Below are 57,671 nucleotides of genomic sequence, written 5' to 3' on the forward strand. Positions count from 1 at the left end.
CAATCTGGAAAATGGAAAAACAGTTCCTTTAAAAGTTGAGAAAAGTTCACAATATAAAAGTCAGGAAAGTAAATATGTAAATGTCAATAAGTTTGCCTTTCCTAATGTGAAGAATGGCTCAGTACTGGAATATCAGTATGAAATATTATCGCCATTTATATACATGATTCCGGAGATTTTAATTGAGACGAATATCCCATCTCTTTATACAGAATATGTTTTTGATGCTCCAATCAGTGTTTCATATAATATAAATTATACAGGCGCATTGGCACCTAAATATAGAATGGTGGATGAGAAGAGTTTTGCTAGTGGCCAATACAAAGTTTACAGGTTTGGTTACGAAAATGTAAAAGGGTTCAAAACGGAAAAGTTTGTGAGAAATGACAGAAACTTTCGAACAAAAATAAGTGGAGAGCTTCACTCTACCTATTTTAGAGAGCTTAAGCTGTACTCTTCTTCATGGGATCAGATCAGTAAAAGTCTTTATGAAAGTGAGGGTTTTGGTGATGAATTAAAGAAAACAAGATTGGCTAAAGATAATATGCCTGCAGGGGTGATGACTATGAAAAGCGACCTGGAAAAAGCCAATGCTATATTTTCTTATGTTCAAAAAACATTTACATGGAATAAAAGACGGGGAATTTACACTGATGATGGAATTAAAAAGATGCTGGAGACTAAAACAGGAAACTCTGCGGAAATTAATCTTTTTCTTGTAATGCTTCTCCGTGAGGCAGGGCTAAAAGCAGATCCGATGGTTATCTCTACGGTTGATAATGGATTGATCAATTTGGCTTCACCTAATGTCTCTAACATGAATAATGTGCTGGCAACTGTAGATATAAGTGGGAATTATCATACTTATGATGCTACCTCAAAACAGTCTTCTATGGATGAACTTCCTCTGAGAGACTGGAATCAGTTTGGGATTTTGCTAACTAAAACGAAAGCTGTACAGATTCAGCTGCAGAATATGAAGAAAAGCAGTACATTTCTGACAGTGGATGCAAAGCTTAATGATGATGGCAGTATCTCCGGATCTTATTCCGACAAAGATACAGGAACATTTGCCATGTATGTAAAAGATAGCTATGATGAAAATCCTGAAAAATATAAAAAGCAGTATAAAGAAAATTATTCTATAGATTTTACAGGAATTGATTCAAAAGTATTAGATAATGGTGCGTTTGAAAGTACAATGAAGTTTTCATCATCCAATTTAATAGATAGAGTAGGAAAGAAGCTAATCATCAATCCAATGTTATTTTTAAGCAAGACTTCTAATGAGTTTGACCAAACAGAAGCTCGAAAGTATCCTATTGATTTTGGTGCACCTACTACAAAGATAAAAAAAGTAACCTTGGAAATTCCTGAAGGTTATACAATTGAGGAATTACCAAAAAATAAAAAAATTGTAACTGATGACAAACAGATAGAATACAGTTATATGTTTGAACAAAAAGGAAATAAACTGGAAATAACTTCCACTACTAAAGTTGCCAGCGCCGATTATCCTAAAGAATACTATCCCGTATTCAAGCAAATTTGGGGAGTAGCATCCAAGCATGAAAATCAGGTGATCAGCTTAATAAAGAAATAATGGTAAGCTGTTTGTAACCGTAATATTATTTTTTTTGAATAAATTTTTAAAACCATTCATCTTTTGAATGGTTTTTGTATTGAATACCCAAAATTGAAATTATGAAAAATACGGTTGCCGTTCTTGCTCTTTCCTCATTCTTTGTGTTTACTGCCTGTAAGAAAAATGAAACAGCAGCAACATCAACGGAGAAAACGGAAAATAAAAAGTCTGAAGAATTTGTAGTAGACTCAGTATTAATAAAAGATTCAACAAAAATTACGGATTCCTTAAAGCTTAATTATACTTCCAAACTGTTGGTATTCCCTACGATTAATGATAAAAAACTTTTAGACAGCATCTATTTTCAGAATGATAAAATAAAAGACTTTTCTAAGACTGGCCTGCAGGCTTATCTGGAAACTGAAAAAAATAATTATTTCAATTCTGTAAAAAAAGATAATAAAGATTGGGCTTCAGATATTACTTATGCACAGGATTGGTACTCAAGTTCACACATGAATCTTGTGTCTAATATGAATGGCTATATGCATATTCAGTATACAGGAAGTGGATATGAAGGCGGGGCACATGATAATTATGGGTTTTCGGAAAGAATTTTTGACCTTAAAAACAATAAAAAATTAGAGCTAAAAGATATTACTTCCACTCCAAAAGCTAAGCTTGAAGAGATGTTGATGAAAAATATCAATAACATTAATAGCGGAACAATGGATGATGATGGAAGTGTAAAAAATTCAGAAATGTTACTGGTAGAAAAGATTCCGGCTTCAAACAACTTTTATTTTGATGAGAAAAACCTGTATTTTCATTACAGTCCATATGAAATTGCAGCATTTGCAGCAGGAGATATCATCATTCCTATTTCATGGGAAGAGTTGAAAGGCACATTAAATGAAGAATTTAAAGAAAGAATGAAAATTAAATAACTTAATGCTTCCGGGTTCAGGAAGCATTTTCTATTTTTGCGGTAATGGAAAAAGTAGCTTTTATCATCAATCCTTTTTCGGCCAAAAAGAATTATCAGCCGTTTTTGAATGAACTTAAAAATAAGGTTGGTAATCCTTTGTATTATGTCTCCGAATCTATTCCGGGAACAGACGAATTTATCAAAACGCATTTTGATGAAGTAGATATTTTTGTGGCTATAGGAGGAGATGGAACCATTTCTACCGTAGCCAAGAATCTGATTTCTACAGATAAAATACTAGCCATTTTTCCTGCAGGATCAGGAAATGGATTCTCGAATGAAACCCGTTTCAGTAAAAACCTGGATGAACTTTTAGAGAAAATTAAAGCTAAGCAATCCAGAAAAATCGATACTTTTACAGTCAACGACAGACTTTCTATCAACGTTTCAGGAACAGGATTTGACGGAAAAGTAGTTAAAGAGTTTGAAAAAACGAGTCGGGGTTTCAAAAACTATATCAAAGTTTCATTGAAGACCTTCTTTAACTACAGACCGATTAAGGTTACCTTTTTTGATGAGGAATATAAGCAGTACAACGGCAGATACCTGATGCTTAATGTTGCTAATACCCGTCAGTTCGGGAATAATGCCTATATCGCACCCAAAGCAAGCAAAAGCGATGGATTGGTAGACATGGTGTTGGTTAAAAAATTTCCTCTAACCTATTCTGCGTTGTTTGCTTTCAGAATGTTCACTAAAAGATTAAAGGATGACGAGTATGTAACTTATCTTCCAGTTTCAGAAATCTCATTTAAAGTAAATACCAAAAACTGGCATCTTGATGGTGAATTCAATAAGATAGAATCACCAGTTCATGTGAAAGTACAGCCGGCAAGTTTGAATATTTTAGTGTAAAGTGTTATTTAGTTTGTTCCATCAAACCCGTAAATATCACCAAAATCATTTTTACATTTTCTAAAGAATTCTTGAGGCAACCCATTTTTTAGGTTAACTCTTGTAATTGTATTTTGGTTGCAACTGATATCTGTATTTTGAAAGATTAAAACTCCATTTTTTAATTTGGTGGGTAAATAGGTGGTTAAAGTCAAATAATAATTTCCGACATACTGATTCTTTTCATTAAAAATTAAAATTCTGTTTGTCGCTCTTTGAGATAAGCCCCAAACCCATACAGAATTTATGATTTTAAAGATTTTTCCTTGATTTGTTTTTACAGCTCCCAAATAGGTTAAGCGTGTTTCCATTCCTCCTTTTTCATTCCATTTTCCAAAAATTAATTCTTTTCCAATTAATTTTTTTTGTAAAACTTTTAATCGAATATTACCATCATTAATCTGAGATTTTCCAAAATAAGGAACTAATGTAAGTAAGGTAAATAAAATCTGAATTCTATATATCTTTTTCATAAAGATTAACCCTCCAGGTGCTTTTCAATTTCATAAGGATTATCCAGACAATACTGTAACTGCTCCTTATCTAATTGTTTTTCCCAATTAGCAACCACTACCGTAGCTACAGAGTTTCCTATCACATTGGTAAGAGCTCTGCATTCACTCATGAATTTATCAATTCCAAGAATTAATGTCATTCCGGCAATTGGAATTTCCGGAACCACAGCTAAAGTGGCTGCCAACGTCACAAAACCTGCACCGGTAACTCCAGCTGCACCTTTGGAACTTAACATGGCTACCAAAAGAAGCATCAGTTGTTTTTCAATAGGAAGATGGATATTGAGAGCCTGAGCGATAAACAAAGAGGCAAGCGTCATATAAATATTGGTACCATCAAGATTAAAAGAATACCCCGTAGGAACCACAAGGCCTACAATGGTTCGGGAGCAGCCTGCTTTTTCCATTTTTTCCATGATTCCCGGAAGGGCAGATTCTGATGAACTTGTTCCTAGTACCAAAAGAAGTTCTTCTTTAAGATAAAATAACAGCTTAAAAATGTTGAATCCGTTATACCATGCCACAGCTCCTAAGACCAAAACAACAAAAAGAATAGATGTGATATAGAATGTAGCTACCAAAAATATAAGATTCAAAACAGAATGAAGCCCATATTTTCCTATGGTAAAGGCCATTGCTCCAAAAGCACCGACGGGTGCTAATTTCATCAGAATATGAACAATTTTGAATATCGGAGCAGAAAGATCCTGAAGAAAATCAGTTACTTTCTGGCTTTTTTCCTTTGTTAAAACCAAGGCAACACCCATTAAAATAGCAACAAGAAGTACCTGAAGAATATTATCACCTACCAAAGGGCTAAAGAGCGTTTCTGGAATAATATTCATAATAAACCCTGTAAGCGTAGATTCGTGAGCCTTTTCCTGATACTCTGATACATTTCCTGAAAGCGTTGCCGGATCAATATTCAAACCATGCCCAGGCTGTAAAAGATTTCCAACCACGAGACCAATGATAAGGGCCAGAGTAGAGAAGGTAAAGAAATAGATCATGGCTTTTATGGCAATTCTTCCCACTTTCTTAAGATCGGTCATGTGGGCAATTCCTAGGGTAAGTGTGATGAAAATAACCGGAGCAATAATCATTTTTACCAATTTGATAAAGCCATCTCCTAATGGTTTCATTTTTTCTCCCAATTCAGGATAGAAGTTTCCCAGTAAAACACCTGCACTAATTGCGATGATCACCTGAATATAAAGCTGATTGTATATTTTTTTTGCTTTCAATGAACAGTCGTTTTGTTTTTTTAAGGGCGAAAATTAAGAAATTTTATCTAAAAAACTGACAAAAGTCATGAAAATTAATCTAATGCATATCGCTTGATAGGGGGTGGAAAAAAGACTTCGGCTTCATTCTTTGCAGACAAAATTGCCTATAGAATGAAGCCGAAGTTATGTTATTGATAAAGAAATATTTATTCTACTGCTACAGAATCATCTCCACGTCCGTCTGCAACGGCATGAATGTTTCCGTTTTCATCAAGGACAATCACTTCTGTTTTTCCAATTTGTTTTACTTTTTCAAAGGTGTAGTTTTTCTTTTTCAGTTCAGCAATAGTACTTTCCGGGAAGTTGTTTTCCACTTTTATAGTTTCCGGAAGCCACTGATGATGGAATTTAGGAGCATTTACCGCAATGTTAGCGTTTTGCTTAAAATCAACCACATTGACAATAGATTGATATACAGAAGTCGGAATTGTAGTTCCTCCAGGAGTTCCCACTACCATATAAGGTTTTCCATTTTTAAGCAGAATGGTAGGCGTCATGGAAGAAAGCATCCTTTTATTCGGCTGAATGGAATTTGCTTCTCCGCCTACCGCTCCAAACATATTCGGAACTCCTGGTTTGATGGAGAAATCATCCATTTCATTATTTAAAAAGAAACCGGCTCCGGAAACCAGAACCTTACTTCCGTAATATCCATTTAGAGTAGTGGTTACAGAGGCAGCGTTTCCATCCTTATCAAGAACAGAGATGTGAGTGGTTTGAGTAGATTCTTTAGGCTGTTCTATGATTTTTCCTACTTCTGAACTTGGGGTAGCCTTATCAAAACTGAAGCTTTTCCATCTTCCTTTTAAGTATTCGTCAGAAATCAGATAAGTAGTTTTATCCTGAATAAAATCCGGATCTCCCATATATTCTGCTCTGTCTGCAAAAGCTCTTCTTTCTGCTTCTGTCATAATCTGAACAGCTTGTGTTGAATTCAGTTGGTACTTTTCAAGGTTTTCAAAGCTGGCCATTCTCAACATTTGAGCAAGAAGCAACCCGCCGCTGGAAGGTAAAGGCATTGAAACTACATTGTTTCCTTTGTATTCAAATTCCAGGGCTTTTCTTTCTGCAACCTTATAGTTTTTAAGATCTTCCAAAGTAATGATTCCGTTCCCTCTTTTCATTTCAGCGATCAGAAGATCCGCTGTTTTACCTTCATAGAATCCTTTTGCACCCAGTTTTTGGATTAGTTTTAAAGTCTCTGCCAGATCTTTCTGTATTAAAAGATCTCCTGCTTTCCATGGAGTATCCTTTACAAAAACGATGGCTGATTTATTATGTTTCTTAAAATGTTCCGTATTATTGTTAAGCATCTCAGCTTCTTGTTCCGTAATAGCAAATCCTTGTTCAGCAAGATCAATAGCAGGCTGAATGATCTTCTCCATCGGAAGTTTGCAGTATTTCAGCGTAGCAAAGAATCCAGCCACACTTCCCGGAATACCTACTGCCAGACGTCCGTTTTGAGATAAGTCTGTGTTAGCTTTTCCGTTTTTATCGAGATACATATCTCTGGAAGCCTTTTTAGGAGCAGTTTCTCTGTAATCCAGCGTGAATTTTTCACCATTATTTTTTACACCTACTAAGAATCCGCCGCCGCCAATGTTTCCTGCCTGTGGATAGACTACGGCTAATGCATATTGAGTTGCTGTAATGGCATCATAAGCATTTCCTCCCATTCGCAGGATCTTCGCTCCCGCTTCACTGGCTAATGGATGTGCAGATACTACCACACCTTTTTTCTTAACCTTTACCTCCTTTACAATATTGATATCTGTAAACTGAGCCCAGCTAAGCTGGCTGGCTAATATAATCGACGCAATTAAGATCTTCTTCATACTGATTGTTTTTCTTATAACAAAAATATAGAAATTAGATCAATAACTTTAGTTTGGAGCTAAGAAAGTAGGGTAGAGAGGTTAGGAAGTTGGAAGAAGGAAGCTGGAAGTTTCTATTGGTCTTATTGCTAATATAAGTTTGTTCAATAGGTAATACACTTGGATTTTCAGTACTTCTAAGACTTTAATAACTTCCTTCTTCCAACTTCAGGCTTCCCACTTTTATCAGAATTCAGGTTAAATGATTTTCACAGCAATTGGGAAAAATATTTTAAATACACCTTTATTATTATGGTTGACATGTTTTTTTTACTTTTGTACAATTCTAAAAAAATCTAAAAAATGGAATCCTATACGGAAAGAATACTGATTACAGGTGCTTTGGGACAAATCGGCACCGAGCTTACCAATAGACTTGTTGAAATTCACGGAGCAGAAAATGTTGTTGCTTCTGGTTTGGACAGATGGCAGGAAGGAATTACCTCTGCAGGTCACTATGAGAGAATGGATGTTACCAATACTCAATTAGTGAGACAGATCGTTAAGGATTATGATATTACTACAGTGTATCACTTGGCGTCTCTTTTATCAGGAACTTCAGAAAAGCAGCCTATTTTTGCGTGGAAACTGAATCTTGAACCTCTTCTTCATTTTTGTGAAATGGCTAAAGAAGGGCTTCTTAAAAAGATCTTCTGGCCAAGTTCTATCGCGGTGTTTGGAAAAGGAATTCCAAAGCATGAGGTAGGACAGGATGTAGTACTGAACCCAACAACTGTTTACGGAATCTCTAAGATGGCAGGAGAGAAGTGGTGCGAATATTATTTCGACAAATATGGAGTGGATGTAAGAAGTATCAGATATCCTGGATTGATCTCTTGGAAGACTCCGGCAGGTGGTGGAACAACTGACTATGCTGTTGAGATTTTCTATAAAGCAATTGAAGAAGGTAAGTATACAAGTTTCATTTCCGAGGATACCGGAATGCCGATGTTGTATATGGATGATGCCATCAATGCCACTCTGAAATTAATGGACGCGCCAAAGGAAAATGTAACTATTCGTTCATCTTATAATTTAGGAGGAATGTCATTTACTCCAAAAGAATTGGCAGAAGAAATCAAGAAAGAAATCCCGGATTTCAGCATTGATTATAACCCGGATTTCAGACAGGCAATTGCAGATTCGTGGCCAGCTTCTATTGATGATACTGTAGCTAAAAAAGATTGGGGACTGACTTATGATTTCGGAATTTCTGAAATGACGAAAGACATGATTAAGAATCTGAAAGTAAAATTAGCTAAGAATTAATTATGTAAAGTAATACTTTAATTAAGTGTTGTTTTAACATCTGATTTTTAATTTATTATAACTGTTATCTAAAATTTAATTTAAATGATATTATTGACTTTCAACATTACAAATATTGAGGCTGGAACAAAAAACGGCTCTCAGATTACCAGTGATGAAAGATTAAAAATTACAGAGGAGAATACAAAAGCGATTCTCAGAATTTTAGATATTCATGATACAAAAGCAAGTTTTTTTGTAGAGGTTTCTCTCACTGAAAAACTGCAGAATCTTATAAAAGCAATTTCATCCAAAGGGCATGAAATTGCTTTTTATAATCGAGACTCAAATCTTGAAGAACTTGAAAATGCCAAGAAGAATATTCAGGAACTTTTAGAAAAACAGATCAGGGGAATTCGTCAGAAAGATGTGAAAATTCCGCAGGAAAGTCTGAAGCTTTTGGAGTTTAATTATGTCTCCAATATCGACAATGCCAATATCCTTTTTCCGTTCAAACGTCTGAAAAGAGATACTGAAATTACAGAAGAAGATGGATTGAGCATTGTGCCGGAAAGTATCTCTCCTTACAGCCAGTTGCCTTACAATGATTTTGTATTTCAGATTCTGCCCATGAAGTATTATCAGAACATGGTGTTGGAAACCTTACAGAATGAAGAATTTGTTCTGATCTACCTTGATGCATGGCAGTTTACAGATTTCAAAAAATACCGTTTTGATATTCCTTTTTACCGGAGCTTATTTTCGGGCAAAAAAATGGAGGACAAATTAGATGCCCTCCTTACTTTTCTTAACGAGAAGGACATGGCCACTTCCCGTATGAAAGATTATATTTTTTAGGTTGTAGGTGTTAGGTTGCAGGGAATAGAGAGATGGTATTTGTTACAGTAACCAATATTCAATTTTTAACTTCCAACCTTAAACCTTAAACCTTAAACCTTAAATCTTGAACTCAAAATTAGCTTAGTTCAAAAAGAGTAATCTCTGGCAATACCCCAACTCTTCCCGGATATCCCAATACTCCAAACCCTCTGTTGACATACAATAGTTTTCCTTCGCTTTCATAAAGATCGGCCCATTTTGGATAGCGATACTGAACCGGCGACCATTTTATGTTTTTAAGATCCAAACCGAATTGCATTCCGTGCGTATGACCGGAAAGGGTCAAATGGATGTTTCCAGGGTGCTTTTTTACTACATAATCAAAGTGAGTAGGATCATGACTCATTAGGATCTTTGTTGCGGATTCTGGAACTCCTTTTAAAGCGTTGTCAATTTTTCCGAACTGAGGAAATGGTTTTAATCCCCAGTTTTCAACTCCAAGAATGTATAATTTTTCTCCGTTCTTTTCAATGACTCTGTGTTCATTTCTTAACATGTCAAATCCTGCTTGCTTTTCGTAATCAATCAGAGTATCAAGGTTTTTTTTCTTGGCTTCAGGAGAATCCCAGGTTACATAATCTCCGTAATCGTGGTTTCCTAATACTGCAAACTTACCGTCTTTAGCCTGAATTTTGGAGAATAAAGGAATGAAAGGTTTGAACTCATCTGCTACGTTGTTCACCATGTCTCCTGTGAATAGGACAAGGTCTGGTTTCTGCTCGTTAATCAGATCCACTGCGTGTTGTAATTTATTTGGGTCAGCAAAGCTTCCGCTGTGAACATCCGATATCTGGATGATTTTATAACCTTTAAAGCTTTTCGGAAGATTGGTGAAATTTACTCTTACCCTTCTTACCTTATGTCTGTATTTTCCAAACGTAATTCCGTCTATGAAAAGAGCTGAAAGGACTCCGCTCATTCCAAGTCCCACCAGACTCAGAAACTTCCTTCTCTCCGGAAAGAAATTTTCCGAGGGTTTGGCAAAGCCTATTAAATAGCCTCCGGCTCTGATAATATCATCAATTAATAAAAACAGAACCACGAAGATTTTTGGAAGAATAAAAATCAAAAACAATGAAATCATGATCTGAGCCCTTGCCGTACTTCTGTCTGATCTTTGGAAATGGGAGACTTCGTAGGCGAAAATTCCATACACAGCTAACGATATCACCCAGTATCCGATCCTGATCCAGGAATTATCGGTAAGCGTTCTGATAGCCTGATAAATATACACTTCCAAAAACAGGAAGATTCCAGCGATAATTAAAAGATTCTTTTGCATGTTCTGATAAAAAAAGCACAAAGAATAACTTCCCTGTGCTTTTATATTTTTTTTGTTAATTAAATATTTTTAAGGAAATCTGTAAACGATAGCATTGATGTTCATTCCGGCACCAACCGAAGTCATAACAATGTTACCATTCTCTTTAAACGAATGACCTTCCATTTTTCCTTTAATTATTAAATCATACATGGTAGGAATTGTTGCAACAGACGTATTTCCAAGGTTTTGGATTGTCATAGGGGAGATTGCATGATCGTACTCTTTCACATCATAAAGTCTGTGAAGTCTTTCAATCATAGCATAATCCATTTTAGCATTAGCCTGGTGGATAAGAATTTTGTCGATATCTTCAATAGAAAGACCAGCGTCAGTAATGGTGTCTTTAATAGCAACAGGAACGTTTTTAAGAGCGTATTCGTAGATTTTTCTACCTAACATTCTTACATAAAGACGTTTTTGATCTGCTTCTTTATTGATGGATGGTTGATTTTCAAGATAGTTCAGTTCAGGACCGTTGTCGCAGATCGTATTGTGAGCAATGATTCCTACATTTTCCTCATCTGTTGCCTTTACGATTACAGCTCCGGCACCATCAGCAAAGATCATTCTGTTTCTGTCATATGGATCAGTTACTCGGCTTAATGTTTCAGCTCCAATAACAAGAATAGTTTTGGCAACTTTAGCTTTAATCAGGTTGTCTGCTAAAATCATACCTTCTACCCATCCCGGGCAACCGAAAATCATGTCATACGTTACACATTTTCTGTTTTTAATTCCCAATTTGTTCTTAACTCTTGCTGCCATTGTTGGCATAAAGTCTGCGTATCCGTTCTCAGTAACTTCCCCGAAATTACTCGCGTAAATAATATAATCCAGTTCTTCGCCGTCTACTTTTGCATCCTCAAGGGCAATTTTTGCGGCTTCATAACCGATCTGTGAATTGGAAAGATCATCTTCAATAAATCTCCTGTTTTCGATTTCTGTAATTTCTACAAACTTCGCAATGGTCTCTTCCACAGGCTTTTCAATCTTTACTCCGTCTTCTGTGTAGAACTCGGAATTCATGAAGTAATCTCTACCAACAACTCTGTTCGGAATGTAACATCCAGAGCCAATAATGATCGTATTCGGCATTCGTTTATATGATTTTTTTAAAGATGCAAAGTTAATAATTAATATTAATAACGGAGAATTAAAAATATTATTAAATTTGCAAAAATTGTACTTTACAATCTATGAAAAACAACCCATCCTTAAAAGGCTTACTTATTGCAGGTGTGGCGTTTATCGTTGCCTTTGGGATCTACTTCCTTTTTTTAGCCAAGAAGAATTATTATGTTGTAGATAATCCTACCCCCAACACGTATTACTTTAAAATCAATAACGGTTCTGAAGCAGTTATATCATCGGGGCAGTATGTGCATGTGGATTTGAATAAGGGAAAAAACTCTATTCAGGTTTTCGATCAGAATAAAAAAATGCTTTACGATTCAGCATTTGAAGTAAACAAACTTCGTGGTCTGCTCAATATTACACATCAGGATTACTACGTGAATGACCAGTACTACGGGTATAACCTTAAAAAAGATTCGTTATTAACGGCTCTTGATAAAACCGTTATTGACGGAAAGGACTACTACGGAGGAGCAAAGCGTTTCAACAAGCTTTACACAGAAGATTTTTATTACAATGTAGATGAAGATTATGACAAAGTGATCAAGAATGTCCAACAAGTGGAATCAAGATCAAAGGTCTTCAGAAAGCAGGATTTCCTAAATTATTATAAAGAATATTACAAGTTTTAAGTTTTGACAAAAGATATCACTAAAGTTACTCCCTACAATTCTGAGGCTACTAAGAAGAGCCAGGTAGAGGATATGTTCGACAATATTGCGCCGAAGTATGACCTTTTGAACCATGTTTTATCCATGAAAATTGATGTTTTATGGCGAAATAAATTGGTAAAATGGATGAAAAATGATAACCCGCAGGAAGTGCTGGATGTGGCTACAGGAACGGGAGATCTCGCAATTACGATCGAAAAAGGAACCGGTTCAAAAGTAGTTGGTTTAGATTTATCACAACAAATGCTCAATGTTGGCGTTATTAAAATAAAAAAACTTAAATTAGACGGCAAAATTTCCATGCAAAAAGGAGATGCAGAAAATTTACCTTTCGAGGACAATAGATTTGATGCTGTTTCCGTTGCATTTGGAGTAAGGAATTTTGAGAACCTTCCCAAAGGTTTGGCAGAGTTAAGAAGAGTAGTTAAAGATAACAAGAGTGTTTATATACTGGAGTTTTCAAAGGTTGAGGGTTTCATGGGGCCATTTTATATGTTTTATTTCAAAAATATATTACCTGCTATAGGTAAACTGGTTTCCAAAGATAATAGGGCGTATACATACCTTCCGGATTCTGTAAATGCTTTTCCTTTCGGGGAGAAGATGAAGCAAATTCTTTTAGATACGGGATTTAAGAAAGTTGAATATAAAAAATTAAGTTTGGGTATAGCCACAATTTATAAAGCAACAAAGTAACCTATGAATAAATTTCTATTAAAAGCACTGGTTTTAACCTCAGTAAATGTTGCCGTTTTTGCAAACGCGCAATTTAGAACCCGAAACAGAATGGACAAGTTGGAAGATTTCGACGAGCAGAAATTCAGTTGGGGTTTTTATTTGAACGGGAATAAACTTGGCTACCGAATCGTATTACATCCAACCTATGGGATGAAAGATAATCAGAATCTTGTTACCAGTACTAAAGAAAGTTACAGCTTTGGTGCCGGGCTTATTGCAAAATGGAGACTGAATGATTATCTGGATGTAAGAGTAGAGCCGGGGCTGCAGTTTGCACAAAGACAGCTGACTTTTAATACTCAATCCAATGATGTGTATGCAGGTGGATCTGTAACTAATCCTCCTTTTACGCCAATCCCTTTACAGGAAAAAGATAAAGTAAGGGATATTAAATCTACATTGGTTGACATTCCGGTACTTTTGGAACTTCACGGAAGAAGATGGTATAACTCAAGACCATATGTTGCAGCTGGGGTAAATTATGTAGTGAACCTACAGTCTAATTCCAGTTCTACGGATGACAACATGCAACAGATCTTCAGAACTACTACCCACAATTTTGCATGGTCTGCAGAAATGGGAATTCAGTTTTATTTCAACAAATTTAAACTGACCCCTGCCATCAGAGGAACATTCTTTATGAATAATGAAAAAGTGGCTGATAATGCTACTACACCTCCTTATTGGGCTTCTGCTGTATCTACATTACAGACCAGAGCGATAATGTTTGTACTGAAATTTGAATAAGAAATTATCATATTAAAAATACTCAGGAGATGCTTTTGCATCTCCTTTTTTGTTGACAGATCAAAATATACGACTATTTATTTTTGTTAGTGTTAATATTTTTTTATTTTTGCTTCTAGTTAGAATATACAAACCTGGAATGCTTCAAGATTTAGAAAACAATTTTTCAGAATTAGAGAGAAAAATTTCGACTCTGCAAAAGAACTATAAGAATCTTACCGAAAATTTGGCTGAATTAAGTTTTGAGCATGAAGAATTGAAGAAGAAGTACGATGAGGAAAGAAAAAGAAATCAGGTATTAGCAGAAGAACAAAAAAATATAAAGCTTTATTCAGCAATATCAGGGAATCCTGAACACAATAGGTTAATGAAAAACCATATCAACAGATTGGTAAAAGAAATTGATTTCTGTATTGCTCAGCTTCAAAACAGTGGATTATAATGGAGGTAAGGAGAATAACCGTAAACATTGCAGGAAGAGTGTATCCGCTGAACGTACCGGCAGCAGAGGAAGAAACTTTGCGTAAGGTAGGGAAGCAGATAGAGAATATGATTAAAGATTTTGAACAGAACTTCGATGTAAGAGATAAACAAGATGCTTTGGCAATGTGTGCCCTGAAATTGGGAACCAATGCAGAAGTAGTTTCTCTTAACTACGAGAAAAATATTAATTCAACCAACGAAAGATTAGAACAGATTAATCAATCGTTGAATGAAATCGGGAAATAGATTTTTTTTCCTGAACAAGCTGCCTACAATAATTCTAACACATTAAAGGTAAACTCAACGCTAAACAATTACCGAACAAATGTCCATCGAATGGCGTGCCGGTCTTCCGGATTACAGACAGTGGAAATCAGTTCAAATCGTGTTGATTAGGAGTTTACTCTCAATCTCTGGATTATTGTAGGCTTTTTTTATTTTTAAAGGATATGAATACAATTAAAACTCAATATACATTATGATAGAAGTTATAGTCGGTGTTGTATGTTTAGTAATCGGGGCTGCCGTGGGAATTATTTTCTCCAAAAGTTCTCTGAATACTAAGGCAAAATTTATTATGGATGATGCCAAGAAAAACGCCGAAAACCTTATAGAAAAAGCCAACGTACAGGCTGAATCCATAAAGAAAGAAAAGAATCTTCAAGCTAAAGAAAAATTCCTTGAATTGAAGTCACAGCATGATGCTGATATCCAGTCCCGCGAAAAGAAAATGCAGGAAGTTGAAAAAAGGACTAAAGACAAGGAACATAAGTTTAATGATGAACTTAGTAAGATTGGAAAACTTGAAAAAGATTTAGACAAACAGATTGCTGATTATTCTAAGAAGAACGAAATTTTAGACAAAAAGCAACAGGAATTAGATATAGCAACCGCTAAAAAAGTAGAAATACTTGAAAAAATCTCTAATTACACTGCTGATGAAGCTAAAGCAGAATTGGTAGAAACCATGAAAGCTGAAGCGAAGACAAGAGCTCAGGCACACGTTCAGGGTATCATGGAGGAAGCTCAGATGAACGCTAAGAACGAAGCAAGAAAAATTGTTATCCAAACAATTCAGAGAATCGGAACCGAACAGGCTATCGAGAATTCAGTATCGGTATTCAACATTGAATCTGACGAAGTAAAAGGTAGAATCATTGGTAGAGAAGGTAGAAATATCCGTGCTTTAGAAGCAGTAACAGGAGTTGAGATCATCGTTGACGATACCCCGGAAGCTATTCTTCTTTCATGTTTCGATCCGGTAAGAAGAGAGATTGCAAGACTATCCCTTCACAGATTGGTTACCGATGGTAGAATTCACCCGGCAAGAATTGAAGAAGTTGTTGAAAAAACAAGAAAACAAATTGAAGAGGAGATCATTGAAGTAGGAAAGAGAACGATCATCGATTTAGGAATCCACGGATTACACCCTGAATTAATCAAGATCGTCGGTAGAATGAAATACCGTTCTTCTTACGGACAAAACCTATTACAGCACTCAAGAGAAGTAGCTAACATCGCTGCAACAATGGCTGCTGAATTAGGATTAAACGTTAAGTTAGCTAAGAGAGCAGGTCTTTTACACGATATCGGTAAAGTTCCTGAACAGGAATCAGAATTACCACACGCACTTTTAGGAATGCAGTGGGCTGAGAAATACGGTGAAAATCCAGAAGTAGTAAATGCTATTGGTGCTCACCACGACGAAATTGAAATGAAGTCTCTATTATCTCCAATCATTCAGGTAGCTGATGCAATCTCAGGAGCTAGACCAGGAGCAAGAAGACAAGTATTGGAATCTTACATCCAGAGACTGAAAGATCTTGAATCTGCAGCATTAAGCTTCGATGGAGTATCTAGCGCTTATGCAATTCAGGCAGGTAGAGAATTAAGAGTAATGGTAGAAAGTGGAAAAGTGAATGACGAAGTAGCTTCTCAACTGTCTTACGATATCTCTGAAAAGATCCAGAACGAACTTACTTACCCTGGACAGGTGAAAGTAACAGTAATCAGAGAAACAAGAGCCGTGAATATTGCAAGATAATAATCGGAACAAGATATTTTATAAAAACCTTTCAAGAAATTGAAAGGTTTTTTATTTTTATCAAAACTTAACAATGCAAGAACTATCACTGTCTTCAAAACTGAAGTATATTTTCTCTATTCCTGTTATTATATCAGCCCTTGGCTATTTCGTAGATATCTATGATCTTCTCCTGTTTGGGATCGTAAGGATTCCCAGTCTGAAAGCCCTGGGGCTTAATCCGGATGCTGACGGAACTTTTATCCTGAATTGCCAGATGGTAGGGCTTCTTATCGGTGGAGTATTCTGGGGAATCTTCGGAGATAAAAAAGGAAGACTTTCCGTGCTCTTTGGCTCTATTCTGGTGTATTCTCTGGCGAATATTGCCTGTGGCTTTTTACCTTATTTTCCAAAAGAGCATTTAGTGTATCAATACGCTGGTTTAAGGTTTATTGCGGGAATAGGTCTTGCCGGAGAGCTTGGAGCGGGAATTACACTGGTTTCTGAGAGTCTACCGAAGAATTTAAGAGCTATTGGTACTTCAGTAGTTGCCGGTTTTGGATTAATGGGAGCTGTAGTGGCCCAATTAACCGTAGAATTAGCCGGAGGATGGAATATCTCTTACATCATTGGCGGAATAATGGGGATTCTTTTATTATTACTGAGAATCAGTGTTTCAGAATCCGGAATTTATAAGAATATTGAACATAAAAATGTTTCTAAGGGAAATTTTATATCCTTTTTCACCAATAAAGACAGGTTGATACGATATTTAAAATGTATTGCAGTAGGATTGCCTACCTGGTATTGTATTGGGATTCTGGCTGTTTTAGCTAATCAATTTGCACCTGAATTCGGAATTAAGGATATCAGTCCCGGAAAAGCAATTATGTGGGCTTATGTAGGTATTTCTGTAGGAGATCTGATGAGTGGTTTTATTTCCCATGCTTTGAAATCACGTAAAATGGCGATCTTTTATATGTTACTCTTCACACTGGTTGGAGTAGGAATGATGTTGTTTGGAAATACCAATACAGAAATGAAGTACTATTTATTCTGTGTATGGCTGGGCTTTGGTACCGGATATTGGGCCATGTTTGTAACTCTTGCAGCAGAGCAGTTTGGAACCAATATCAGAAATACAGCAACTACTACTGTTCCGAATATGGTAAGAGGATTGGTTCCTGTGATGATTCTGGCTTTTGATTCCCTTAAAGGTAATTTTTCCGTAATAGTAAGTGCTGCTATTGTAGGTGTCGTGGTATTTGGGCTGGCATTTTATTCTTCACTTACAATCTCGGAAACCCATAATAAAGACCTTGAGTTTACAGAGTGAATTTAAATTTGTTTAATAAATAAGAGTTGGGTTGTATTGTTTTTTAATAGTATAATTGTATTTAAATCAACAAATTATCAAGATTTTAATGTGATTTTGTTGCAGATAATTAATATTTGTTTAACTTTGGGTAGTAACTAAAACTATACGTTTAATCAAAACCTAATAACATGAAAAATGCTAAAAAGCTAAAAAAACAAGATCTTAAAAGTATTACAGGAGGAGTAAGCGGTAAGCCGGATTTATCTCTTTGTGGATGCAGCTGTTCAGGTGCTGTTACAGGCCCAGAGTATTGCTCTCTATATATGGGCTGCCTGCAGGTTTATACTTGTGGACAGGTATAAGAAATTATTGAAGTATGAAATAAACATTTCCACATTTAATAGGCAGCACCCTCCTGATTTTCAGAAGGGTGCTGCTGTTTTTAGTGAATAATATAAAGTAAGCTTCCAATACTAATGGTTACCCAAAGTAATACAGCGGTAAGTAAGGGTTTAAAACCTATTGATTTTAAAGTTTGGATAGAAAGGGTAGATCCAATAAAAAATAGAGTCAAATTCAGCCCGGATTTAGCAAATGAGGTAATGGCAGTACTAAATTGATCCATAAAAGGAAAATAAGTGTTCAGTAGAATGGCCAGAATGAAATATCCGATAAACCACGGAATTTTAATTTTTGAATCTTTGCTTTTAAAAATGAACATGGTAATAATGGAAACAGGGATAATCCATAAAGCACGCGCCAACTTAACCGTGGTTGCAATTTTTAAAGCCTCATTACCATATTTGCTGGCAGCACCTACCACAGAGCTTGTATCATGAATTCCAATCGCACACCATAGCCCAAACTGTTCCTGGGAAAGATTCAAGAGATGTCCGATAGCAGGATAAACAAACAATGCAATAGAGTTTAATGTAAAAACAATCGCTAATGCTAAAGAAATTTGCTTTGTACTGGGTTTGATGATAGGAGAAACAGCAGCAATGGCACTTCCCCCACAAATGGCAGTTCCGGCAGACAGAAGATAAGATAGTGGTCTTTCAAGCTTAAAGATCTTCCCTAGAAAATATCCCAAGACCATTACACTGATAATACTTACAACAGTCAACATTAATCCTGTTTTTCCCGCATGAAGGGCTTCATCCAGCTTTAACCCAAATCCTAATCCAACAATGGAAATCTGCAGCAACAGATGAATATATTGATGTAAATGTTTTTCAAATGGGTTTCCCATAAAAACAGCCAAGGCAAAACCTAATGTCAGGGCAACGGGAGACGAAATGAATGGAGTAAGACATAAAACAGCTAGTCCAATAAAAATTACTTTGCGTGTTCTTTGATTTTGAATGAAATCTTTCATATTGTGAACTTTTAAAATCTGGTTCAAAATTCGGTAATATGTTATTATAAAGTAAATCGTATTTTGTTATGATGGATAACTATAAGTTATAAAAGATAAAAGATAAAAGATAAAAGATAAAAGATAAAAGATAAAAGATAAAAGATAAAAGATAAAAGATAAAAGATAAAAGATAAAAGATCTTGTCGTTAAACAACTATTATCCGTGCATATATCCATGCGTATATCCATATCAATAGGGGCGGGCTTTAGCCCGGCCAATCAAATAAATTAAAAAATCCATTGGCTTTAGCCAAAACCTAAAATAATCTATCCTTAATCAATTTGAAACATCTGATATTGCAATGACGTTTTTGCTTAATTAACAGATTGTGCACCACAAAAACTACTCTGCAAACCTCAAAAACAACTCTATCAGTTCAGATTGCTCTCCTTTGGGAAGAATAAAATGAAAATCTCTTTCAATGCTAAAGTTTTTAATGTCAATAACAGTAAGAATGTTATTTTTCAATTCATTCAAAATAGTGCTGATGGAAAGAAAGGCCATACAATCCGAATGAAGAAGATAATTTTTAATACTTTCACTGCTTCCCAGCTGGATAACGGTATTGAGCTCATTGATATTGATGTCCTTCTCCTTCAATCGGTTTTGTATAAACTCAAGAGTTCCGGAACCCTGTTCACGGAAAATAAGGTTAAGCTGATACAGGTCTTTTACATTGAGTGTTTTATGAGCCAAAGGATGATCTGATTTGGCTGCCAGAACAATTTCATCAGGTTTAAAAGTCTTGTAATCAAAATAAGAAGATTGCGATTCTCCTTCAATGATACCAAGATCTATCTTTTCTTCTTTTAAAAGGGATGAAATGGCTTCAGTATTTCCTGTAAGAAGCTCTATTTTAATGTCTTTATAGTAAGCGTTGAACTTGGCTAATATTTCAGGTAAAATGTATTGGGCAACAGTGGTGCTGGCTCCAATAATAAGTTTTCCTTTATGCTGCTGATTAATCTGGCTGATTTCAAATTCCAGATCACGGTAGATATTTCTAACCTTTTCAGCATATTCATACAGGATTTTTCCGCTTTGTGTCAGTTGTATGGAGGTCCCTTTTCTGTCAAATAATTTAGTGCTTAACTGCATTTCAATTTCTTTGATGTGTTTGGTAACTGCCGGCTGCGAAATATGAAGCTCTTCAGAAGCTTTGGTAAAACTTAATCTTGAAGCTACGGTATGGAAAACTTTTAACCTGTAATCGAACATAGCGCAAAAATACGGATTATAGTTGTATTTTGAATAGCAGCGTTTGAGGGTTGAGATGCGGGTTTCGTGATTCGAGATACGAGGTTGTGTTCATTTTGATGAGGATTTATCGTTGAAGTATATGAACTTCTAAACCGGATTGTGCTTTATGTTCTTTATTTTCAATACTATTTTAAGTAGAATATTGAAATGAAAGGATAGCCATTCGGGGTGTTAAAAATTCTTTGAATTTTTGACAGGGTGGTTTAAAGCGAATCAATTTTTAGTTCCTCCAATTTCTATTCATTCTTACAAAAAATCCGATACAGATCTATCCTGTTGGTTTTCATATCTTCTGTTTTTAGCCTCTCCAATCTTTTGCTTGCTGTAAATACTGTTATGTCCTGAAAGAAGATAGGAAACAACACAGGCTATAGCGATATACACACCACATTCAGCTCCAAATAATTCAATACCCATCAGCATACAGGCCAATGGAGTATTGGTGGCTCCGGCAAATACGGCCACAAATCCCATTCCCGCCAACAATCCAAATGGTAATGGAATAAATAGAGATAATGCACTTCCCAGTGTAGCACCGATAAAGAATAAGGGGGTCACTTCACCTCCTTTGAATCCAGCTGAAAGCGTAATGATGGTAAAAACCATTTTTAGAGCAAAATCATACAAAGGAAGCTGCTTTTCAAAAGATTCTAATATAACAGGAACTCCAAGCCCAATATATCGTGTTGTACCCATGAGTAAAACTGCCAAAGCGATAATAGTTCCCCCAACAACGGGACGAAGTGGCGGATATTTAATTTTTGATTTAAAAAAAGAACCCGCCCAATGAATGATTTTACTGAAGGCGGCCGCACAGATTCCAAAAGCAATACCTGCTAAAATGCTATACAGGATTGGTAAAAACTCTAGCTTGGGAATAAAATCAATATGATAATGAGTATGTTTTACATTCCATAGGTTTGTAGCCCAATCGGCAAGTATAGCTGATGCAAAGGCCGGAAATAAGGCATTATACCGTATTCTTCCAATCAGGAAAACTTCAAGTCCGAAAACGGCACCAGCCAAAGGGGTTCCGAAAACAGAGCCAAATCCTGCAGCAATGGCAGAGATAATCAATGTTCTTCTTTCACTCTTATCAAGTTTAAAAGGTTTGCTAAGCTGATCTGCAATAGCTGCCGCCATCTGAAGTGCTGTTCCTTCACGACCTGCTGAACCTCCAAAAAGATGAGTAGCAATGGTTCCCAGATAAACAAAAGGAGCCATTTTGAATGGAATAATCCCTTTTGGATCATGAATATTGTCAATCAGAAGATTATTTCCAGCTTCAACATCCTTTCCCCAATAGTAATACAGCAGTCCGATTAAAAAACCGGCAACAGGAAGTAAAGCAATCAACCATAGATGACTCTCCCTGAAATTAGTGACCCATTCCAATGACTGTAGAAATCCTGCAGAAGCACTTCCTACCAAAGTTCCAATAATAAGACTTATGACCAACCATTTAAAAATATAGGGGATCGCTGGAAATTTTCTGAAGAAAAAATGGGTGTGAAAAGCTACTTTTTGACCAAGTGTTCGTTGATTTTTTGACATAATAATCCTGATTAGTTATTGTTAATAATCTCTCAATCAGGCGTCATCAGCTTTTGTAAAGCGGTTGGGGGAAGGAAGAACACCATTTCCTTTTTTTGATATTGCAAATATATTGAATAAAGATAAAAGATAAAAGATAAAAGATAAAAGATAAAAGATAAAAGATAAAAGATAAAAGATCTTGTCGTTAAACAACTATTATCTATTTACATAACCATAAGGATATCAACATCAATAGGGGCGGGCTAAAGCCCGCTCTCGTTATAAATCAACATTCATCTGGCTTTAGCCAAAACTTAAATATAGAAGAATATATTATTTTATCTATTTTCAAGGTTCTACTCTAAACACACTCTTATATTCAATCTCAAACCTTCTACAAAAAAGGCTTCATCTCATCCTCAATCTGAGTTCTCAGATCCATCAGGCGTTTTGCGTACTGCTCTTTTTGTTTTTCCTCTTCTGTTTCAGGAATCCATTTGGGAACGGGAAGTTTTTTACCATTCTCATCTACAGCAACAAAAACAATGATGCAGTGGGTTTTTTTCTCAAAAGTAGGCTGTTTCAGATTTCGGGAAAAAACATTAATGGAAATGTGCATGCTTGAAGTACCTGTATAGATAACCTGAGCTTCTACTTTTACTACTTCACCAATTTTAATCGGATCATAAAAACGGATTCCTCCCACATATACTGTTACGGAATAATTTCCACTCCAGGTGGTAGCACACGCATAGCCTGCCTGATCAATCCATTTCATAACGCTTCCGCCATGTACATTTCCACCATAATTAACATCTGAAGGCTCTGAAATAAACTGAAAAGTAATAGGTTTGTTCTGCATCTTTATAAAATTTGAATAAAGTTATTTAATAATTTCGAAAGTTTTAGATTAAATCCTACTTTTGAAAGACGAAATCATAATGAAGTGGAATTTTAACAAATAAAAGACTTAAGAACAGTAATGAAGAAAGTATTTTACCTGAACACCTGCGATACCTGCAGAAAAATTTTAGCACAATTTGATCTTACAGACTGGGAACTTCGTGAGATAAAAAAACAGCCTATTACCAAAGAAGAATTAGCAGAAATGCATAAACTGACAAAGTCTTACGACGCTTTGTTCAGCAGAAAATCTACTCAGATCAAATTGAGAGGATTGGATGTAAAGTCTTTGGGAGAAAAAGATTTTAAAGAATTGTTACTGGATCATTATACCTTCTTAAAGCGTCCTGTCTTTATCACTGATAAGGAGATTTTTGTAGGAAATGATAAAAGTAATGTTGAGGCTTTAAGAACATTCTTCGGAGTGGAGGAATAATTTTTCTCTTAATATATAGATTTTAGCTCCGCTTGCGGAGCTGTTTTTTTTATGTTTAAAATACTGAAGGATAGTATTTTAAAGTTTTATTTATATCTTTAAATAACCAAAAAATAGTAGTATGAATAAAAACATTTTTAAAGCTCATAAACTGAGCAGGGTAACATTAAAAGAAATTAAAGGAGGTGGAAAAGTTATTGTACCCAACTGCTATACCCTTTGTGGTGAAGCAGGAGGTGTAGTTTCAAACCATCCGGGAAGAGGAGACATGTGCACTCCAGACAGATCACTTTGTTGCTACTGCAGATAGAAATCCAGAGATTGTAAATTTTACAGTCTCTTTTTTTGAAAAAACAATTCAAAAATATTTTGCGTTGAAATTTTCGTGAAGCTAAGAGTATTACCACTCATTTCTGAGATAAAATATTCAAAAGAAAAAGAGACTATCCGAAGACAGTCTCTTTTTAGTATGATATGAGAACGATTATACAAAAGGAGCTTTCACCACTTTTGCAGGAATGTTCTTGTTTCTTACCTGAATAAAAATCTCAGAACCTAACTTGAAGTGAGGCTTGTCTACATAAGCAAGACCTAAACCGATCTTTTTCATTGGAGACTGTGTTCCGGAAGTTACTTTTCCAATTACGTTTCCTTCAGCATCCACAACAGGGTAGTCGTGTCTTGGAACTCCCTTATCTGTCAATTCAAAAGCAACTAGTTTTCTGGTAACACCTTCCTCTTTCTGTTTTGCGAAAACATCTTTAGAAACAAAGTCTTTATCAAATTTAGTGATCCATCCTAAACCAGCTTCTATTGGAGAAGTAGTATCATCAATATCGTTTCCGTATAGGCAGAATCCTTTTTCAAGTCTTAAAGTATCTCTGGCAGCCAATCCGCAAGGAATAATTCCTTCAGCTTCACCAGCTTTCATTATTTCATCCCAAAGGTTTTCTGCACTTTCGTTTTTGAAATAGATTTCAAAACCTCCGCTTCCAGTGTAACCAGTATTGGAAATGATGATGTCATTTATTCCTGCAACGCTTCCTACTGTAAAATTATAGTAAGGGATTTCAGAAAGGTTTACATCAGTTAGTTTTTGAAGAATTTCAGTAGCCTTAGGACCTTGAACTGCTAATAACGACATGTCATCAGAAGCGTTCGTCATTTTTGCTCCGAAAGTATTGTATTTTGAGATATGATTCCAGTCTTTGTCAATATTGGAAGCGTTTACGACTACGAAATATTTGTCGTCCTCCATTTTGTAAACGATAAGGTCATCTACAATTCCTCCGTTTTCGTTCGGAAGACATGAGTACTGAGCTTTTCCGTTTTCAAGAGCGTCTACATTGTTAGTTGTTACAAATTGTAAAAGGTCTTTAGATCCCGGACCTTCGATGAAAAACTGTCCCATGTGGGAAACATCAAACAATCCTGCTTTTTCTCTTACTGCAAAATGCTCTTCTGTTACTCCTGAATATTGTACAGGCATTTCAAAACCTGCGAAAGGTACGATCTTAGCTCCTAATGACGCATGTTTGTCGTACAAAGCTGTTTTCTTCATATTTAATTTTTATTTCTTTATTTTAAAACTGTTAAAAGTCTCATTAAATAGGGTCATATAGTTTCCGTTCCAGAATTTCTGGCCACAGTTAATGGTAACCAGATACAAGTCTTTATCTTTTTGAAAAGCTCTTGTGATCCAGAAAAGTTTTTCTTTTTCATCAAAATATTCGTAGAAATATTCTGTGTATCCTTTTTTTCCTCTGCTTTCCTTAACCTTTTTTTCAGCTTCTTCAGATTTATAAAGAGCCAGAATAAATTTCTTCGCTTCTGTTTTGGGAAGGTTCAGATCGTGGTATTCGGAAATAGTAATCGCTCCAATTTCACTGGTAGGAAAAATATTGATGATATCACTATCATTGGTTGATCTCCAGCCTTCAGGAACATTGATAGAGTAGTTCGGACTGTCATAAGTTGTAGCCTTTTGGGCAAAAAATAAACTTCCTGATAGAATGGCAGTAAAAAGAATTATTTTTTTCATCGTTAAAAATGGTGTTTATATTCTTCAAGGATGATTTTAAACCATTCCGTAAAGTGTTCAGGATTTTCAGTAATCTCTTTATCCAGGTCTTCAGGAGAAATAAATCTTACTTCTTCCACTTCCTCTTTATTCAGATTAAAGTCAGATTCATAGTTTCCTATAAAAACATGGTCTAGTTCATGTTCCCAAAGGCCGCCACCTACATCTGCTTTGTAAATAAAGTTGAATTTTTCTGAAAGTTCAGCATCTATTCCCAGCTCTTCTTTTAATCTTCGCTGGGCTCCGGCAAGGTAAGTTTCCCCAATTCTGGGGTGTGAACAGACCGCATTGGTCCATTGGTTGGGAGAATGGTATTTTCCTGGTGCTCTTTTCTGAAGAAGCATTTCGCCTTTACTATTGAATAAAAATACAGAAAAAGCACGGTGTAACAGACCATTAATATGAGCTTGCTGTTTTTCCATCAAGCCCAAAACCGCATCATCAGGATTTACTAAAACTACTAATTCTTCCATTTTTACAAATGTAAGAGTAATAAATGTATTTTGGAAATTTTTAGGAAAACATTATATCTTTTGAATGAATAGGAAAGAGCATAAAAAAGAAAATTTGAAACCTAAAGAAAGATTCATTAAAATCATAAATATTCTCTATTTCAACACATAAACTAAAATTTAAAAAGAAAAATTTTAACTATAAGCCATTAAATTATGAATAAATTGTTTATATTATTTATTAAATAGCGATTTTTATAGTAAATTTTTAACATAAACTAAGATTAATACCCCTGATAGGTATAAAAGCCGTAACTTTGTTACTCAAATTTTCGTGATGGAATTAGAATACATAGAGCACATCAGTCCTATTCTTAAGGATGGAGTTAAAAATTACTTAATTGATATAGACGGAACCATTACGGATGACGTTCCTAATGAAGAACCAGAAAGAATGGTTACCTGCGAACCATATCCGGATGCTTTGGAAACTATTAATAAATGGTATGATGAAGGACATCAGATCTGTTTCTTTACCTCAAGAACTGAAAACCTTAAACAAATCACTATCGATTGGCTGGATAAGCACGGGTTCAAGTATCAGAGTGTACTTTGCGGAAAACCAAGAGGAGGAAATTATCACTGGATTGATAATCATTTGGTACGAGCTACAAGATACAAGGGAAGATTTACTGACCTTGTTGAAAAGCAAGTAACCATTGAAGTGTTCAAAGAAGACGGAGAATAAATTTAATATAACGAAAGATTTAAAAATTGAATGGAGTGTATCCTTCAATTTTTAAATCTTTCAACTTTTAAAACATAGTTGTAATTATGAAAGTTTTAGCTAATGACGGCCTAGACCAATCTGGAATTGATGCATTAACAGAAAAAGGGTTCGAGGTGATTACTGCAAAAGTTCCACAGGAATTTTTAGTAGATTATATTAACGAGCACCAGGTTCGTACTTTATTGGTAAGAAGTGCTACGCAGGTAAGAAAAGATATTATTGATAGCTGTCCATCGCTCGAGATTATCGGAAGAGGTGGTGTAGGAATGGATAATATTGATGTAGATTATGCAAGAGAAAAAGGAATTCATGTGATTAACACCCCTGCAGCTTCTTCAGAATCTGTTGCTGAACTTGTTTTTGCACACTTATTTTCCGGAGCAAGATTCCTTCAGGATTCCAACAGAAAAATGCCTTTGGTAGGAGATACAGAATTTGCTGGTCTTAAAAAAGCATATGCAGCAGGAATTGAATTGAGAGGAAAAACCATCGGTATCGTTGGGATGGGAAGAATTGGCCAGGAAGTGGCAAGAATTGCCCTTGGACTGGGAATGAGAGTGGTTGCAGCTGATAATAATGTAGGAAGGGCAAGCATTAAAGTGAGGTTCTACAACAATCAGTTCATCAATGTAGATATTGAAACAGAACCTTTGCAGGAAGTTTTAAAACATTCAGACTTTATTACCCTTCACGTTCCGGCTCAGAAAGACGGGTACATGATTGGTAAGAATGAGTTTGAAATCATGAAAGATGGAGTAGCGATTGTTAATTGTTCAAGAGGTGGAGTAATTGATGAAGCTGCTTTAATTGAAGCTTTGGATTCCGGTAAAGTGAGATTTGCAGGATTGGACGTATTTATTAACGAACCAACTCCTTCTAAAGAAATCCTTACCCATTCTAAAATCTCTCTGACCCCACACACAGGTGCTTCTACCCTTGAAGCTCAGGACAGAATCGGGCTTTCTTTGGCAGATCAGATTTCAAGCATTTTACAGATCCAGTAATCTAGATTCATAAGATAAAATTAAAAGCACCTTCATCTGAAGGTGCTTTTGTATTTTAAACCGTTAATAAACAGATTATATATTGTTTTTGCTTTTCAGTAAATCTCTGATCTCAGCCAATAGCTTTTGATCGTCTGTAGGTCCCGCAGGAGCAGGAGCGTCTTTTTTGTTGACTTTATTAGCACCTTTAATAATAAAGAAAAGAACCATAGCAATACACAGGAAGCTGATAACTGCAGACAGGAAGTTTCCATAAGCAACACCATTCCAGGTAAGTTTAGCGATGTTTTCTGCGCCTGCTGCTTTAAGCGCAGGGTTTAAGATCAAAGGGGTAATTACATCTTCCACTAAAGACGAAACAATTTTACCAAATGCTGCACCAATGATTACACCGACAGCCAAATCGAGAACATTTCCTTTAAAGGCAAACTCTTTAAATTCCTTAACAAATCCCATAATTTATATTTTTTTAATTAGTATATACACAAAAATATAATTAAAAAATGTAAAAAACACTACTTTTTGTAGTTTTTTATCCCAAAAAACCGGTTTTTTATTCTAAATTGATATTATCTTTTTTAATAGAAATTGTAACTTTAACCTTATATTTTATCTCATTAATGATGTCCTTGTATTTTTGTTGCCAGGGCCTTACCGTAATGAAATATCTTTTATAATTTATTTAAAAGTTAGATTCACTTATGAAAATCTTCACTGCCGAACAAATCAGAAGTTGGGATCAGTTTACCATATCCCATGAACCTATAGCTTCCATTCAATTAATGGAAAGAGCTTCACTCACTGCTGCCAATTGGATCTCTGAACATTCTAAAACCCATAGGAAGGCAGCTGTGCTTTGTGGAAGCGGAAATAATGGGGGTGATGGGTTGGCAATTGCAAGGATGCTATATCAGAAAGGGTTTGATGTAGATGTATTTGTAAATGATATCAAAAGGGAATTTTCAGAAGATGCAGCTGTAAACCTTAAAAGATTACGAGGAATTTCCGGGATTTCTGTACGAAACTTCAATCAAGTTGAACAATATAGCTTTGACGACAAAACGATTATTATTGATGCGCTTTTCGGAACTGGCTTATCGAGGCCTTTAGCTGATGAATATAAAGAATTGGTAGAATGGATTAATAAAAAAGATAATCCTAAAATAGCTATAGATATTCCATCCGGACTTTCTGCTGATGGACTTTTAGATGGTGATTCTATGGTCTTAAAAGCTAATTATACATTAAGTTTTCAATGCTGGAAAAAAAGTTTGCTACATCCGGAAACAGGAAAGTACACGGGAAAAGTAATTGTTCTGGACATTGGGCTCAGTGAAAATTATAATGAAACAACTGAAACAGATTATTTCGCAATTGATGATTCTTTTGCGGGATCTCTTTTTAATCCCAGGAATGATTTTGCCCATAAAGGAAATTATGGTAAAGCCGTTATTGTAGGTGGAAGCTATGGGAAGATAGGAGCTGCAGTACTGGCCACAAAATCTGTTTTAAAAACAGGTGCTGGACTTACTTTTACATTGGCTCCTCAATGTGGATATGAGATATTACAAGCCACTTGCCCGGAAGCTATGTTTATCGAAGGTGGAAATCGATCTATTAAGTGTTTTGATATCGATAAAGAATCAACTGTAGGAGTTGGTCCTGGCCTGGGAACTCAAGAAGAAACTAAAAAAGGTCTTTTGACTTTCCTGAAAGATTATCAGTCACCATTAGTTTTGGATGCAGATGCATTGAATATTATTTCTGAAGATCAGAAAAATCTTCAGTTAATTCCTAAAAGATCAATCATTACTCCTCATCCCAAAGAATTTGAAAGGTTATTCGGAAAAACAGAAAATTCATTTAAAAGATTAGAACTGGCTAGGGAAAAAGCTAAAGAACTGAATATTTATATTGTATTAAAAGATCATCATACGCAGGTGGTTATTCCTGAAGGTAATGTGTACTATAATCTGACTGGAAATGCAGGCCTTGCCAAAGGAGGAAGTGGAGATATCTTAACCGGGATTCTAACCTCACTTTTAGCACAGGGTTATTCTGAAAAAAACACCTGCATCCTTGGAGTCTGGTTACATGGGAAAGCTGCTGATTTTGCATCAGAAAAACATTCAAAAGAATCTATGCTGCCTACAGATGTAATTGATGAACTGGGAAATGTTTTTATTGAATTAAATAGAAAAAAAGAAATAAATTTATAAGTAAGTAGGAGAAGAAATTAAATGTATAATGACTCTTTATACAGATTTATTTTCCCTCTTTGTTATTATGACTGTGTCATTCTGAATGTAACGCAGTGGAATGAAGAATCTAGTTAAGAATAAGACGGAATTATCCTTACCTAAACATAAAAAAGGCAAATCTGTAATAAACAAATTTGCCTTTCTATATTTTTAATCAAGGTGATCTATAGAGTTTAATTACTCGGGTTTTGCATTTTCTGCTTCTGTAATTTTAAACTTCTTAGAGATAATCATGATGATAACTCCGGCAATCATAAACGGAATAGACAGAACTTGTCCGGTATTTAAACCTCCGATCTGAATGAATTCATCTCCTTGAGGCTCTTTCAGGAATTCAACGAAGAATCTGATAGCCCAAAGAATGATAAAGAATAATCCAAATAGCCATCCTTGCTGATATTTTTTATTCGTTTTTCTATAAAGAAACCATAATAAAATGAAAAGAGCAACATATCCTACTGCTTCAAATAGCTGGCTAGGGTAACGGGGAACAGTTAGTCCATACTCGCTGCTTTGTTGTGGGAAAAGTAAAGCGAAAGGAGAATTGGGGTCAGCTGGTTTTCCTACAATTTCAGAATTGAAGAAGTTCCCCATTCTTACAAATGCACCGCCTAGAGCTACCACAATTCCTAATCTATCATATACCCAGAAAGGATTTTTCTTGATGATCTTATATGAGTAATAAAGAGTGGTAAGGATCAATGCTATTGTTGCTCCGTGGCTTGCCAATCCGGAAAATCCAGTGAATTTGATCCCGTTTTTGGTGCTAATCGGTAAAAATACACTCCAGAAATCTTCCTTAAACAGTTCTGGCTGATAGAAAATAACGTGTCCTAATCTTGCTCCAAGAATAGTTCCTATCAATGTCCATGTGAAAAGAGGTTCAAGATATTTTTGATTAACATTATCAATTTTAAAAATTCTGGTCATTAGAATATATCCGAAACCAAATGCGAAGACAAACATTAAACTATAAAAGTGTAATGTAAATGCCCATAGATGAACACCTTTTGAAGGGTCCCATATTTTAAATGATGTTTCAAGTTCTACCTTATCAGAAGCAGCGATGGGCTTTGCAGATTTTACAGCATATTTGAATGTAGTGATATTATCTTTAGTAGGAGCTGTGTTAATCAATTTGAAGTTTTTATCAAAAAACTGATATTGTGAATCCTTGAATCTTACCAATGTTGAAACTCCATAATTATAATAAGCAGGCTCAAAATTAGATTCATTAAGGATAACCAGAACATTCTCTTTAATTCCTCTATCAGGAAATGCAGCCAGGTCTCCCATTTCTGTAGTAGAATAGATTTTCACGGGAACATTATTTCCATTGATATCTAAAGTTCCGTCAGATAGACCTCCTGGGTATTCCTGTGCGAAAAGACACTGAGTAACCAATGCAAATATGACAAGGTAAATTCTGAAAAAAATATTACTCATTTTTCTATTGATTTAATAGTTTGTTATTTTTATTGATGGGTATGTTTAGGTGGAACAGGATCGTAACCGCTCCCTCCCCACGGATGACATCTTAAAATCCTTTTAAATCCCAGCCAGAAACCTTTAAATATACCATGAACTTGTAAAGACTCTATCATATAATGAGAGCAGGTAGGTTCGTAACGGCAGTTTTTAGGAAGTAGGGGCGAGATAAACCACTGGTAAAATTTTATCAAAATTACCATAGGAAATGTAATGATTTTATTGAATGTAAGTTTCAAAACAATGCAAAAATAGGGTAAAAAAATGAAAATTAGTTTAATTTTGTTAGAAGTTTCAGACCATAGAAATCTGAAATATTGATCTTAAAAAATAAAATACTTTGAATCAAAATATTCCACTAGCCGAGAAATTAAGACCTAAAACTTTGGATGAAGTTTTAGGACAGGAACATCTTACCGGCGAAAAAGGGACGATCAGAAAAATGATCGAAAATAATACCCTGAATTCCCTGATCTTTTGGGGACCTCCGGGAACAGGAAAAACTACACTGGCAGAAATTATTTCTGAAAGTTCAGGAAGGAAGTTTTATAAGCTTTCTGCTGTTTCCTCTGGAGTGAAAGATGTTCGTGATGTGATTGAAGATGCTAAAGGGCAGAACTTATTTTCAGGAAAATCGCCCATTTTATTTATTGATGAGATCCACCGTTTCAATAAATCCCAACAGGACTCGCTGCTGCATGCTGTAGAAAAGGGGTGGATTGTTTTGATAGGAGCCACTACAGAAAATCCAAGTTTTGAGGTAGTTTCCGCTTTGTTGTCCAGAAGTCAAGTGTATGTTCTGAAAGCTCTAAGCTATGAAAAATTAGAAGAACTTATTGATATTGCTTCTGAACGATATAATAAAGATGAAGGAACAGATTTTAAGATTCTTGAAAAAGAGGCGCTTATTCAGTATTCGGGAGGTGATGCCAGAAAACTGATTAATTCTGTAGAGTTGGTTTTGAATCAATATAAAAATACAGATACTCAAGAGATCATCAACTCAGATGTGCTGGAAGTTCTTCAGGAAACAATGGCGCTGTATGATAAGAATGGCGAACAGCATTATGATATTATTTCGGCTTTCATTAAATCAATGCGTGGAGGTGATCCTAACGGAGCTGTCTATTGGCTGGCGAGAATGCTTGTTGGAGGAGAGGATATTAAGTTTATTGCAAGAAGAATGCTTATTCTGGCAGCAGAAGATATCGGGCTTGCAAACCCTAATGCTTTGGTGATTGCCAATAACTGTTTTCAGGCAATCAATGTGATCGGAAATCCTGAGGCAAGAATTATTTTAAGTGAAACCGCTGTATATCTTGCTGTTTCTCCTAAGAGCAACTCTGCATATATGGCTATTAATGAAGCAATGGCATTAGTGAAACAAACCGGAAACCTTCCTGTACCTCTCCATTTAAGAAATGCTCCCACCAAGCTGATGAAAGATCTTGATTACGGAAAAGAATATAAATATGCCCATTCCTATGAAGGGAATTTTGTAGACCAGGATTTTCTTCCCCAGGAGATCAAAAATGTGAAACTGTATGAACCAGGAAACAATGCAACAGAAAAAAAAATCTATGAAGAGCTAAAGAAGAAGTGGGGAACGAAATATTAAATAAAAAAGGATAACATGAAAATGCTATCCTTTTTTTATTGTTAAAAATTACTTTGTTGTATAAATAAATAAAGTCGGCTTTCCGTTGTAATCCTTCTTCTCCGTTTTTGCCATAATTGCTGTGAATATCTTAGTAGATGAATCGGTAAATTCATAACCATCAATAAAAACAGAATTATCTGCAGGAATATCAATTTGGCTGTTTAGCTGAGATAATGCCATCTTATCAAAACCAATGCTTTTACTGCTTTTATATACAGTAACCCCGTTTGTAAAAACAGAACTGTATTTTTTTAAATTGGCAGGAAGGCTGGCTGCACTATTATAGACCTTTAGGACCTGAATGCGAGAACCTGCGGACTTGAACAGATCTTCTGTTCCAATCATATTTTCAGCCACTGCAAGTTTTTTTTGTGCAAATAATGTTGCAGATGACAGTATTAAAAAAGAATAGAGTAATTTTTTCATAATCAGAATATGTAACTGTTAAAAACGTGATAAATATAGTTATTTTTTGTAAAATGTGAATTAAATATTGAAATGTTTTACGTTTTATTTAGAAATAAAAACTTTTATCCCAATTATACTTCCTGGTTTTCTTCGTTTTTTTCTTTCGTATCAACCATGTTTTTGATAATATTCTTAAGGCGCTGAAAAGTGAAAGAACTTAATAGCAGAATAATCCCCAGAGCAATAAACGCGCTGATTCTTGAGATGTTATCCATTTGCCACACATCATAAGCATAAAGTTTTAAAACCATTAAACCAATCAGAGAAAACCCAATCTTGTTGTATTCCTGAATGTTTTTTCTCAATCCTATATAAATGAATATACTCGCAAGAATGGTCCAGATGATGGGGAGATAAAGAATGTTGAAATGATTTTTTACAGCATAAAAATCTTCCATACCATGAGATGTTGCCAATACATATAAATGATGAAGCTCACCGCTAACGGAAACAATGAACGCGAGAGAAATAATCCAGTATGATATTTTTGATTGATGGAAATCTGTATCAGGAATGATTTTTAAAGATACATATATAAAAGGTATCCATTGAAGTAGGTGTAATATATAAAAGCTGTTCTGAAGTTGTTTTGATAGAATATCTGTAACTATTGATGAGGTGGCAACAGAAATATTAATCACTATAAGGAAGAGGAACAAATAGATTAGTCCTGTTTGAAGATCTTTGGCGATACTCAGTTTTTTTCTGAAAAACAGTAATATGAAAATATAATAGATGCTGTACAATAGTGCTACACTGGTTATTGCTGCCCAAGGTAGACTATTGATGTGATAAATAATTTCAAGAAGAATGGCGGTGTAAATAACCCCATAGCTTGCAGCTGTAATAAGGTCTTCAAAAAAAGTATGGGTTCCTGTTTCTGTTTCTTCACTGGAATTTTTTAATAAATATAAATTGATCCCGATGGAAACAATGGTCACCAGACTCGTTAAAAATACAGGGTTGAATATAATGTTGAGGTTTACGGCATTGAAATATTCACACCAGGTAATAAGCTGTGCGAAAATAACCAATGGGAAAATGATATGAAAACATGTTTTAAAAATTTTATGACCTGTTTTTTTCCATATAAAAAGGAGTAGGGCTGCCTCTATAGCCCAAACGCTGGTAATTAGGTGAGCTTTAAACTGCAGCGCAACAGCTATTGTAATCAGACTGACGGTTATTCCTGCAAAAACAGAAAAGGAAATCCTAAAGTTTCTTTTTCCGTATTCCCTGAAAAGAAAAATAGCGTTCACCAAAGCAAATATCAGAGGGAAGATAATAACAGGTTCATATTGTAATTCGTTGAAGATATAAGTAAGGCCTATAATACTTGAGCCATTAATAAGGGAAAGCATTAAAATATCCGGAACAGGAAGTTCTTTTTTCCTGAAATAATCGATAAGAGCAAAAGTGTAAAAAATAATATAGCTGATAAGATAGAAAGTAATACTCAAAAGCTCAGGAAGATCTACAGTCCAGTAAAAAAGATATATGCTGGTAAAGATATATGCTGTCCATCCTACACTTTTCCAGTGTTGAAGAAAAGCAACAGCCAGCATTCCTATATTCAGTAGAGTAAGGTAGGTGAAAAGGAATACATAATTATTTTCTCCTGTGCTAATCATTAGGGGAGCTGTAAAACCGCCTATTAATGAAAAAATGATTAAAACTTCACTTCTGTAATAATAGGATAAAAAGATAGCTGCAGTGGTGATTATAGAAGTAATAACAAAAGCTGTATTCTGGCTGAAAATGTGGTATTCTCTGAAAGCAATTGTAGTGGTGAAATATAGAACAGCAATTCCGCCACCGGTAATGATGGAGGCAAATGTTTTATAGTTTTTTCTGAGAAAATGTCCTGTAAGAATGATGGCTGTCCCGGTACAAAGGCCAATTCCTGCTCTTGCGGTCTCTCCAATCCAGTTTTTATCAATAGCGTATTTTACAAAGTAACCTATTCCTAGAACTAAAGTGAAAATACCAATAACAGTAAGAATGTTTTGTTTTAAAAATTCAAAAACAGGGCTTAGCCAGTCTTTTTGAATTATGGGAGGGGTTTCGGAATTTTCATTCAGGGCTGTAGTTTCCCTTTGGGGTTCGTATATTGGTGTAGGCAGTGGGGTGATGATTTCTTCAGTAGAAATAACTTCCTGGGTTGGCTCAGGGTGTAATGTTTTTTTATTGATTTTGGAGCTAAGGTCTGATACCTCTTTTTCAAGTTTCCGGATTTTGGTGTTCAGGTTGTTGAAAATAATGGCAATGACTATAATCAGGATAACCGCAATATATTCATTCATTATATAGTTTTTATCAAATATAAAGAATTTTGAAATGGTATTAAAAATTAACCCATCGCAACAGGGGCGATGGGTTAACGATATAGATAACTAACAATATGTTTTACTAGTTGGAGATTTTATAAATATAGAATGTAGAAATACTGGACGTTAATAAACCAGCTGTTATAGCAGAAGACCCGGTAAGACCAAAATTAATTTTATCTCCTGCCTGAAGCGAATATATACCGCTGATTGTAGTATCAGAGATTGTAAGGTCTATTAAAGCAAGACTGGCTCCACTAAACGGACGACTGTCAATAACCGTAGCAACACCACTTCTTGTTCTTAATAGTCCTACTCCAGGACTGTTGGCAAGGATTGAAGCTTGTAACCCTGTCCCTAAACGGAAAGAGAAACTGATCGCGTAGACACCGGTAGATGGTGCTGTGTAAGTGTTATCTGTATCGCTGAATAAACTTGCGGAACCAATTGTTCTCTCTGCTTGTAAGAAGTTAACAGATCTGAATCCGCTAGGGAATAAACCTAGACTTAAAAGACTGAGTGTTGCCGTTTTTTTTGCAAAATACATACTTGAGTTGACATTAGCAGCGGCTATTATCAATTGCGGGTCCATTGCAAATACCTCGGTGGTAGCTACATCTTGAGTTAAAATCTGATATCCGGTCACTGTAGCTGCAGGAGGAGTGACTCTAACCCTCATGGTTCCATTGACGTCTAGTGTTGCTGTTGGAGTGTCAGTGTTAATACCAACCTGGGAAAACAGCGGTATGGCTGCACATGCCAGTAGTAAGCTGTAAAGTTTAGTTTTCATGATCAAGATTTTTATTTAGTTATTAACAAATATACAACAAATATTATACTCTCCATTGTGAAATTTTCATTTTTAATGTTAATATGATGTAATATATTTAAACGTATGTTTATATTTTAGAATATATTATTACATATTTTAATTACGAGTTATTTTTGTTTTATTTGATTAATCCAGTGTGTATGAGGGTTTTAAAAAATAAAAATATCCCTTTTGTGTGGGTTATTTTTTGGAGTTATAGGGTTTTATAATCAGGTATTTGTAAATGAATTATGGTCTCTTTTTTTGCTATATATGCCATAAAAAAAGCACTGTTGTAGTAAACAGTGCTTTTTAAGACAATGGGTCAGTTAATTTTTAGCTTTCTAAAAGGAATTCTTTATAATTTCCTAGGAAATCAACATCTGCTTTGATGGATTCCAGTTCTTTTAAGGCGTTCCCATGTAGTACATCTTCCCATGGGCCTTCTACATTGATAAAGAAGAAGTAATTACCCAATCCGGTCTTTAATGTCCTGGATTCAATCTTGCTGAGGTTCATTTTTCTCCATGCAAAAACTGATAAAACCTGGTGAAGTCCTCCCGGATGATCTTCAGGAAGGGTTACAAGCATTCCGGATTTCTCTCCTAATGTTTCCAGTTGACTGTTGTCGTATTTGTTTTGCTGTTTCGAGATAATGATAAATCGGGTATGATTTTGTTCAAAATCCTGAATATTACGGTTGATGATATTCAATCCATATAAGTTGGCGGCAAACTGATTCGCTACTGCAGCAATTTTAGAATCCTTGTTTTCCGAAACAAATTTAGCTGCTGCTGCTGTAGAAGAAAAGTCCTGTTTGGGAATTTCTTTATAATGAGTGTCCAGAAAATGGAAACTCTGAGCCAATGCCTGAGGATGCGAATAAATCCTTTCGATCTCTTCAATTGAATTTGCAGGATGAATCATCAGGTGGTGGGCAATAGGCATCACAGCTTCTGCTTCAATTTTAATAGACGGTGTCTTATACAAATAATCCAGCGTCATTGATACGGTGCCTTCTATGGAGTTTTCCAAAGGAACAACAGCTTTAAGTGCAGCTCCGCTTTCTACTGCTCCAAAACAATCCAGAATGCTGGCTTGCGGTAAAAGCTCATCATCAGGAAAAAGCTGTGCAGCGGCAAGCTGGGTAAAGCTGGCATGAGGCCCCAAAAATGCAATCTTCATAAGTAAATATATAAGGTGTTGTTGTTATACAGTGACAAAGGTGCGAATTATAGTTCAAAGTGCAAGGGGAGAGCGTTTAAAGTTCGAGGGTTGAAGCTTAAGGTTGTTGGCTATAGAGGTCAACTCTCATATCTCCACTCTCTATGTCTCCTGTCTCAAGCTTTTACAATATTTCCTCTGCAGCCTCCTTCCAATTAGATTCAATCATTTTCATCAGAAAATCCGGACATTTGATGACTTTATTGGTGTTGGCATCTAAAAAGAAAAGAGTAGTGGATGCTTCGGTAATTTTAATATGCTCTTCATTGTAAATTTCATATTCAAATTCAATTCTTACACCGGGAATTTTTTTTACATAAGTATGAATTTCTAACTTTTGGTCATACAAAGCTGGGCGAATATACTTAATTTTGTAGTCTGAAACAGGCAACCAAATTCCTTGGTTTTCAATTTCATCGTATGAAATTCCTATGCTTCTGAAGAGCTCAACCCGGCCCACTTCAAAGTATTGAGCATAGTTGCCATAGTAGACATATTTCATAGGGTCTGTTTCTGCATAACGTACTCGTATTGAGTGTGTTGTATGTATCATTTTAGGTCTTTAATTATACATACAAATATATTTTTAAATAATCAATACCTGCAATATTTTTTTTTAAAAAGAAAATATTGGACCTTTGTCTCCCTTCTAAAAACAGTACAAACAAAAGAATAATCAGGGCATAAAAATGGATGACAATTTAATGATGATATGGCAGAAGTGCCTTCAGTTTATGCGCGATAACTTGAACGCAGCTGAAGATAATTCTGACCTGAAAAAACTTGAAAAATCTTTCGATATGTTATTTGATAAGGTACAGCCACTTTCATTAGTGTCTAATAACCTTACACTTATCGTACCGAGCGATTTTTACAAGGAATATATAGAGGATAACTACTTGTCCTTACTTTCTGCTGCCCTGAAGAAAAATGTAGGAAAAGGAGTTAAATTATGGTATTCTGTAATGGAAAACAGACCGAAAGGTGAAGAAAAACCGGTTACCATGAATATGAAGGGACAAAGCGTTCCCACTCCAAAAACACAGGAAACAATGCCACAAGGATTCTCAGCTAATATTGTAAACCCTTTCGTGGTCCCTGGAATTAGAAAAGTAAATATTGATTCAAACCTGAAACCAGACTATTCTTTTGATAGCTATGTAGAAGGAGAAAGTAATAAATTTGCAGCTACCGTAGCAAGATCAATTGCAAAAAGACCGGGAGCTACAGCATTCAACCCATTATTCTTATATGGAGGATATGGAGTTGGAAAAACCCACTTAGGCCAGGCAGTTGGTCTTGAAGTAAAGAATCAGTTTCCGGACAAAGTAGTTCTTTATTTATCTTCGGAAAAATTCATCCAGCAGTTTATTTCAGCTGCGAAAGCGCATAAGCAGACAGAGTTTGCTAACTTCTATCAAATGGTAGATGTACTGATTATTGATGATATCCAATTCTTATCTGGAAAGTCGGCAACACAGGACAGTTTCTTCCACATTTTCGATCACCTGCATCAAAATGGAAAGCAGATCATCCTTACTTCAGATAAAGCACCGGCAGATATTATGGATATTCAGGATAGAATTGTTTCCCGTTTCAAATGGGGACTTTCTGCAGAGATCAAATCTCCGGATTTATCTACAAGAAGACAGATCATTGAAGACAAATTAAGCAGAGATGGGATTGTACTTCCTGGAGATATGCTTGATTTCCTTGCTGTTGAAACCAAAACAAACGTTAGAGAGCTAATCGGGGTAATTAACTCGGTAATTGCTTACTCTACGGTATATAAGAGAGACTTAAGTCTTGAATTACTAAAAGAAACTATCAACAGAATTGCAGCTAACCAAAAGAAGGTGATCAATATTCCTTATATTCAGGAAGTGGTTTGCGACTATTTTGGAATCAAAAAAGAGCAGCTTCTGTCTAAAACAAGAAAAAGAGAAATCGCTTTACCAAGACAATTGGCCATGTACTTCTCAAAAGAGTTTACCAACTCCACATTCACTAAGATTGGTGAAGAAATGGGCGGGAAAGACCACTCTACGGTAATGTATGCTTGTGATACCATCAAGGATGTATCGAAAATTGATAAAGAAATCAAGAAATACGTTAAGGATCTTACCGAAAGAATCAAACAGTAAGATCATCTTAAGCTAAAATATTAAAAAATGAAGAATAGTTGTATTCTTCATTTTTTATTTAGATTTGTTGAAGCTAATAAACATTTATCACAGTTTAATCTTTTAAATTTCAGACTATGAAAATCCTGATGGTTTGCCTTGGAAATATATGCAGAAGCCCTTTAGCAGAAGGAATTATGAAAACTAAAGTACCGGAAAGCTTTGTGGTAGATTCTGCCGGAACGATTTCTATGCATGAAGGGGAACATCCGGATAAAAGAGCCATTAAAACTGCTGCCCATCATGATGTTGATATTTCCATGCAGAAGTCAAGGCCTATCACAAGAGCTGATTATGAAACCTTTGATAAGATTTACTGTATGGATGCAAGTGTCTATAAAGATGTTATGGCTAAAGCGCTTAATGAAGAAGAAAGACAAAAAGTATCATTGTTTCTGGAAGCTGCCGGAAAATTCAATAATACTGAAGTTCCTGACCCATATTGGGGTGGAATGGAAGACTTCGAAAAAGTTTTCCAGTTATTAGATAAAGGGTGCAATGCCATTGCTTCCCAGTTAACGATTCATAATTTATAATCATCATCCATAAATAAATTTTTATGCTTTTTTTACTCCCTGCTTATTTATCAGAAAATACATCTATCAGCCATTTTGCACCCGTTATTAAGGAATATATCATGCAAACGGACTACTTCTTTGTGGAGAATGAGAAAACAGCCAGAAAGGTCGTTAAATTCTTTGCTCCTGAAAAGAAGCAGGCAGACCTGAAATTGTTTTTATTAGATAAGTATACAGAAAACGCAGATATTAAAGAAGCTCAACAGTTGATGTTGAAAGGGCAGGACTTTGGATTGCTTTCTGAAGCCGGGCTGCCATGTATTGCAGATCCTGGAAATCTGATGGTAAAATGGTGCCATGAGAAAAACATCCAGGTAGTTCCTATTTCAGGACCTTCATCTATTATTCTGGCGCTGATCTCCAGTGGTTTTAACGGACAGGAATTTACCTTTAACGGATACCTTCCGATTGATAAAGGAGAGAAAAAGAAGCAGATTCAACAGCTGGAAAGTTTAGTTCAGAAAACAGGTTATTCTCAGATCTTTATGGAAACTCCCTATAGAAACAACCAGCTTATTGAAGATCTGACCAAGTTTCTGTCTCCTAATACCAAACTTTGTATTGCTGCCAATATCAATGATCCTGAGCATGAATTTATTAAGACTAAAACGATTAAAGACTGGCAGAAACAAAAGCCTGAGCTTCATAAAGTTCCCGCTGTATTTGTATTAGGAAAATAAAAAAATAACGATGAAAAATAACCCGTTTCTTACTGTTATTCTATTGTTTTGCATTCAGGTATTGCTTATCAAATACCTGGATTATATAGACTTTAATGTAAAGATAGGGGAAGGGTTGTTTTTAGCTTTTGTGTGCTTTTTTATTCCGGTTATTTCTCTTATTCTTAATGGGTTTATGGGAGAATCCAGATATAAAAAATCATTCAGGTATTTTACTTTTTTTATTATAATCATTTCCTTGTTGGCATTTGTAGCATTGTCTTATTTAGGTGCTTTGGGAAAAGCTTATCAACATTAAAATATGAAAAAAACGATCATAGATTATCTGAATTTTTGTCTGGCAGTCGTTTTTATTGTGCTGGTTCTTCTCTATGGAGTTGCCTTGTTGAAAAAGAAGGAATTTGATAAAGTAAACTGGTCTGCAAAGATCATCAGTGTGGTACCTAATTCAAAAGATGAAAAGTCGGGTATGCTTAAGATCATTGATGCAGTTTTTATCAATACTTTTAATGATTCTAAAAATATATTAGATTATAATTCTCCAAAGTTAATTGTTTCAAAAGGTGCAGATTCCGCTTATTTTTGGTCACAGGATAATTTGTTACCGGATTCTTTATCCATTAAATATTTTTCTGTTGAAGAGAAAAAGTTTTACCAGCTGAATACAAATCTTTCTCTGGAAAAAATAAAAAAATCTTTGGAAAATAAGAGTCAGAGAATAGATCTGAAGGTTGATGTTCAGCCAAAAGGTAAGATTTCTCTGATGATTGAACAGCCGGGAAATAAGAATCTCGGATCAAAATTAATAGAAAATTTTCAAGCAAAGGAAATTCCTGGAGCGTTGAAAATGCTGGTATACAGAAAATATGCAGGAGAGGAATATAATGAGTTTCCTTCCCTGAAAGATGTTTCAGACTATTCAGATATTCTTATCCAAAAATACTCATGGATGGTGAAGATTGAAACTGAAAATACTGAGAAAGTTTCTGAAATTTCAGCGTATGCTTTTGATGGTAAATCAATGAGAGTTGAAAATGAAACCTTTGAAGAATCGAAACTGAGAAATCTTCCAAACAGGTTTTCTATTGATTGGGGAAATACACAGAGATATGGAAGTAATTATTCCTTTGACAGTCAAGAATTACTGGATGCTTTTAAAGTGTTAAACCAAGTAAAGAGTAATGAGCCTGCAATCATAACCTTTACATTATTTAAAAACGCTTATCCAAAGGCTAAAATTTCTAAAGGAGGAAAAACGATCCCATTAAAAGATAATTACCCGGATCTTCCAACAAAATATGCACGTTAAAATAAAAACCGAACCTTAATAGAGATTCGGTTTTGTTAATTTATATGGCGATGTTTATTGCTTTCTTTTTTTCCATTTCTTCCAAAGAACAATTATCATAGGAATCAGCAAAAAGAATGGCCAAAAGGAAATAATACCTAATAAAAAGGCTACGAAACTATTCCACCCTTCCGTAAGAGAGTCTATAAACCGGCTTCCGAATCCAATTTTTGAAGTAGCAGAACTTCTTACTTTTTCTTTATATAAGCTAAGTTCTAAAGTGCTGTAATTCACTCGGTCATCAATAAAACGAAGTCTTCCTTCTGCTACATCAATCTCATCTTCCAATCCCCGGATCTTTTCCTGTATTTCCAACATATCTTTTGTGGTGGTTGCACTTTTAAGCATGTCCCTATACTTTTCAAGATAGATTTTTTTGTTAGCCAATTTTATGGATACATCAGTATATTCCTCTGTAACATCATCTGATGAAATATTTTTAGACAGCACAGAACCTACACCATCAGAAAATGAATTAATAAGTTTATCGAAACTTTTGTGAGGAACTCTGATTGTCAGATTCAGATTTTCATTCACATCTGTATTTTGAAACTCTTCTTTCTGGATGTATGCATTATTTTTCTTTAAAATCTCATGGGTCTGACTTTGCGCTTTTTTAATATCTCCCACCTGAATTCTCATTCCTCCATTTTTAATAATTTTTCTGGAGACAGTATCTGATCCTTTTAAAGTAGGAAATGAAGTTGCGTCAGATGAAGCCTTTTCAGATACGGAATGGGGAGGAAGTGGTTCTTCGTTAATAATATCTACAAGGTCAGCATTAACAGAATGCTTATCGCCACCAGACTTACTACAATTGATAAAGGCAAGAAAAAGTAAAGGTAAAAGTATTGTTCTCATGGAAGTTTAATTTTCCATGAATACTATCAAAAACTATGCTTGGAAAGATAATTGCCCAAAAATTGGATAAAAGAATAAACCAAAAAAGTTAATACCTGATTCCGGTTTTTTTCAGAATAAAGCCTAACAGCCAGATAGGCCCAATCAGCAGAAACTGAATGTCCTTCAGGAAAGATGGTTTTTTTCCTTCAATCTTATGCCCGATAAACTGGAAGATCCATGTAACAACAAAAACACTGAGATAAAGCATCCAGGACTGTTTTCCGAGGCTAATATTGGTAAGATAGATACAATGTTCTGCCAAAAGCATAATCAAAATCATGGCGATTCCAATTAATAAAGATAACCTTAGATAATATAAACTGATCAGAATAATGGCAACTAAGCTCACAATACTGATACATCCAAGGTAGGAAATACAGAAATGGGGCGAAGGAATCAAAGAAATAAACCCCAGAATAGAGCAAAAGATTAAAGGCACACAAAACCAATGAATGAACTTGTTAGTCGCATTTCTATGGCTCTTACTATATTCCGCAAATAATAAATCAACCTTTCTCATACTGACAGGAATTGGATTAATGCTAAAATAATAAAATTTTGTAATCAGTGATAAGTTTGCTTACATTTGTGCTATGTCTGCCTTAGAAAAGTTCGGAGTTGAAATTTTTACGCAAAAAAATATTTTCGAGAGAATTGCTGTTGATAAGCCTTTTCGTCCCGATAACCCAGCTTTTATTTTCATTAAATCAGGAACCATAAAACTTCGCCAGCACTTCAGTGATCTGGAGGTTTCAGCCAATATGTTTATGGTTACTGATCCACAAACTATTTATGAAGTGATAGCAGTGACTGATGATTTTCAGTCCAGAATGGTTTCTTATAAAAGGGAATTTATTTCCGCCCTTTCTTTGAAGTTCAACAGACTGATTACCTATCGATATTTCAGGCAACAAATGAATAGAGGGGTTCCTTTTCCGGAAAGTGAAATGGAAGTGGTTTGGAAAAGTGTCAATTTTCTGAAATATATTTTAGATTCTGAAACCGATATGCTCTACAAAAAAGAAATGGTGGAGCACCTTTTTTCTGTGTTCTGTTATCAGATGGCTGGAATTATTTCGAAAGAAGACAATAATTCTATGAATCAGATGTCCAGACAGGAAGAAATTGTGTTTGTTTTTCTTACCGACCTTTCCGAATATCATCTTACCGAAAGAACCGTTGAGTTCTATGCCGAGAGACAATCCATTACAACCAGACATCTTTCATCAGTAGTCAAAGAAGTGACGGGAAAAACAGCAAGCCATATCATTGCTTTAATTGTCATAAATGAAGCCAAAGTGCTCCTGAACTCTTCTAATAAACCTGTTTCTGAGGTGTCTTCTATCCTCGGTTTCAGCGATCAGTACGCGTTTTCACACTTTTTTAAAAAACATATGGAAGTAAGCCCTAGGCAGTACAGACATCAGTTTGAAAACTAAAATCCTACATTTGAACATCTTTTTCCAAAAATCAAACATTTGATTGATTTTGTTATTCACCTAACTTTGCTTCTGTAAAACAAGGTAAAATGACACAAAAAATAAAAACAGCACTATCAGTTCTGATAGCAGCTTTTCCTGCGCTGTTTTTTTCACAACAGATTAAACAGCTGACCGCAGGTGAGATTGCTGAACTGGCAGTTCAGAATCATCAGCAGTTGAAGGTTTCGGCTCAGAATATTGATATTGCCAAACAGAATATCAATGTTGCAAAGCTTCAGAAACTTCCAACCATTACAGCTTCTACAAGCCAATTCTATTTGGGAGATGCCGTAGCCATTGACAAAGATTTTTCAAATTCTACAAAGATTCCGATGCCTCATTACGGAAGTTCGTATGCGGTGCAGGCAACACAGCTCATCTTCAAAGGAGGACTGGTAAATAAATCCATTGAAATGGCGGGGCTTCGTGAACAGCTTTCCGAATTGGATCTGGAGAAAAATAAGCAGGATGTGAAATTCTTAGTGATTTCCAATTATTTGGATGTTTATAAGATCATTAATCAGCAAGAGGTTTTTCAGAATAACAAAAAACTGGCTCAGGAACGTCTGAAAAATATCCAGAAATTCTATCAGCAGGGGATGGTGACCAGAAACGAAGTGATTCGTGGTGAGCTTGCGCTTAAAAACCTGGATCAGGGAATTCTGACGCTTTCAAACAATAAAAAAATCCTTAACTATAATTTAAATATAGCTTTAGGTTTATCTTCTGACACTGAAATTGTTCCTACTGAAAATCTGGAGAACAAAGAATCCGGAATCGGGATGGATTATTATATGAATCTTGCACATGACAGCAATCCGGTGTTGAAATCAGCACAGAAAAATATTGCAGTAGCCGATAAGAATATTGAAATTATAAAGACTGATAACTTGCCTACTCTGGCAGGATTCGGTGGTTATACTTTACAAAGACCAATTACTACGAGAAACCCTGTCTTGGATATGTATTCAGGAGGTTGGCAGACAGGTGTTTCTCTTAGTTACAATATTGATACGCTGTATAAGACAAAGGAAAAAGTAAAGTTAGGTGAACTGCAGAAGAATCAGGCCAGTGATGCCATGACTTTGGTTCAACAGAATGTAGATATGGGCGTGAATGCAGCGTATACCAAATATCAGGAAGCTATCCAGCAGGCAGATATACTGAATGATTCCAAAAGACTGGCAGAGGAAAACTACAAAATTACCGAAGCCAAATACTTAAATCAATTGGCTGTACAGGCAGAAATGATTGATGCCCAAAACCAGAAACTACAGTCAGAGCTGGATTATGCCAATGCAGAGATCAATGTTTTGTATCAATATTATAACCTTTTGAAAGCTACAGGAACACTTTAATTTTTTAAACTGAAATCAACACAATGGAAAACAAGGAACAAACTACTCAAAATACAACACCTACTCCTGCAAGACCAGCAGTAGATAGCAAAAAAAAGCAGAACAAGAAAAATAAAATCAGAGCGATTATTTCCAATATTGTCGTTTTTCTGGTCATCGGATTTGGATTATTCTGGCTCATCCGTGAATATTTCCACATCGGAAACAAAACCTATACGGAAGCGGCTCAGGTAGAAGAATTCATCAACCCGATCAATACAAGAGTTTCTGCTTATATTAAAGAAATTAAATTTATTGAGCACCAAAGAGTTAAAAAAGGAGATACACTGGTTGTTTTGGATGAACGTGAAATCCTTACTCAATTAGGGCAGGCTGAAGCAGCTTATCAAAACGCAATGGCTCAAAAAACAGCAACAAGTTCTTCCGTAAACACTGTTTCCAACAACATTAATGTAATGGAATCTAATATTGCCGGAGCAAAAGCAAGACTTTGGAATGCTGAACAGAACCTGAGCAGATACAAAAATCTTTTATCTGCGGAAGCGGTAACCAGACAACAATACGATCAGGTAAAAACAGAATATGATGCTCAAAAGGCTGCTTATGAAACATTGGTGAATCAGAAACAATCTGCAAATCTTTCTACTACAGAAGTGAAAAGTAAATTAGGGATCAATGATGCAGAGATCAAAAGAACAAAATCTGCGCTGGATATGGCTAGAATCAACCTTTCTTATACTGTAATTACAGCTCCTTATGATGGAGTAATGGGAAGAAGAACAATTTCTGAAGGACAACTGATTCAACCAGGTCAGCAAGTGGCAACCATCGTATTGAATGGTCAGAAATGGGTAACGGCCAACTTCCTTGAAAGTCAGATGCCTAATATAAAAGTAGGAGAGAAGATGATGATGACGGCTGATGCCTTAGGTGGAAAACAGTTTGAAGGAGTAGTAACTGCTGTTTCTGCAGCTACAGGATCAAGATATTCAAGCGTACCAACCGATAACTCAACGGGTAACTTCATTAAAGTACAGCAAAGAATTCCTGTAAGAATCGAGTTCACAGCTTCCAATAAAAAAGAAGATCTTGAGAAGCTGAGTGCAGGGATGAATATGAACGTGAATATTAATAAAGACTAGAAGATGGAAGATATCAGATTCCAGACATTATGCAGCGTGGAAAGCTAAGGCTGAATGTCTAGAAAGTCTGTCATCTGATATCTGAAATCTATTATCTACAATATGTACAACAAAGGATTATATAACGACTGGGTACCCAAACCCGTACAGCTTCTGCTGATTGTATTGCTGCTTGCCGTGGTAATGCCGATTGGTGGAGTGTATACAGGAAACATCAGCTATCTGGTGAGTGGAACAGGAGCGATGACAGAATATTTCATGTGGGCGAACTATGCAACCACTATTGGAATGGGAGCTTGTATGCCTGTTGTCATCAGAATCAAAATGAGGTTCAAGGTAAGAGATAAAATGATCGTGTTATTGGTCCTTTTAGGATTACTGAGCTATATCAACGGAACTACCTTACAGCCTATGATCTTCGTCTTTTCAGCTTTATTGATTGGATTTTTGAAGATGATGGTAACCATAGAACTCTTCTTGCCATTGATGGTAATGATTGGGAACAGAGGGATTTTTTATGGCGCATTTTATACATTTGTTCTGGTGATGAACCAGGTGGCAGTGTATTACTCAGCGGAGTTTGCCCTTCTGTATAACTGGCAGCAGTATTACATTTTTACGGCAGTCTTATGCTTTATTTTAGCATTGATACACTGGATCTTCATGCATAACAAATACTTTGCTCTGAAAGTTCCATTACATTATATTGACTGGCTGAGTATTCTGCTTTTCATTTCAACATTTATGTTTTCGGCGTATGTTTATGCATTCGGAAGACAGCAAGACTGGTTGAATTCGAAGAATATTATTAATGCGAGTATTGCAGCATTTGTAAGCTTTGCCTTGCTTTCCATTCGTCAGTTAACCTTAAAGAGACCTTATCTTTCATTTAAAATTTTCACCAAAAATAATGTGCAGAATGGTTTATTTATGCTGTTCTGGCTGGGAATGTTCTTAGGAACGGCTTCCCTTCAGAATACTTTTGCTGTAGGAGTTTTAGGATATGATCCATTGACTAATGCAAAGCTGAGCATGATGATGATTCCCGGAATCATTGTAGCCGGAATCATTGCTATATTTTGGTTTAAAAAAGAAAAACCATTGAAAATGTATATTTTTTCAGGGTTTGCAGGGATGATAGGATATTCGATCATTATGTATTTCTCTATGGTACTGGAATTCAGTTATGATAACTGGTATCTTCCTATGTTCTTAAAAGGCTATGGAATGTGTTCTCTGTTTATCTCTGTATGGTTCTATACGCTGGATAAACTTGAAATGGATGAAATGCTGGCAGCCATCGGATTGGTATTGGTTTGGAGAACGTTCTTAGCGGTAGGTATATTTTCAACCCTATATTCATGGTTACAATACCGTTTTCAGGTTACAGCAGTAGGAGATCTGGCTGTTTATATGGATGGAATGACTGTAACTCCGCAGAATGTGATGGCTAATATGAAAGCCATTCAGCTGAATGCTATTTTGATAGCCACTAAAAAGATATTCGGATTCATTATTCTGATTGGTTTTGGAGTCTTGGTTTATGTAATCACGCATCATTTCGGAGCTAAAAGATTTCAATACTTCAGATTTGTCAGAGTTCTTGGTGGTAAATCTGTTATTGCAAGAAGAAGACTTCATGAACGTAAAAAATTATTAGAAGAAATAAAAGACGCAGCCGGGCCTGCGATGTAAAGATACCTTGTTTTTCACAGTAAGATCCTGGTCCTTAGTTGGGCTGGGATCTTATGATTTTTAGGAGGGAAGCCGGAGGCTGGAAGAGAGAAGTTATGATAGACGGTTAACAGCTATTGCTCAACATAAGAAAATTAGTCCAAAGCAGTTGTGATGACTTCTAGCCATATTGATGACATAAATAACTTCCAACCTCCATCTTCCTACTTTTAATTCCAAAAAGTGAAAAATTTCATCTTTTCTTATTTTTATTGTTTCTAAATAAAAATTATCTTTGCTGGATTATAAAACTTTGATTTGAAGGAATGAAAAAGCATTATGCATTCATAGGTCTGTTGGCATCGGGATTGATATTTTCCCAAACTGTTAAAGACACTGTAACCTCTAAAGGGATAGAAGATGTTGTGATCGTAGCATCAAGAAAACCTACCAAAATTTCTGAAATTCCCGGTACCGTTTGGGTAGTTCAGAAAGAAAAAATCCAGGAACAGGCTAAAAGTGGAGTTCCCATTAAGGAAATGTTATCCATTTTAATTCCAAGTATGGACATCGGACCGCAGGGAAGAACCAATTACGGACAGAACATGAGAGGACGTTCTGCTTTGGTGATGATTGATGGGGTTTCTTTGAACAGTATCCGTGCAATCAGCCGTCAATTGGACGCGATTGATCCATTTAATATTGAAAGAATTGAGGTTCTTTCCGGAGCAAGTTCTATTTATGGTGGAAATGCAACAGGTGGTATCATTAATATTATTACGAAAGCACCATCGAAAAAAGGAATCAGTGGAGAGACCGAATTAGGAATACGTACAGGATTTATGGGCAAAGATGACCATGATTTCCGTGCAGCACAATCTATTGCAGGAAAAGGAGAGAAGTTCTTTGGAAGGTTAGGGATTGCCTATCAGCAGAATGGTGGCGTGTATGGAGCAGATCATAAGCAGCTTTTTACAGATATTACCCAAACCGATCTTCAGTACAACCAATCTATTGATGTTCTGGCAACCGGAGGATATCAGTTTAACAATAAGCATAAAATAACGGCTTCCCTTCAGTACTATAATTCCAAATTCAATGGAGACAGAAGTTTGTATCTAGGCGAAAACCTAGGAGCTTTTATCAAGAAAGACGGGAATTTATTGGAAATGAGAGATGGTTTTTCTTCCGATAAAAATGTAGGAACAGAACGTTATATGGGAACCGTAGCTTATACAGGAAATAATATTCTTGGAGGGCAGGATCTGTATGTTCAGTTTGCTACCCGTGCTGAAAAACTTGGGTTCTATCCATTTCCGGGAACTTTAAAGCTGGAAAAAACAGCGATACCTTATATGTCTTCCTCACAACAGGATACATATTACTCAGGATTGAAGGCATTATTGTCAAAATCATGGAGAGGACTAAATGTAACCTATGGAGTAGATGTAGACTTTGAAAAATTTGAAGGAACACAATCTGTTTATGATGTTACTAAAACAATGTCAAGCGGTGGATTAATCAATGAAACCAAATACAGTCTTGGCAGATATCCTACAAACCGTTCACAAAGTTATGCAGGATATGTTCAAGCAAAATATAATATTCTTCCAAAATTACAGGTTAACGGAGGTGTTCGTTATCAGAATATTAAAGTAAAAGTAGATGATTTTGTAGGTTCGGAACAACAGACTCAGATTGCAGCAGGATATGGGAAATCCGCCTCTGCAATTCCGGGAGGTGAGAGCTCATATAATGTAACATTGGCAAATGCAGGATTATTATACAAATTCAATGAGCATCATCAGGTTTGGGGTACCTACTCACAAGGAGTAAGCCTGGCAGACCCTGCTAAATATTATGGAATTGGGACCTATAAGTTGAACGGAGCACATTGGGATGTTGTTTCCAGTGTGAATGTTAAAGATCAGCCTTTACAAGCCATCAAAACCAACCAATTTGAAGCAGGATACCGTATTAATAAAGGCGGATTGAGAGCACAGATTGCCGGATTTTTAAGTAATTCAGATAAGACTGTTGCCGTTGATAGAAAAACATTCCAAATTCTTGTTAATGATCTGAAATTAAGAAATATGGGAATCGAAGCAGAGATTTCTTATTCCATGAACAATGGTGTATATTTCGGAGCAAGCGGATTATTAATTAAATCTGAGGTAGATAACAAAGGAGAATGGCAGAAACAGGAAATTTACAATGCTTCACCATCCAAATTGGTTACCTATATTGGATATAATGTGAAAAACTGGTCATTCAGATTCCAGTCATTACAGAATTTCAAACAACAGGATGAACTTAAAAATGTAATAGAAGGTTACAATACTTCAGACCTTATGGTAGGATACAGATTCCAGTTTGGAAAATTCAACCTTGGAATTCAAAACCTGTTCAATACAGATTATCAAACCATCTGGAGCAAGCGTTCCCAGGTTTTATATTCAAGCTATGGAATGCCTGCATTGTTTAACTATAAAGGAAGAGGCAGAACATTTAACCTGTCTTATACTTTTGACTTTTAAAAAAATAGGATTAGGGTAATTATGCCTTAGTCTGAATCAAATACTTTCTACAAATCCGGTTTCTGATATTGATCGGAAGCCGGATTTTAACTTAAAAATTAATTCAGTTATGGCTCAAATTTCAACAGGGCAATTCATTGCCGAAGTCACCAGAAAAGAATACATCACCGATCATTTTATTAGAGTGTATCTGTATTCTCCAGAAGTTCATTTGTTTAAAAATACTACTGTTGGGGATAATAATAAGATTGCGATTCCTCCGGTTGGGTTAAATGAAGTTCATTTTCCGACAATAGAAAATGATGAATGGGTATATCCGCCAAAAGAAGTGGCCCCATCCATCAGAACCTACACCCATAGAGGAATTGATCTGGAAAAAAATGAAGTATTTATTGATTTTGCAGATCATGGAGATGGAGGCCCAGCTTCAAAATGGGCAAGAGAAGCAGAAGCAGGAGCAAAGCTTGGTGTAATGATGCGTCTGGATGGAAAAGAACTATATCCTGAAGCAGATTGGTATTTATTGGCAGGTGATGCTACCGCAATTCCTGTGTTAAGTGCTATTTTAGAAACGCTCCCGGAAACAGCAAAAGGAATCTGTATTATCGAAGTTCATGGAAAAGAAGATGAACAGATACTGAAAACTAAAGCAGATATTGAATTTAAATGGCTTCATAATTCTCAGCCACAAACCAGCAGTGAAATTGCTGAGATGGTAAAGAATATTGATATTCCTGAAACTTCAAAATTTGGGTATGTAGCATGTGAATTTTCCAGTGTTAAAGAAATTCGCACTTATCTCCGAAAAGAAAAACACTGGACTTCCAAAGAGCTCTATGCATTTTCTTACTGGAAAGCAGGGAAAGCAGAAAATGAATCACAGGCAGATAGGCATGAAGAAAAAGATTCGATAGCATAAGGGCTTGAAGATGGGAAGACGTGAGAGAGGAGATAATAGACGAGAAATAGTAAATTTAGAGGGTAAATTTGAGATTATGGTATAAAACCCAACTTTAAACTTTGAACCATGGACTTTGAACTTTACCTTTTGAAGGCGTATCTTTGCTGCTATGAAAGATTTAATGGGCCAAGCCATCTGGGATTATTATCATGATGAAAATCCTGCAGACCTGCAGACGGAAACGTCAATTTCTGAATTGGATGAACTTCCTGTAGACTATTTATTCAGGGATTTTGAAGATATGAATGATATTGAGCAGAAAGCATTACAGCTATCCAAAGGAAAAGTGTTGGATATTGGGGCTGGAGCAGGTTCACATGCTTTATACCTTCAGAATGAAACTGATCTTGATGTTACGGCTTTGGATATTTCACCAAAATCAATTGAAGTCTGCAAATTAAGAGGAGTTAAGAAGGCCGTTTGCAAGAATATCCTGGAGTTTTCAGGAGAAACATTTGATACTGTTTTGTTATTAATGAATGGTACCGGAATCTTTGAGGGATTATCTAAAATTGATTCTTACCTTCAGAAACTAGGATCTTTGCTGAGCGAAAGCGGACAGATTCTGATTGACAGCACAGATATTCTTTATATGTTTGATCGTGATAAAGATGGTGGAGTCTATATTCCTGCCGGAGGGTATTACGGAGAATTAGAATATGTTGTACATTATAAAGGGCAATCTGAAAAACCGATCACATGGCTTTATTTAGATTTTAATACCTTAAAAAATGCTGCTGAAAATAATGGATTTAAAATAGAGAAAGTGTTGCAGGATGAAGACTCTTACTTAGCAAAACTGACTAAGAAATAATTAACAATAAGTCATTGCGAGCTGAAAGCGAAGCAATCTCATGAATTCATATATTGTCATTCTGTAAAACGGAATGACTTTTTTGTACTTTTTCCTAGCCCCGATAGAAACGGTTACCCCACAGCATGTGGTTGGCTATTGAGTCAGGAGCGAGGAGTAAAAGTGGATAGCGGGAAACAGCTCCTTATTATTGTCTGAATAGATGAATAGCTCTTGCAAACGGATAATAAGAAAACCATTCCTGGAAATAAAAATACATCAGAACAGCAGTTCCGGCACATAAAGCTACAGGAAGAATATAAGATTCTGCACGGTAAGGAAGTTTTTTTGGAGTTGCTAGAACACTGATGACAAGTAAACCCAAAGCTCCTACTGCAATGACACCAATTTCAGGACTATATCGGGAAGATGTACCGAAATCAAAATGAGAAAGCAGAACGTATTTTTGAAACATTAAAAAAAGAAAACCGAATGCTAGTGCTAAGAAGCTGGCAGGGTATTTTTTTAATTTGATTAAATTGAGGAATAGTAAAATAGATCCAGGAACCGGAGTGAAAAAAACACTACTGACCAAAATAGTCATTCGTGAATAAAGCTTGATGGCCTCCGGATCTTCTGTAATATGGTCTTTCCAGGTTTCTACTTCTTCTGTATGTTGAGTTTCTTCAGCTTCCTTTTTACGCTGAATCATTTGCTGGATAGCTGTTTTTTCAACTTCACTGAAAGCACGTCCTCTTTCTTCCAGAATTTCAAAAGCGACCTTAACGGCCTCCGGAACAAAGCGATTACCTTCTTTTAAATACTTTTCTAATTCTGAATCGGAGAGCTTCCTTAAAACACTTTTATTAACCATAATAAGGCTGCAAATATAAATAATATTATCCTACAAGTAAATATACGTTATTCAATTTCCTTTAGCCAATGATCTGCGAAATCAGCAAGATCAGCGAGAGAATTCAATACCTAACCACCAATCGTTTTACAATTAAAAAAGCTGCTTCAAAATGAAACAGCCTTTAACTTTTATATTTAGATATTAATTATCCAATCTCAATACCGTTTTCAACATTGCTGTCATCCGGTGTTACGAAAGATAATTTACCATCCGGTTTAGTTGTTAATAACAACATTCCCTGAGATTCAATTCCTCTAATTTTTCTTGGAGCAAGGTTTAATAAGATCATAACCTGCTTACCAATTAATTCTTCAGGCGTAAAGCTTTCTGCAATTCCTGAAACTACAGTTCTTACGTCTACTCCTGTATCTACAGTAAGTTTTAGCAATTTATCTGCTTTTTCTACTTTTTCAGCCTCTAAAATGGTAGCTGTTCTAAGATCTATTTTAGTAAAATCATCAAAAGTGATTTCTTCTTTCATTGGATTAGCGTTAGGGTTGGTTTTCTTATTGTTTTGTTTGGTGTCTTCCAGCTTTTGAACTTGAGCTTCGATTACACTGTCTTCAATTTTAGTAAATAATAAAGGAGCTTCTTCAATTTTATGACCTACCTCAATATGGATTTCAGTATTTTTTAAATCATTCCAATCTTTTTTCTCAATATTGAAATACCCAAATAATTTTTCAGCTGAAAATGGCATGAATGGCTCACATAATTGAGCAACAACTGCCGCAATTTGTGCTCCCACGAACATTGCTTGCCCAGCCTCATTTGGATCATTCTTTATTGTTTTCCAAGGTTCTGCATTTTGAAGATATAAATTACCATAATCAACTAAGCCCATGAATGCGTTTAGTGCATTTCTAAACTCGTATTTTTCTAAGTAATTATTAACTTCTTCAATTGCATTTTTCATTGCAGTCTTACTGGTATCATCTAAGACTCCACTTGGTACTTTCCCTTCAAAATTCTTATTGGTAAAAGAGATAACACGATTAATAAAGTTTCCAAATTTGTTAACCAATTCAGAATTATTCTTCGTTTGGAAATCCTTCCATGTAAAATTATTATCCTTAGTTTCAGGAGCAGATGAAAGAAGAGCATATCTTAAAACATCCTGTTGTCCCGGGAATTCTTCTACATATTCATGTGCCCAAACCGCCCAGTTTCTTGATGTTGAGATTTTATCATTCTCAAGGTTCAGGAATTCAAAAGCAGGTACATTTTTAGGCATAATATAATCTCCATGTGCCTTCATCATCGCTGGGAAAATAATACAGTGAAATACAATATTATCCTTTCCGATAAAGTGTACCAGATCACTGTTTTCACTTTGCCAGTAATCTTTCCAGTCTTTTCCGTTTTTCTCAGCCCATTCTTTCGTGAAAGAAATATATCCGATTGGCGCATCAAACCAAACATAAAGAACCTTTCCTTCTGCATTTGGAAGGGGAACAGGAACGCCCCAGTTAAGGTCTCTGGTCATTGCACGTGGCTTTAATCCATCGTTTAACCATGATTTAACCTGGCCGTATACGTTAGGCTTCCAGTCATCTTTATGACCTTCAATGATCCATTCGTTTAAGAAATCTTCGTATTCATTAAGTGGCAAGTACCAGTTCTTTGTATCTTTAAGAATAGGAACATTTCCGCTAAGCATTGATTTCGGGTTGATCAGTTCAGAGGGAGAAAGGGTAGAGCCACATTTCTCACACTGGTCACCATAAGCATTCTCATTACCACAATTCGGACAAGTTCCTACAATATAACGGTCAGCAAGAAATTCTCCTGCTTGTTCATCAAAATACTGTTCAGAAACCTCTTCCGTGAATTTTCCTTTTTCATAAAGAACTTTGAAGAAATCCTGGCTGGTTTCATAATGCTTTGGAGAAGTTGTTCTTGAATATTCATCAAATGAAATTCCAAGATCAGCAAAAGATTTTTTAATAATCCCGTGATATTTGTCGACGATATCCTGTGGAGTAACTCCCTCTTTTTTAGCTCTTATGGTAATAGGAATACCGTGCTCATCCGAACCACAGATAAACGCTACATCTTTTCCTAATCTTCTCTGAAATCTTGCGTAAACATCCGCAGGAATATAAACACCTGCCAAATGTCCTATATGAACCGGACCGTTTGCATAAGGCAAAGCTGCCGTAATCATCTTTCTGTTTGACATTTATAGTAAAGTTTTGACTGCAAAGATAAGGATTATCTCTTGAATACCGCTCTTTGTGGAGTTATTATGATAAATCTTGCCGTTTTTCAGAGTTTAATATGAAATTAAGTTAAACGAATGTTTAACTTTTTGTTAACGCAAAATAAATATTATGCATAGCATACTATCGTGTAAAATATTGAGATGTAAAATTTTAACTAAAAACGGTTTCGTAATATACATAATTTTATCATAACTTATATTAAAATTATGATAATTCTATTTTTTTTTTAAATTGCGAGACTGGCTACAAGCCGGATTTAGGACTGAAAAAACGAAACTATAAAAATAAAATTGTGAAAAATTTTACAACGGCATTAAAAATAGCGCCTGCTTTTTTACTGGCAAGTACAGTAATGCATGCGCAGATTAAGGACTCTGCCACCAAGGAGAAGAAAATTGAGGAGGTAGTCTTGATTGGATATGGTAAGCAGAAGAAATCGGATCTTACAGGTTCTATTACCTCTGTAACTGCTAAAGATTTTAACGGCGGGGCAACTTCTGCAGGACAGCTTATCCAGGGTAAGACACCTGGAGTGCAGGTTACCAATAATAGTGGTGCTCCCGGTTCAGGAACAAAAATCAGAATCAGAGGAACATCTTCTTTAAGTGGTGAGAATTCCCCGCTTGTCGTGATTGATGGAGTGCCACAGGATTTTGTAGGGGTAAATGGTGTTTCAGATCCATTAGCTCTTATCAACCCTAATGATATTGAAACATTTGATATCTTGAAAGATGCTTCAGCTACAGCCATCTATGGTAACAGGGCTTCTAACGGAGTTATCTTAATTACTACTAAAAAAGGATCTTCGGGAAGATTTAAAGTGAATTTTTCAACAGTAGCTTCTGTGTCTACTAAAATGGGAAAAGTAGATGTACTTAATGCAGATCAGTTTAGAAATTTTGTAAATGCAAACGCATCTGAAAGCTATAGAAAGAGACTTGGGTCAGCAAATACTGATTGGCAAGATCAGATTTATCAGGCAGCTTGGGGTACAGATAATAATGTTGCTTTTTCAGGAGGAATTAAAGGATTACCATATCGTT

General features: G+C 35.7%; 56 protein-coding genes and 1 riboswitch (2 of these 57 cut by a window edge). Of the genes, 32 read left to right on the forward strand and 24 right to left on the reverse strand.

The window, feature by feature from the left end:
• The 3 genes from BLS98_RS02300 to BLS98_RS02310 form a co-directional block, all read left to right on the forward strand.
• Window positions 1–1,603: the 3' portion of a DUF3857 domain-containing protein gene (locus tag BLS98_RS02300; RefSeq protein WP_089733193.1), read on the forward strand. 329 nt of this gene lie to the left of the window's left edge; the window shows 1,603 of its 1,932 coding nt (coding positions 330–1,932); its start codon lies off the left edge, out of view; its stop codon occupies window positions 1,601–1,603.
• 101 nt (window positions 1,604–1,704) lie between these two features.
• Window positions 1,705–2,532 (forward strand): RsiV family protein, encoded by an 828-nt coding sequence (locus BLS98_RS02305; protein ID WP_089733196.1) that lies wholly within the window; start codon window positions 1,705–1,707, stop codon window positions 2,530–2,532.
• Window positions 2,533–2,576: 44 nt separating this feature from the next.
• Window positions 2,577–3,428 carry a diacylglycerol/lipid kinase family protein gene (locus BLS98_RS02310; protein WP_089733198.1) on the forward strand — a complete coding sequence of 284 codons (852 nt, stop codon included), beginning with the start codon at window positions 2,577–2,579 and terminating at the stop codon, window positions 3,426–3,428.
• 8 nt (window positions 3,429–3,436) lie between these two features.
• On the opposite strand, the gene BLS98_RS02315 is transcribed toward BLS98_RS02310, so the two are convergent.
• From BLS98_RS02315 to ggt, 3 genes are all read right to left on the reverse strand, one after another.
• Window positions 3,437–3,940 carry a hypothetical protein gene (locus BLS98_RS02315; RefSeq protein ID WP_089733202.1) on the reverse strand — a complete coding sequence of 168 codons (504 nt, stop codon included), beginning with the start codon at window positions 3,938–3,940 and terminating at the stop codon, window positions 3,437–3,439.
• A 5-nt stretch (window positions 3,941–3,945) separates the two neighbouring features.
• Window positions 3,946–5,226, reverse strand: coding sequence for a dicarboxylate/amino acid:cation symporter (locus tag BLS98_RS02320; RefSeq protein ID WP_089733205.1), 1,281 nt, complete (start codon window positions 5,224–5,226; stop codon window positions 3,946–3,948).
• Window positions 5,227–5,414: 188 nt separating this feature from the next.
• Window positions 5,415–7,103 (reverse strand): gamma-glutamyltransferase, encoded by a 1,689-nt coding sequence (ggt, locus tag BLS98_RS02325; protein ID WP_089733208.1) that lies wholly within the window; start codon window positions 7,101–7,103, stop codon window positions 5,415–5,417.
• 342 nt (window positions 7,104–7,445) lie between these two features.
• Between ggt and BLS98_RS02330 the strand changes: the two genes are divergently transcribed.
• Together BLS98_RS02330 and BLS98_RS02335 are read left to right on the forward strand one after the other, a co-directional pair.
• Window positions 7,446–8,411 (forward strand): NAD-dependent epimerase/dehydratase family protein, encoded by a 966-nt coding sequence (locus BLS98_RS02330; RefSeq protein ID WP_089733210.1) that lies wholly within the window; start codon window positions 7,446–7,448, stop codon window positions 8,409–8,411.
• Between the two features lie 84 nt (window positions 8,412–8,495).
• Window positions 8,496–9,248 (forward strand): polysaccharide deacetylase family protein, encoded by a 753-nt coding sequence (locus BLS98_RS02335; RefSeq protein WP_089733212.1) that lies wholly within the window; start codon window positions 8,496–8,498, stop codon window positions 9,246–9,248.
• 118 nt (window positions 9,249–9,366) lie between these two features.
• On the opposite strand, the gene BLS98_RS02340 is transcribed toward BLS98_RS02335, so the two are convergent.
• On the reverse strand, window positions 9,367–10,572 hold the full coding sequence (locus BLS98_RS02340) for a metallophosphoesterase (protein ID WP_089733215.1): 1,206 nt from the start codon (window positions 10,570–10,572) through the stop codon (window positions 9,367–9,369).
• A gap of 69 nt (window positions 10,573–10,641) precedes the next feature.
• Window positions 10,642–11,709 carry a 3-oxoacyl-ACP synthase III family protein gene (locus tag BLS98_RS02345; RefSeq protein WP_089733218.1) on the reverse strand — a complete coding sequence of 356 codons (1,068 nt, stop codon included), beginning with the start codon at window positions 11,707–11,709 and terminating at the stop codon, window positions 10,642–10,644.
• 101 nt (window positions 11,710–11,810) lie between these two features.
• Between BLS98_RS02345 and BLS98_RS02350 the strand changes: the two genes are divergently transcribed.
• The 8 genes from BLS98_RS02350 (at window position 11,811) to BLS98_RS23165 (ending at window position 18,090) form a co-directional block, all read left to right on the forward strand.
• Window positions 11,811–12,380 carry a hypothetical protein gene (locus BLS98_RS02350; protein ID WP_089733220.1) on the forward strand — a complete coding sequence of 190 codons (570 nt, stop codon included), beginning with the start codon at window positions 11,811–11,813 and terminating at the stop codon, window positions 12,378–12,380.
• A gap of 3 nt (window positions 12,381–12,383) precedes the next feature.
• On the forward strand, window positions 12,384–13,115 hold the full coding sequence (ubiE, locus tag BLS98_RS02355; RefSeq protein ID WP_045495173.1) for a bifunctional demethylmenaquinone methyltransferase/2-methoxy-6-polyprenyl-1,4-benzoquinol methylase UbiE: 732 nt from the start codon (window positions 12,384–12,386) through the stop codon (window positions 13,113–13,115).
• Window positions 13,116–13,118: 3 nt separating this feature from the next.
• Window positions 13,119–13,904: a type IX secretion/gliding motility protein PorT/SprT gene (gene porT / locus BLS98_RS02360; protein ID WP_089733222.1), complete on the forward strand. Its 786-nt coding sequence runs from the start codon at window positions 13,119–13,121 to the stop codon at window positions 13,902–13,904.
• Between the two features lie 139 nt (window positions 13,905–14,043).
• On the forward strand, window positions 14,044–14,346 hold the full coding sequence (locus BLS98_RS02365; RefSeq protein WP_089733223.1) for a hypothetical protein: 303 nt from the start codon (window positions 14,044–14,046) through the stop codon (window positions 14,344–14,346).
• On the forward strand, window positions 14,346–14,633 hold the full coding sequence (locus tag BLS98_RS02370) for a cell division protein ZapA (protein WP_089733225.1): 288 nt from the start codon (window positions 14,346–14,348) through the stop codon (window positions 14,631–14,633). Before BLS98_RS02365 ends, BLS98_RS02370 begins: the two co-directional genes overlap by 1 nt.
• Window positions 14,634–14,865: 232 nt before the next feature.
• The gene (rny, locus tag BLS98_RS02375) at window positions 14,866–16,431 is read left to right on the forward strand and encodes a ribonuclease Y (protein WP_181575127.1); all 1,566 of its coding nucleotides are present in this window, start codon (window positions 14,866–14,868) and stop codon (window positions 16,429–16,431) included.
• A gap of 73 nt (window positions 16,432–16,504) precedes the next feature.
• A complete protein-coding gene (locus BLS98_RS02380) occupies window positions 16,505–17,746 on the forward strand; it encodes an MFS transporter (protein WP_089733228.1) in 1,242 nt (413 codons plus the stop codon).
• A gap of 170 nt (window positions 17,747–17,916) precedes the next feature.
• Window positions 17,917–18,090, forward strand: a complete 174-nt coding sequence (locus BLS98_RS23165) for a hypothetical protein (RefSeq protein WP_167356157.1) — start codon at window positions 17,917–17,919, stop codon at window positions 18,088–18,090.
• 80 nt (window positions 18,091–18,170) lie between these two features.
• Here the strand turns inward: BLS98_RS23165 and BLS98_RS02385 are convergent, their stop codons facing one another.
• The 4 genes from BLS98_RS02385 to BLS98_RS02400 all read right to left on the reverse strand — a co-directional run bounded on the left by BLS98_RS02385 (window position 18,171) and on the right by BLS98_RS02400 (window position 22,807).
• Entirely contained in the window at window positions 18,171–19,106 is a 936-nt protein-coding gene (locus BLS98_RS02385; RefSeq protein ID WP_089733230.1) for a YeiH family protein, read from the reverse strand.
• Window positions 19,107–19,491: 385 nt separating this feature from the next.
• The gene (locus tag BLS98_RS02390) at window positions 19,492–20,367 is read right to left on the reverse strand and encodes a LysR family transcriptional regulator (protein ID WP_089733233.1); all 876 of its coding nucleotides are present in this window, start codon (window positions 20,365–20,367) and stop codon (window positions 19,492–19,494) included.
• A 288-nt stretch (window positions 20,368–20,655) separates the two neighbouring features.
• Window positions 20,656–21,963 (reverse strand): voltage-gated chloride channel family protein, encoded by a 1,308-nt coding sequence (locus BLS98_RS02395; RefSeq protein WP_181575128.1) that lies wholly within the window; start codon window positions 21,961–21,963, stop codon window positions 20,656–20,658.
• Window positions 21,964–21,993: 30 nt separating this feature from the next.
• A riboswitch (Fluoride riboswitch) is annotated at window positions 21,994–22,062 on the reverse strand.
• A 277-nt stretch (window positions 22,063–22,339) separates the two neighbouring features.
• Complete coding sequence (locus BLS98_RS02400) at window positions 22,340–22,807, reverse strand: acyl-CoA thioesterase (RefSeq protein WP_089733235.1); 468 nt, start codon at window positions 22,805–22,807, stop codon at window positions 22,340–22,342.
• Window positions 22,808–22,927: 120 nt separating this feature from the next.
• Here BLS98_RS02400 and BLS98_RS02405 point away from each other — a divergent pair, with 120 nt between their 5' ends.
• Window positions 22,928–23,284: an arsenate reductase family protein gene (locus BLS98_RS02405; protein ID WP_089733237.1), complete on the forward strand. Its 357-nt coding sequence runs from the start codon at window positions 22,928–22,930 to the stop codon at window positions 23,282–23,284.
• Window positions 23,285–23,405: 121 nt separating this feature from the next.
• Window positions 23,406–23,594 (forward strand): hypothetical protein, encoded by a 189-nt coding sequence (locus BLS98_RS02410; RefSeq protein WP_089733239.1) that lies wholly within the window; start codon window positions 23,406–23,408, stop codon window positions 23,592–23,594.
• Between the two features lie 174 nt (window positions 23,595–23,768).
• Here BLS98_RS02410 and gcvT read toward each other — a convergent pair whose 3' ends face one another.
• The 3 genes from gcvT to idi are packed head-to-tail and all read right to left on the reverse strand — an operon-like array spanning window position 23,769 to window position 25,837.
• Window positions 23,769–24,845, reverse strand: a complete 1,077-nt coding sequence (gene gcvT, locus BLS98_RS02415; RefSeq protein WP_089733241.1) for a glycine cleavage system aminomethyltransferase GcvT — start codon at window positions 24,843–24,845, stop codon at window positions 23,769–23,771.
• 9 nt (window positions 24,846–24,854) lie between these two features.
• Complete coding sequence (locus BLS98_RS02420; protein WP_089733243.1) at window positions 24,855–25,325, reverse strand: hypothetical protein; 471 nt, start codon at window positions 25,323–25,325, stop codon at window positions 24,855–24,857.
• Window positions 25,326–25,327: 2 nt separating this feature from the next.
• Window positions 25,328–25,837: an isopentenyl-diphosphate Delta-isomerase gene (idi, locus tag BLS98_RS02425; RefSeq protein WP_089733245.1), complete on the reverse strand. Its 510-nt coding sequence runs from the start codon at window positions 25,835–25,837 to the stop codon at window positions 25,328–25,330.
• Window positions 25,838–26,153: 316 nt separating this feature from the next.
• Between idi and BLS98_RS02430 the strand changes: the two genes are divergently transcribed.
• Entirely contained in the window at window positions 26,154–26,564 is a 411-nt protein-coding gene (locus tag BLS98_RS02430) for an LNS2 domain-containing protein (RefSeq protein WP_089733247.1), read from the forward strand.
• Between the two features lie 86 nt (window positions 26,565–26,650).
• Window positions 26,651–27,610, forward strand: coding sequence for a D-2-hydroxyacid dehydrogenase (locus BLS98_RS02435; RefSeq protein WP_089733248.1), 960 nt, complete (start codon window positions 26,651–26,653; stop codon window positions 27,608–27,610).
• Between the two features lie 75 nt (window positions 27,611–27,685).
• On the opposite strand, the gene mscL is transcribed toward BLS98_RS02435, so the two are convergent.
• Window positions 27,686–28,066 (reverse strand): large conductance mechanosensitive channel protein MscL, encoded by a 381-nt coding sequence (gene mscL / locus BLS98_RS02440; RefSeq protein ID WP_089733250.1) that lies wholly within the window; start codon window positions 28,064–28,066, stop codon window positions 27,686–27,688.
• A gap of 245 nt (window positions 28,067–28,311) precedes the next feature.
• Between mscL and BLS98_RS02445 the strand changes: the two genes are divergently transcribed.
• A complete protein-coding gene (locus tag BLS98_RS02445) occupies window positions 28,312–29,829 on the forward strand; it encodes an NAD(P)H-hydrate dehydratase (protein ID WP_089733252.1) in 1,518 nt (505 codons plus the stop codon).
• A gap of 219 nt (window positions 29,830–30,048) precedes the next feature.
• Here the strand turns inward: BLS98_RS02445 and lgt are convergent, their stop codons facing one another.
• The gene (lgt, locus tag BLS98_RS02450; protein ID WP_262487347.1) at window positions 30,049–30,897 is read right to left on the reverse strand and encodes a prolipoprotein diacylglyceryl transferase; all 849 of its coding nucleotides are present in this window, start codon (window positions 30,895–30,897) and stop codon (window positions 30,049–30,051) included.
• 449 nt (window positions 30,898–31,346) lie between these two features.
• Complete coding sequence (gene yidD, locus BLS98_RS02455; RefSeq protein ID WP_228425445.1) at window positions 31,347–31,562, reverse strand: membrane protein insertion efficiency factor YidD; 216 nt, start codon at window positions 31,560–31,562, stop codon at window positions 31,347–31,349.
• A gap of 137 nt (window positions 31,563–31,699) precedes the next feature.
• Between yidD and BLS98_RS02460 the strand changes: the two genes are divergently transcribed.
• Complete coding sequence (locus tag BLS98_RS02460; protein WP_089733255.1) at window positions 31,700–32,977, forward strand: replication-associated recombination protein A; 1,278 nt, start codon at window positions 31,700–31,702, stop codon at window positions 32,975–32,977.
• 48 nt (window positions 32,978–33,025) lie between these two features.
• On the opposite strand, the gene BLS98_RS02465 is transcribed toward BLS98_RS02460, so the two are convergent.
• The 5 genes from BLS98_RS02465 to BLS98_RS02485 form a co-directional block, all read right to left on the reverse strand.
• Window positions 33,026–33,445, reverse strand: coding sequence for a hypothetical protein (locus tag BLS98_RS02465; RefSeq protein WP_089733257.1), 420 nt, complete (start codon window positions 33,443–33,445; stop codon window positions 33,026–33,028).
• Window positions 33,446–33,558: 113 nt separating this feature from the next.
• Complete coding sequence (locus BLS98_RS02470; RefSeq protein ID WP_089733259.1) at window positions 33,559–35,790, reverse strand: DUF2339 domain-containing protein; 2,232 nt, start codon at window positions 35,788–35,790, stop codon at window positions 33,559–33,561.
• Window positions 35,791–35,896: 106 nt separating this feature from the next.
• Window positions 35,897–36,604 carry a hypothetical protein gene (locus BLS98_RS02475; protein WP_089733261.1) on the reverse strand — a complete coding sequence of 236 codons (708 nt, stop codon included), beginning with the start codon at window positions 36,602–36,604 and terminating at the stop codon, window positions 35,897–35,899.
• A gap of 357 nt (window positions 36,605–36,961) precedes the next feature.
• Complete coding sequence (gene pheA / locus BLS98_RS02480) at window positions 36,962–37,810, reverse strand: prephenate dehydratase (RefSeq protein WP_089733262.1); 849 nt, start codon at window positions 37,808–37,810, stop codon at window positions 36,962–36,964.
• A gap of 163 nt (window positions 37,811–37,973) precedes the next feature.
• Window positions 37,974–38,402 (reverse strand): acyl-CoA thioesterase, encoded by a 429-nt coding sequence (locus BLS98_RS02485; RefSeq protein ID WP_089733265.1) that lies wholly within the window; start codon window positions 38,400–38,402, stop codon window positions 37,974–37,976.
• A 136-nt stretch (window positions 38,403–38,538) separates the two neighbouring features.
• Between BLS98_RS02485 and dnaA the strand changes: the two genes are divergently transcribed.
• From dnaA to BLS98_RS02510, 5 genes are all read left to right on the forward strand, one after another.
• Window positions 38,539–39,993 carry a chromosomal replication initiator protein DnaA gene (dnaA, locus tag BLS98_RS02490; protein WP_045495212.1) on the forward strand — a complete coding sequence of 485 codons (1,455 nt, stop codon included), beginning with the start codon at window positions 38,539–38,541 and terminating at the stop codon, window positions 39,991–39,993.
• Between the two features lie 116 nt (window positions 39,994–40,109).
• Window positions 40,110–40,568, forward strand: a complete 459-nt coding sequence (locus tag BLS98_RS02495) for a low molecular weight protein-tyrosine-phosphatase (protein WP_089733266.1) — start codon at window positions 40,110–40,112, stop codon at window positions 40,566–40,568.
• Between the two features lie 23 nt (window positions 40,569–40,591).
• Window positions 40,592–41,290: an SAM-dependent methyltransferase gene (locus BLS98_RS02500; protein ID WP_089733268.1), complete on the forward strand. Its 699-nt coding sequence runs from the start codon at window positions 40,592–40,594 to the stop codon at window positions 41,288–41,290.
• A gap of 10 nt (window positions 41,291–41,300) precedes the next feature.
• The gene (locus BLS98_RS02505) at window positions 41,301–41,588 is read left to right on the forward strand and encodes a hypothetical protein (RefSeq protein ID WP_089733270.1); all 288 of its coding nucleotides are present in this window, start codon (window positions 41,301–41,303) and stop codon (window positions 41,586–41,588) included.
• 3 nt (window positions 41,589–41,591) lie between these two features.
• Window positions 41,592–42,599 carry a hypothetical protein gene (locus tag BLS98_RS02510; protein WP_089733272.1) on the forward strand — a complete coding sequence of 336 codons (1,008 nt, stop codon included), beginning with the start codon at window positions 41,592–41,594 and terminating at the stop codon, window positions 42,597–42,599.
• Window positions 42,600–42,653: 54 nt separating this feature from the next.
• Here BLS98_RS02510 and BLS98_RS02515 read toward each other — a convergent pair whose 3' ends face one another.
• The gene (locus BLS98_RS02515; RefSeq protein ID WP_089733274.1) at window positions 42,654–43,499 is read right to left on the reverse strand and encodes a DUF4349 domain-containing protein; all 846 of its coding nucleotides are present in this window, start codon (window positions 43,497–43,499) and stop codon (window positions 42,654–42,656) included.
• An 88-nt stretch (window positions 43,500–43,587) separates the two neighbouring features.
• The gene (locus BLS98_RS02520; RefSeq protein WP_089733276.1) at window positions 43,588–44,061 is read right to left on the reverse strand and encodes an Mpo1 family 2-hydroxy fatty acid dioxygenase; all 474 of its coding nucleotides are present in this window, start codon (window positions 44,059–44,061) and stop codon (window positions 43,588–43,590) included.
• A gap of 73 nt (window positions 44,062–44,134) precedes the next feature.
• Between BLS98_RS02520 and BLS98_RS02525 the strand changes: the two genes are divergently transcribed.
• From BLS98_RS02525 to BLS98_RS02555, 7 genes are all read left to right on the forward strand, one after another.
• Window positions 44,135–44,980: a helix-turn-helix domain-containing protein gene (locus tag BLS98_RS02525; protein ID WP_089733278.1), complete on the forward strand. Its 846-nt coding sequence runs from the start codon at window positions 44,135–44,137 to the stop codon at window positions 44,978–44,980.
• A gap of 89 nt (window positions 44,981–45,069) precedes the next feature.
• Window positions 45,070–46,380 (forward strand): TolC family protein, encoded by a 1,311-nt coding sequence (locus BLS98_RS02530; RefSeq protein WP_089733280.1) that lies wholly within the window; start codon window positions 45,070–45,072, stop codon window positions 46,378–46,380.
• Window positions 46,381–46,403: 23 nt separating this feature from the next.
• Window positions 46,404–47,522, forward strand: a complete 1,119-nt coding sequence (locus tag BLS98_RS02535; protein WP_089733282.1) for an HlyD family secretion protein — start codon at window positions 46,404–46,406, stop codon at window positions 47,520–47,522.
• A gap of 102 nt (window positions 47,523–47,624) precedes the next feature.
• Window positions 47,625–49,217: an MFS transporter gene (locus BLS98_RS02540; protein WP_089733283.1), complete on the forward strand. Its 1,593-nt coding sequence runs from the start codon at window positions 47,625–47,627 to the stop codon at window positions 49,215–49,217.
• A gap of 305 nt (window positions 49,218–49,522) precedes the next feature.
• Window positions 49,523–51,733, forward strand: a complete 2,211-nt coding sequence (locus BLS98_RS02545; RefSeq protein WP_089733285.1) for a TonB-dependent receptor — start codon at window positions 49,523–49,525, stop codon at window positions 51,731–51,733.
• 109 nt (window positions 51,734–51,842) lie between these two features.
• A complete protein-coding gene (locus BLS98_RS02550) occupies window positions 51,843–52,652 on the forward strand; it encodes a siderophore-interacting protein (RefSeq protein WP_089733287.1) in 810 nt (269 codons plus the stop codon).
• A 151-nt stretch (window positions 52,653–52,803) separates the two neighbouring features.
• Window positions 52,804–53,508: a class I SAM-dependent methyltransferase gene (locus BLS98_RS02555; protein ID WP_089733289.1), complete on the forward strand. Its 705-nt coding sequence runs from the start codon at window positions 52,804–52,806 to the stop codon at window positions 53,506–53,508.
• Between the two features lie 187 nt (window positions 53,509–53,695).
• On the opposite strand, the gene BLS98_RS02560 is transcribed toward BLS98_RS02555, so the two are convergent.
• Entirely contained in the window at window positions 53,696–54,361 is a 666-nt protein-coding gene (locus tag BLS98_RS02560) for a hypothetical protein (RefSeq protein ID WP_089733291.1), read from the reverse strand.
• Window positions 54,362–54,548: 187 nt separating this feature from the next.
• Entirely contained in the window at window positions 54,549–56,585 is a 2,037-nt protein-coding gene (gene metG / locus BLS98_RS02565) for a methionine--tRNA ligase (RefSeq protein WP_089733292.1), read from the reverse strand.
• Window positions 56,586–56,920: 335 nt separating this feature from the next.
• Between metG and BLS98_RS02570 the strand changes: the two genes are divergently transcribed.
• Window positions 56,921–57,671: the beginning of a SusC/RagA family TonB-linked outer membrane protein gene (locus BLS98_RS02570; RefSeq protein ID WP_089733294.1), read on the forward strand. The gene runs 2,027 nt beyond the window's last position; 751 of the gene's 2,778 nt are visible here — the first part of the coding sequence; its start codon is at window positions 56,921–56,923; the stop codon falls past the right edge of the window.

Source organism: Chryseobacterium jejuense (assembly GCF_900100075.1).
Taxonomy (GTDB): Bacteria; Bacteroidota; Bacteroidia; order Flavobacteriales; family Weeksellaceae; genus Chryseobacterium; species Chryseobacterium jejuense.

Coding starts and splice junctions, on each gene's coding strand:
- BLS98_RS02535 (WP_089733282.1), top strand. CDS start 46,404: ATGGAAAACAAGGAACAAACTACTCAAAATACAACACCTACTCCTGCA.
- BLS98_RS02470 (WP_089733259.1), bottom strand. CDS start 35,790: ATGAATGAATATATTGCGGTTATCCTGATTATAGTCATTGCCATTATT.
- rny (WP_181575127.1), top strand. CDS start 14,866: ATGATAGAAGTTATAGTCGGTGTTGTATGTTTAGTAATCGGGGCTGCC.
- BLS98_RS02380 (WP_089733228.1), top strand. CDS start 16,505: ATGCAAGAACTATCACTGTCTTCAAAACTGAAGTATATTTTCTCTATT.
- BLS98_RS02385 (WP_089733230.1), bottom strand. CDS start 19,106: ATGAAAGATTTCATTCAAAATCAAAGAACACGCAAAGTAATTTTTATT.
- BLS98_RS02445 (WP_089733252.1), top strand. CDS start 28,312: ATGAAAATCTTCACTGCCGAACAAATCAGAAGTTGGGATCAGTTTACC.
- dnaA (WP_045495212.1), top strand. CDS start 38,539: ATGGATGACAATTTAATGATGATATGGCAGAAGTGCCTTCAGTTTATG.
- BLS98_RS02495 (WP_089733266.1), top strand. CDS start 40,110: ATGAAAATCCTGATGGTTTGCCTTGGAAATATATGCAGAAGCCCTTTA.
- BLS98_RS02345 (WP_089733218.1), bottom strand. CDS start 11,709: ATGCCGAATACGATCATTATTGGCTCTGGATGTTACATTCCGAACAGA.
- pheA (WP_089733262.1), bottom strand. CDS start 37,810: ATGAAGATTGCATTTTTGGGGCCTCATGCCAGCTTTACCCAGCTTGCC.
- BLS98_RS02390 (WP_089733233.1), bottom strand. CDS start 20,367: ATGTTCGATTACAGGTTAAAAGTTTTCCATACCGTAGCTTCAAGATTA.
- BLS98_RS02365 (WP_089733223.1), top strand. CDS start 14,044: ATGCTTCAAGATTTAGAAAACAATTTTTCAGAATTAGAGAGAAAAATT.
- BLS98_RS02405 (WP_089733237.1), top strand. CDS start 22,928: ATGAAGAAAGTATTTTACCTGAACACCTGCGATACCTGCAGAAAAATT.
- BLS98_RS02550 (WP_089733287.1), top strand. CDS start 51,843: ATGGCTCAAATTTCAACAGGGCAATTCATTGCCGAAGTCACCAGAAAA.
- BLS98_RS02310 (WP_089733198.1), top strand. CDS start 2,577: ATGGAAAAAGTAGCTTTTATCATCAATCCTTTTTCGGCCAAAAAGAAT.
- metG (WP_089733292.1), bottom strand. CDS start 56,585: ATGTCAAACAGAAAGATGATTACGGCAGCTTTGCCTTATGCAAACGGT.
- ggt (WP_089733208.1), bottom strand. CDS start 7,103: ATGAAGAAGATCTTAATTGCGTCGATTATATTAGCCAGCCAGCTTAGC.
- BLS98_RS02515 (WP_089733274.1), bottom strand. CDS start 43,499: ATGAGAACAATACTTTTACCTTTACTTTTTCTTGCCTTTATCAATTGT.
- BLS98_RS02335 (WP_089733212.1), top strand. CDS start 8,496: ATGATATTATTGACTTTCAACATTACAAATATTGAGGCTGGAACAAAA.
- BLS98_RS02315 (WP_089733202.1), bottom strand. CDS start 3,940: ATGAAAAAGATATATAGAATTCAGATTTTATTTACCTTACTTACATTA.
- BLS98_RS02500 (WP_089733268.1), top strand. CDS start 40,592: ATGCTTTTTTTACTCCCTGCTTATTTATCAGAAAATACATCTATCAGC.
- BLS98_RS02395 (WP_181575128.1), bottom strand. CDS start 21,963: ATGTCAAAAAATCAACGAACACTTGGTCAAAAAGTAGCTTTTCACACC.
- BLS98_RS02340 (WP_089733215.1), bottom strand. CDS start 10,572: ATGCAAAAGAATCTTTTAATTATCGCTGGAATCTTCCTGTTTTTGGAA.
- BLS98_RS02305 (WP_089733196.1), top strand. CDS start 1,705: ATGAAAAATACGGTTGCCGTTCTTGCTCTTTCCTCATTCTTTGTGTTT.
- BLS98_RS02410 (WP_089733239.1), top strand. CDS start 23,406: ATGAATAAAAACATTTTTAAAGCTCATAAACTGAGCAGGGTAACATTA.
- BLS98_RS02530 (WP_089733280.1), top strand. CDS start 45,070: ATGACACAAAAAATAAAAACAGCACTATCAGTTCTGATAGCAGCTTTT.
- BLS98_RS02525 (WP_089733278.1), top strand. CDS start 44,135: ATGTCTGCCTTAGAAAAGTTCGGAGTTGAAATTTTTACGCAAAAAAAT.
- BLS98_RS02560 (WP_089733291.1), bottom strand. CDS start 54,361: ATGGTTAATAAAAGTGTTTTAAGGAAGCTCTCCGATTCAGAATTAGAA.
- BLS98_RS02485 (WP_089733265.1), bottom strand. CDS start 38,402: ATGATACATACAACACACTCAATACGAGTACGTTATGCAGAAACAGAC.
- BLS98_RS02475 (WP_089733261.1), bottom strand. CDS start 36,604: ATGAAAACTAAACTTTACAGCTTACTACTGGCATGTGCAGCCATACCG.
- BLS98_RS02505 (WP_089733270.1), top strand. CDS start 41,301: ATGAAAAATAACCCGTTTCTTACTGTTATTCTATTGTTTTGCATTCAG.
- idi (WP_089733245.1), bottom strand. CDS start 25,837: ATGGAAGAATTAGTAGTTTTAGTAAATCCTGATGATGCGGTTTTGGGC.
- BLS98_RS02400 (WP_089733235.1), bottom strand. CDS start 22,807: ATGCAGAACAAACCTATTACTTTTCAGTTTATTTCAGAGCCTTCAGAT.
- BLS98_RS02545 (WP_089733285.1), top strand. CDS start 49,523: ATGAAAAAGCATTATGCATTCATAGGTCTGTTGGCATCGGGATTGATA.
- BLS98_RS02420 (WP_089733243.1), bottom strand. CDS start 25,325: ATGAAAAAAATAATTCTTTTTACTGCCATTCTATCAGGAAGTTTATTT.
- BLS98_RS02465 (WP_089733257.1), bottom strand. CDS start 33,445: ATGAAAAAATTACTCTATTCTTTTTTAATACTGTCATCTGCAACATTA.
- BLS98_RS02330 (WP_089733210.1), top strand. CDS start 7,446: ATGGAATCCTATACGGAAAGAATACTGATTACAGGTGCTTTGGGACAA.
- BLS98_RS02555 (WP_089733289.1), top strand. CDS start 52,804: ATGAAAGATTTAATGGGCCAAGCCATCTGGGATTATTATCATGATGAA.
- BLS98_RS23165 (WP_167356157.1), top strand. CDS start 17,917: ATGAAAAATGCTAAAAAGCTAAAAAAACAAGATCTTAAAAGTATTACA.
- gcvT (WP_089733241.1), bottom strand. CDS start 24,845: ATGAAGAAAACAGCTTTGTACGACAAACATGCGTCATTAGGAGCTAAG.
- BLS98_RS02520 (WP_089733276.1), bottom strand. CDS start 44,061: ATGAGAAAGGTTGATTTATTATTTGCGGAATATAGTAAGAGCCATAGA.
- mscL (WP_089733250.1), bottom strand. CDS start 28,066: ATGGGATTTGTTAAGGAATTTAAAGAGTTTGCCTTTAAAGGAAATGTT.
- BLS98_RS02430 (WP_089733247.1), top strand. CDS start 26,154: ATGGAATTAGAATACATAGAGCACATCAGTCCTATTCTTAAGGATGGA.
- BLS98_RS02350 (WP_089733220.1), top strand. CDS start 11,811: ATGAAAAACAACCCATCCTTAAAAGGCTTACTTATTGCAGGTGTGGCG.
- BLS98_RS02540 (WP_089733283.1), top strand. CDS start 47,625: ATGTACAACAAAGGATTATATAACGACTGGGTACCCAAACCCGTACAG.
- BLS98_RS02510 (WP_089733272.1), top strand. CDS start 41,592: ATGAAAAAAACGATCATAGATTATCTGAATTTTTGTCTGGCAGTCGTT.
- porT (WP_089733222.1), top strand. CDS start 13,119: ATGAATAAATTTCTATTAAAAGCACTGGTTTTAACCTCAGTAAATGTT.
- yidD (WP_228425445.1), bottom strand. CDS start 31,562: ATGGTAATTTTGATAAAATTTTACCAGTGGTTTATCTCGCCCCTACTT.
- BLS98_RS02370 (WP_089733225.1), top strand. CDS start 14,346: ATGGAGGTAAGGAGAATAACCGTAAACATTGCAGGAAGAGTGTATCCG.
- BLS98_RS02435 (WP_089733248.1), top strand. CDS start 26,651: ATGAAAGTTTTAGCTAATGACGGCCTAGACCAATCTGGAATTGATGCA.